A 45,041-nucleotide genomic window follows, 5' to 3' on the forward strand; every position below is an offset into this window, starting at 1 on the left:
TAAGATCTGTGAATTTACCTCTGTAACGAGTGGCTCTTACCAAATGGTTGTCTACCCAGTGATAGTTACCACCACGAGGTTTATTCATTAACAATCCATGGTATTTAAATCCATGTTTGTCTAACCATTCTTCCGTTACCTCTCTGTGCTCTTCGGTTCTTGAAGTAAAGAAAGTAATAATATGGCCTTCTTCAAACCATTTGTTCAACGTTGCTAATGCATCCGGAAATGGTTCACATGTAGCCATTCTTTCTGGCTCTTCATTAGGTACATCTTCTGTAACTGTACCATCGATATCAATTAAATAGTTTTTGATACCTTCTGGTAATACAGGGCTTACGTGTTCTCCGTCTGCTATTTTTTCAGATAACATTTTAGATACATCTTCCTTTTTCATGATTGTTTGTAAATGGTTTTGATTTTATGCTTCGTTTGTCCAATTAAGTCTATCCATTTGATTATATGGCCAAGGAGCTCCGTTATTTTCAATATTAGTCATCATGTTATTTAGTTCGTTTGGTGCAGCAGATTGCTCCATGACTAAATATCTACGCATATCCATAATTATTGAAAGAGGATCTATGTTCACTGGGCAAGCTTCTACACATGCATTGCATGAGGTACATGCCCAAAGTTCTTCTTGCGTTATATAATCATTTAGTAATTGTTTTCCGTCTTCTTTAAAAACACCTTTATTGGTATCTATATTTTTTCCAACTTCTTCTAATCTGTCGCGCGTGTCCATCATAATCTTACGAGGAGAAAGTTTTTTTCCTGTTTGATTTGCCGGACATTCGGCAGTACATCGCCCACATTCTGTACAAGTATAGGAATTTAATAGCTGTACCCAATTCAAATCTTGTACATCACTAGCTCCAAATTTTTCAGGAATTTCCTCTTCTGAATTTTCTGCTGGCGCTGCAAACGGATCTGCATTGGGATCCATCATCATTTTTACCTCATTGGTAACGGCCTCAGAATTTGGAAATTTTCCTTTTGGTTCTAAGTTCGCAAAGTACGTATTTGGAAAGGCTAATAAAATATGAAGGTGTTTTGAGTAATATAAATAATTTAAAAACGATAAAATGCCTGCAATATGTAACCACCAGCATACTCTTTCTATGATTTCTACTGAATGAAACGATAGGTTATTAAAAAGAGGAGCAATGAAACTACTTATAGGATAAGTACCTGCTTGCACATAATGATTATTTGCTTCATTCATGTACTGAAGTGTATAATCTGCAGCATTCATTGTAAGAAATAGGAGCATAAGTACAGTTTCAAAATACAGGATGATGTTTCCATCATTCTTTGGCCAGCCTTTCATTTCTGGTTTCCAAAAACGTTGTATTTTGATCACATTTCGTCTTATCCAAAAAACAACCACAGCAAAGATCACAAGGGCTGCTAATATTTCGAAAGATCCTATAAGAATATCATACAAACTTCTCATGAAACTAAAAACACGATGCGTTCCAAAAAGACCATCAATAATAATTTCTAATACTTCAATATTGATAATGACAAACCCAACGTATACTAATATATGAAGAAAACCTGCAATGGGCTTTTTTACCATTTTTTGTTGTCCAAGAGCAATCATGGCCATATTTTTCCAGCGCTCACTGCTTCTATCGGTTCGATTTACATCTTTACCAAGTTTTATGTTTCTAATTAGTTTTTTAACATTAAATGCGAAAAATCCAATTCCTGCAGCAAGTAGCAGTGCAAAAAATATGTTGTCCAACAGGTTCATACGTTTTACTCAATGTAGAGATAAATGGAGTCTTTCCTATCTCTGTTTAACAATACAATTTTACTAAACTAATTTTAACTAGTACTCCAAAAATAGTTTATTTTTCTTCATCAGCCGGTGGCTGGTAATCTTTGTTCTTTTTTCCGAATAAAGAGAAGTGAACGTATCGTTTGGGGTTTAATTTCAAGTCTTGTAATAATTGTTCCAATTGTCTTGAGGCACCTTCTAAGTTTTGATATAGCTGCTCATCTTTCAACAATTTACCGGCATTTCCTTCACCATTTTCTATACCAGTCATAATTCCATCTAACTTAACCATTGCACTGTTAAATTCAGCTAATGAACCTGCTATATCGGCTTTGCTTATGGTATCTGTCACAGATGCAAGATTTGTAGTTATTGTTTCTACGTTAGTCATAGAATTAGTCAATTTACCTTTATTGTCTTCTACCATTTCATTGAAATTAGAAGTAATATTTCTAAAGTTTGATGTAATGGCGCTCAAGTTATCAATACTAATTTTTAAGCTTTCTTTTCGTTCTTCATCCAGCAGACTATTAAGGTTTGTAACTAAGGAGTCAACACTATGTAAAGCTTGTTCCAGTTTAGCTTTTAGAGGGTCTAATTCATTGGTAATAGAGGTTAGCATATCTGGTTGAACGGTTGTGGAAATTTCTCCGCTATCTAGATTTTCTGCACCATCTAGTGCTGGAATTATTTGTATACCTGCATTACCCAAAAGACTTTTATAAAGTTCTGCTTTACTATTTTTTGAAAACTTAAACTCGCTATCTATTTCAAAATTAACTTTAATTTTTGCATCGGATTGACGTAGTGTAACATCGGTAACTTTTCCTATTTGTTTTCCATTTACAGTAACCGGAGTAGAAGGGGTTAAGCCTCCTGAATGATCAAAAATAGCGTAGTAATGGCGGTTATTATCGAATAGAGATTTTGACATCAAAAAGTTAATTCCTAAAACAAAAAGGACAACTCCGCTAATAACAATAATGGCTGTTTTGATTTCTTTAGATATTTTCAATGCAGTTTTTTTTATGGGTGTTTAAACAAATGTAGAAATATTTTTTGAAGTCCTACTTAATTTAATATAGATTTAGCAGCTTCCGAAACACTGATTTTCTCTCCATTTTTGTAAGCTACTAGATAGGCATCCTTAAATCCTTTAGATTTAGCTTTTTGCAATAGTTTTTGTGCTTCGTCATAACTGGAAGTCTCGCCGTACTGATATTTATAGACACTCCCTGTCTTTTCCTTAAAAACTGGGGAAAGACCACTGAAATTTTGAGCTTTCAATTCCAAATTATTCTTAGACGCGGCAATTTGAACTCTAAATATAATATCTTTGGATCCCTGCACTAAATCTTTTGAAGGCGAAGTTGGCAGTGGAGGAGAACTAAAAATATCTCCTTGATTTTCCTCAATACCATTTTTATAATCTTTAATGGCTTCTACAATGGAATTTGCTATTTTGGTTTGACCTGCAGTTGATTTTAGAAAATTTCTTTCTGAAGAATTGGTAATAAAACCAGTCTCTATAAGTACACTAGGCATAAAGGTTTGGTGCAAAACTACAAATGCAGCTTGTTTAACGCCTCTATTTTTTCTTTTAAGTTCGTTGGTGAAATTATCCTGAATATATTTTGCTAATTGAATACTTTGGTCTAAATATTCTTCTTGTAAAAGTGTAAGTGAAATGGTGGATTCTGGAGAATTAATATCAAAACCGGCATAATTTGTTTCGTAATTATCCTCTAAATAAATCACCTCATTCTCAGACTTTGCAACTTCAAAATTACGTTTGTTTCCATGTAGCCCAAGTACGTACGTTTCCGTTCCACTAGCCGAACTGCTATGCGCATTACAGTGAACCGATACAAAAAGGTCTGCATTTGCCTTGTTAGCAATGCGACCGCGTTCTACCAATTCAATAAAGACATCGGTTTTTCTGGTATAAACCACTTTTATGTTTGGGTCTTTTTCAAGTTCTTTACCTACGGCAAGTACAATTTTTAAGGCAATATCTTTTTCGTTATAGCCTGCAGCATTTTTACCGGGATCTTTACCGCCGTGTCCAGCGTCTGATACAACTACGAATTTGTCTTTTACTGGAGGATTTGCAGATGAATTCAAAAATGAAAAAAGAGAAATAATAAGTACTAAAACTCTTGTAACTGGCTTCATAAAACTTTGATTTTCTATTTTAAAAACATACAATATGCCAAATTGTTGTTTTGAAAATGTTTTTTGGTAAAATATTTGATAAAAGTAGTACTAATTATTGAAAAAAAGAGTTAGAAAGATGGTAAATTATTTACAGCCTAGCTGTCCTGAGCCAAAAAATATGCGTATGTTTGGCACGTTAAAAAAAGAGGCAATAAAAATGAGTTTTCTTCATGAATTAGCCATCTTCAAACATAAAGAAACAGTAGGTTTCGGAAAAAATTAAGTGATTGTATCTTTAGAAAAGTGATAAGTATTTGAAAACGTTGAAAATCATACAAAAGCATCAATTTTATCTACTGTTTTTCGTTTTGCTATCCACCGGGTTTGTAACTGCTCAAGAAACCGGAAATCGTGAAAATTTTAAGGTAGAACCCATACAGAAAGGAATCAAAATAGATTCATCTTTATATTTTCAAAAAGGTATTGTTTCGCAGTTTGAAATAACAACTTCATTGGTTGATACTACAAACACAGATACTATTCCTGAGAAAAAAGGTGTTTTAGCAAATCAAGTAATAGACAATGCTAAAGGATATAGGAAGTATAATAGAGCAGAAAATAAGATTTATTTATACGATCAAGCCTACGTGAAGTATGGCGATATGGAGCTTAATGCAGGCCAAATTGTTATAGATTTAACTAACAATACAGCGTATGCTAAAGGTATTGTAGATTCTACAGGGAAATATGATCAATTACCTGTTTTTAAGCAAGCAGCAGAGGAGATTCGGCCAGACTCGTTGTTGTTTAACTTTGAATCCAAACGGGGATTGGTGTATAAGTCCAGAACAGATCAAGGAGAAATGAAAGTTCGCTCTGAGATTGTTAAGAGGCAAAATGATTCATTATACTACATTTGGAAAACTAAATTTACAACTTCATCTCACCCAGATGATGATCCTGAATATTACATTTTAACCAAAAAAGGAGTATTTGTTCCTAATAAGAAAATTATAGCAGGAGGGAGTCAATTGTATTTTTATGATGTTCCTACACCTATTTATGTGCCTTTTGCATTTTTTCCAATGACTACCGAAAGAACTTCAGGTCTTATTTTTCCAACTTTTGGAGAAAACAATACCAGAGGTTATTTTATTCAAAATGGAGGATATTACTTTGCTATAAATGATTATTTGGATCTAACTGTATTGGGAGATTACTATACCAATGGTAGTTACGGTTTACAGGGACAATCTGCATACAAGAAGCGTTATAAATACAGCGGAAACTTCAATATAAGGTATGAGAATTTGATTAATGGTCAAAAAGGATTTTCAGATTATTCCAGAAGTTCCATATATAATATAAGGTGGAGTCACTCACAGGATTCAAAGGCTAGTCCTAATTCTAGGCTTTCTGCATCGGTAAACTTTGGTAGTAGTACTTATTATCAACAATCAGTAAACCAAACAACTACACCGAATTTTTTAAATAATACCTTATCGTCATCTATTTCTTATCAGAAGACATTTCCAGAGTATCCATCTGTGAATTTGTCTTTAAGTGCCAATGCTACCCAGAATACTCAATCTGAAAGTATAGATCTTAGTTTGCCTGCTTTTCAAGGGAGTATGGAACGTATTTATCCTTTTGCACCTTCTAACGGATCAAAAAAAGGTATTTTTCAGAATATCAATTTTCAGCTTACTTCTAGAGGGGAATATGCCATTGAAACCAGCGATAGTTTATTCATGCAAAAAGAAATGTTTGAGCAAGCAGAATTAGGTTTTCAACATTCTATACCTGTAACTACCAACTTTAAGCTGTTTAAATACTTTAGTGCAAGTATGGGAACTAGCTATAAAGAGGTTTGGCAGTTTCAAACTGTTCGATACAATGATTATGATGAAGAGTTGGGTGAAGCGGTAGAGGATACTGTAAGAGGGTTTGATAGGTATGGAACTTATAACTTTAGTGCTAGTTTAGGAACAACAGTTTATGGTCAGTTTGAATTTGGTGAAGATAAAAAATTACAGGCCATAAGACATACCATGAGACCATCGGTAAGTTATGGTTATACACCAAGTTTTGATCAATATTTTGATTATTATATTTCTGATGAAGATGGAAATGGGGAATATTATACAAGATTTGAAAACGGAATGTACGGTACTCCAGGTAGAAATTACTCCAATACACTAAGTTTTACCTTGAATAATACCTTGGAGGCAAAAGTTAGAGATAAAGATTCTACGGCAACCGAACCAAAGAAAATAAAACTTCTAAACAACTTTAACCTTAGTACAGGTTACAATATTGCGGCAGATTCTCTAGCATGGAGTCCTTTACGACTTACCGGAAGTACGCAATTTTTTGATAATAAGCTTACCGTAAATTTTGGTACCACTTTGAATCCTTATGCTTTGGATGCTTCTAATGATGTGATTGATAAATTTAATATCAATAATGGTGGTAGTTTATTTAGAATGACCAATGCAAATTTAACTGCCAACTATTCATTTTCAAGTAAAGATTTCAATAAAGGGGAAGAAGAAAAGGAGTCAGACAATACAGCCAGTGGTGGAAGGGATGATGATCTTTTTGGTAAAGCACAAGACTTTAGCGATAGTAGGGAAATGAATAATGAGAATGAGGAAATTGAAAATAAAAACTTCAGTAATACCATTCCTTGGGATTTAAAAGTTGCTTATTCCCTTACTTATAACAATACGGCAAGGCAAGATGAAATAAGTACCAACTCGCTTATGTTTAGTGGAAATATAGAGCTTTCGCCGCGTTGGAAGGTTGGAGTTTCATCTGGATATGATATAAAAAATCAAGGATTTACCTATACTCAGCTGCGCTTTGAAAGAGATTTGGAAAGTTGGAGATTGAATTTTAATTGGGTACCTTTCAGTTCAAGAAGTTCATGGTATTTTTTCATAGGTATTAAGTCTTCATTATTGAGCGATTTGAAATGGGAAAAACGCAGAACTTCCACAACATCTTATTAATATAATTTACTTTTTTGGTATGAATAAAAAAATCATCACTACAGATAAAGCTCCGGCTCCTATTGGACCTTATAATCAAGCTGTACTTACAGGAAACATGCTGTTTACATCGGGTCAAATAGCTTTAAATCCTGAAACGGGTGAATTGGTTTCAGCTTCTATTGAAGAGGAGACAAAGCAGGTAATGGAAAATGTAAAAGCAATTTTGGAAGCGGCAAATGTTACTTTTGAAAATGTAATTAAAACAAGTATTTTTTTAAGTGATATGAATCAATTTTCAAAGGTAAATGAGGTTTACGGATCTTACTTTAATGAGCTTACGGCACCAGCAAGAGAAACGGTAGAAGTAGCTAATTTACCTAAGTTTGTAAATGTTGAAATTAGTGTTATTGCTGTATTAGATTAATCATATTTGTAGAATTTATATAATAAAAAAGTCCTGAGTTTTGCTCAGGACTTTTTATTTTGTTGTTATGCTGATAAAATCTTAGCTAAACATCAAGTTTTTATGGTATTCTACCAAACCATCAATAGGTTTTCTTAGAACGTTGCCCATAGTTAAGTTGTTGTCTTGTAAAATTTTGTTTAGTTCATCTTTAAGATAGAACGCTATGCTACCAATAAAGTGAATTGGTACACGTTCTGCCTGCTCAAATTGTTTGATTGAATTGTCGATGAATAATTGCATTCCTTTTTTAATTAAAGCTTGCATATATTCTTCATTCTTATTTTCAATTACAAAACGAGCAAATGTAGCCAAATAAGTATTTGGATTTGGCTGTCTGTATAGGTGATTTTTAATAACGTCTGCTTCCAAATCATGATTTTGAGCAAACTTGCTAGCTAAGTGTTTTGGTATTTTGTGATAGTAGTAATCACGTAATAATTGACGACCAAAATAGTTTCCACTTGAGTCATCCATCAATATATAACCAAGCGAATCTACTTTTTGGAAAAGTTGGTGACCATCCCAATAACTACAGTTAGATCCTGTTCCTAAAATAGCAACAATAGCTTGCTCATCAATGGTAACAGTTGCATAAACCGCAGCATATGTATCTTCTTTTACTATAATTTTCGCATTTGGAAAATAGGCCTGAAATATATCTCTTAGAAAGTTTCTCATACGTTGTGTTCCACAACCAGCACCATAAAAGTGAAGTTGAGATACTTCTTTACGGTGTTTGAAAAGCTCAAAGTTATTGGCCAAACGCTCATCAATAATTTCTCTTGGCAAAACCTCTGGGCTCAACCCCAACGTTTGCGTAAAGAATAATTGATTGCCGTTGTCGTCAAGAGAAATCCAGTCTGCTTTGGTGGCACCGCTATCTACAATTAATATCATGTTGTACTATTTAGGTTAAAACATTGCCCTTTTGTGTGGAAGGGCAATGTTTATTATAATTTGTTTGTGTTCTATTTATTTACAGCTTACTTATAGCTTATAGAGAAGCTACGTGTAATGCTAATTCTACAAGTTTGTTAGAATATCCTGTTTCGTTATCATACCAAGATACAACTTTAAAGAATGTAGAACTTAAACCGATACCAGCACCAGCATCAAATACAGAAGTTTGTTTTTCACCAACAAAGTCTTGAGAAACAACAGCTTCAGTAGTATATCCAAGAACTCCCTTCATAGGTCCTTCAGAAGCAGCTTTCATTGCTTCACAAATTTCTTCGTAAGAAGTCTCTTTTTCTAAACGTACAGTTAAGTCAACTACAGAAACATCGGTAGTAGGAACTCTAAATGCCATACCAGTAAGTTTTCCGTTTAATTCTGGAATTACTTTACCTACTGCTTTAGCAGCACCTGTAGAAGAAGGAATAATGTTAGCTAATGCACTACGTCCACCTCTCCAGTCTTTTCTAGATGGTCCATCAACTGTCATTTGAGTTGCAGTAGTTGCGTGAACAGTTGTCATTAAACCTTCAGTAATACCAAAAGAATCATTTAAAACTTTAGCAATTGGAGCTAAACAGTTTGTAGTACAAGAAGCATTAGAAACAATAGTATCAGCAGCTGTAGCTTCTGTGTGGTTTACACCCATTACAAACATTGGAGCATCTGCAGAAGGAGCAGAGATAACTACTTTCTTCGCACCTGCGTTAATGTGGAATTGAGCTTTTTCTAAAGTTGTGAAAATACCAGTACATTCAGCAACTACTTCAGCACCAACTTCGTCCCACTTCAAGTTATTTGGATCTTTTTCTGCAGTAATTCTAACAGTTGATCCGTTTACGATTAAGTTTCCGTCTTTTACATCAACAGTTCCGTCAAATCTTCCGTGAACTGAATCATATTTTAATAAGTATGCTAAGTGATCAACATCTAAAAGATCATTGATGGCAACAACTTCAACATCTGGTCTCGCAGCGATAGCTCTGAAAACGATTCTACCAATTCTTCCGAAACCGTTAATTCCTATTTTTAAAGACATAATTTTAAAATTTAATTAATATTTATGTTAGTTAGTAATAAATTACAGTTTAATATTTTTTGTTGTTTGTTCAGGTTGGGTTTTGGTTTTAGATTGACATGATGTCTGAAACTTTCAAAAGTTCATGATTAATCTCGGTATGACCTTTAATTGCTTCTTCCAATGGAGTTAGTTCCATTTTGTCATTTAAAAGTCCTACCATTTTGTTTGATTCGCCATCAAGCAAACTTTCTACAGCTTTAACACCCATTCTTGAAGCAAGAACTCGGTCAAAACAAGTAGGGGAACCACCACGTTGCATGTGTCCTAATACAGAAACTCGAACGTCATAGAAAGGCAAATGCTCGTTAACGTAATCTTTCAGTTCAAAAACATTTTTACCAATGTTATCTCCTTCAGCTACAATAACAATACTTGAGGTTTTTCCTGAACGTCTACTTCTTTCTAAAGATTCTAGTAAGCGCTCAAGCCCTAAGTTTTCTTCTGGGATCAAAATTTCCTCAGCACCTGCGCCAATACCTGCGTTCAAAGCAATATGACCAACATCTCGGCCCATTACCTCTACAAAAAATAATCTGTCATGTGAACTAGCGGTATCTCTAATTTTATCAATGGCGTCACAAACTGTGTTCAGTGCAGTGTCGTAACCAAGTGTGTGAGAAGTACCAACAATATCGTTGTCAATTGTACCAGGAATTCCAATGATTGGGATTCCAAATTCTTTACTAAAAATCATAGCACCTGTAAAGGTACCGTCACCCCCTATAGCTACAATGGCGTCAATGCCATTCTCCTTTAGGTTATTATAGGCCTTTAAACGGCCTTCTTTCGTTTTGAACTCCATAGATCTGGCTGATCTTAAAAAAGTACCACCACGATTGATGATATCTTTTACGCTTCGGGCATTCATAGCCTCAAAATCGCCTTCGATCATTCCTTGATATCCTCTATGGATTGCAATACATTCTAGACTGTGATAAGCACATGTTCTAACTACGGATCTAATTGCTGCATTCATACCAGGAGAGTCTCCACCTGATGTAAAAACCGCAACTTTTTTTATGTTTGTTGACATAAAACTTTCATTTAGGTCTATAAATTTACTAACAATTTACAATTAACCAATGCTTGAAAAGCTTTATTTTAACGATTTATCATTTTCAAACGTTGTCGTTAATAAATTTAAATATTATCCACCTTTGAAATTTCAATTTCTCAGAATTTTAAAAGTTTATTTTACTATTATGATTTAAAATGATGAAAAATAACCAAATTCAAAAGTGTAGTAAAATGCGGAAATAATACAATTTAGAAGAGGATGATTGATTTTTTTAGTGATCAAGTTTTGCTATAAGAGGGAATTTTTATTGGCTATTGTCTTTTTTCTTAGAATTAGAGTTTTTAGATTTCATTTTTACCAAACCATTATCACCCTGAGTTTCGATTACCTTGTTTTCAGCTTGTTTCTGCTTTTCTGCAGCTTCTCTAGCTTTTCTTTCTTGCTCAGGATCATTGTCTAAATACTCTTCTTCCTCTTTTTTACCATTAAAAATAATGCGCCATAACTCTCCAAAGGTATCAAAGTCTACTTGGTAGGACAATCCTACACCCTGTGTGTAGCCTTGGGTAGATGCTAAGAAATCCTGAATTTCCGTTTGTTTATTGAAGACTTTTGCACTCAAAGTTCCTTCATCATTCAATAATATTTGAACTTCTGCATCTCCTGCAACTACCGTTTCAGTAACGCCTCCAACCGGAACTCCAATTTTTCCATTGAATAAAATACGATCACTAATCTGAGTTGAAATAGTTACACCAAACTGATCATCTGTACGGTAGTCATACGTTGGGCTGTTTACACCAACTTCATAGGATAGCCCAATATTTAACTTATTATCACTACCGCCCAATTGATTATTGATTTGACTAAAAAGTGATTCTGAAAGCGTAGTAGTAGCAACTCCCTGCAAAGCAGCATTGGTATTATCTCCCACAAAAGTTCCACTGGAAAGCAAGTAAATAGCTTGTAGTTGCCTTTGGTTGTTATCTTGTAGACGATAATTGAGCTCCGAAGCCATTACCGGGTTCGTATCAGGAAATTCAATATCAAAACTGGTGGTTGGATTCATCAATTCACCATCTAAATTTATAATAACATTGGTGCGAATTTTGCGATTAAATTGATTGTTTTCTAATAATAATGATGGATTTGCATTTAAGCTATACATCGCTTTTAAATCTCTCAATGTAGCTCTGGTAGGATCTCCTTCCCAAGTAATACTTCCTCCAGGTTGTACCGTAAATGTTTTGTTGATAAGACCGTAATTCTTAAAATTATAGGTTCCTTCTGTTGTAATAAAATCACCCCACATGTTGAATTTTCCATTGGTGTTGATTTCCATGAGTAGCGTACCTTCACCACGACCTCTAAGTGTACTTCCTGTTTTACGGTCTGTTACAATTTCAATTTCTGCTTTTGGATTGACGGTTAAATCAAAATTTAATTCCAATCCGGAATATTCTTTTAATTTTCTCTCTGCAGCTGCTTCACGACTTTCGTGCTTGTTGATAAATTCAATAAAGGAATCGTCTCCAATGGAAACAGCATCGTTGATAGGTATTTTAAATGACGTCCCACTTTCTGTAGTTCCGGTTACATCAATTGTTAGTGCATCTACCGAACCATAAATGTCTGCAGTTCCTCTCATGAAGGCAGTTCCGTAGAACAATGTTTCACCGTCGTCTTCGGTATTTAAAACTAAAAACCGCTCGTTGTTTGTAATAAGACCAAGATCTAAACTCCAATCTTCAAAATTACGATGCATGATACTTCCGTCTAAAAGAGCGGAAGTATTAAAAGCAGTATCGGTAAGCGTAACATTATCAAAATTAAAAGCACCTTCAGAAATAACTACTTTTGAAGCTTCTGAAAAGTCTACATCCAATCCTAAATAGGGTATTTTTAATCCGGCTCCAAATAAGTTAAGAAGTCCATTAATTTCTGGATTAGAAACTTTTCCTGTAATGGTAGCATCGCCGGTAACTACACCTCGCATATCTGAAAGTACAATTCCGCCCAACGGACTGAAAGGTGCAATATCCAGATTTCGTAAATTCATAATGAGGTCTAGATTTTCTTTTCCGTCATCAAAATTTATGTTTCCATTGATGTTGAGACTTTCTATATTTTCATTTAAGATTTCAATATTTACATTGTAATCGGTTAATGACTCGTTACCAATAATGCTTGCGTTGAAATCGCCAAGTTCATGATCGTTTAGCACAAAATCTTTGATCATTAAATTGGAAGTAGGTAAATACACTTTGTTTTTCTGCAGCATAGTGAAATCACCATTTACAACTCCGGCCATAGAAAGACTGTCAATACTTGGAGTTATGTTGGCTAGCTGTACATTACTAAATTGCAGATTTACATCTTTATAAGTGGTATCAATAACTTTTCCTTTTAAATTGATAATTTCATCATCATGATTCATTACAATTTTTTTGATAATGATAGAATCTAACTTTTTATCAAAAACAACTTTGTTTTCAATATTGTTTTCTTGGTTTAGATACCAAGTATTTCCTTTGAAAGTAACATCAGATGTTTTTAATCCAACCACCGATTGTTGATTTTTATTAAAAGTGTGGTAGAAGTTTAAATTGAATTTATCAGCATCATTTTTAGTTCCGGCGAACTCTGTTCTAAAGAAAAGCGTGTCATTAATGGTAGAGTTGATCAAATTAAAATCTTTGATGTCGTAGTATTTATTTTTTACAGAACCAACCTCAATAAACGTATTATACAAAGGGTTTTTATTGTCCACACGTAAATTGATATCATCCATTACGTAACCAAAAACGTCTATCTGTGGTGACTGAAAGTTCAGTTTAAACATATTGTTTTCAGACTTGATACTTCCTCTAATGTTGGTATTGGCGGCAAATTCAACTTCAGGATAAAAAACATCAATAATCTTATCATAGATTTTGAAATGAAAATTGATGAATTGATCTTTATCTATTTTATGAGGATTGTAATTTGGATAAATACTTCCAATAGAATTTTCAACCAACTGAATAATTTGATTGAACTTGAATTTTCCTTCTACCGATCCAGAAACGATATCTGGTGAATTAATATCGATGGTTCTCACATTGTCTTGATCAAACTTGGATGTGATAGCGAAATCGTCAAAATAATAATCGTTGTTTTGATTGATATAGGAAGTTTTGGTAAACTTGATACTTCCTTTCATATTATCAATATCATTTCCGCTAAGATCAATATTGATGTTTCCTTTGAATTGAGAAATGCTATCTCTTTTTACAAAGTTTAATGCATTTAGATCGGCATAACCAACAGAAGTATTAAAAGCAAAAATGTTCTCTTCCGAAGAAAAATCAGCTAAACCTTGAAATGTAAATTGAAAATTTTTGTCATAAGATTTTAAATACCCGTTGAAAAGTTGATTTTGCAATCTACCTCTTATCACCGCATTTCTATAAGTGTATTTATTGTAATTAAGCTTGCTTATTTTACCACGAACTTCGGTATTTAGATTTTTTTGATTGAATCCTTTTCCGTCAACATCTACCGCAAGCGATACTTTACCAATGCTTTCAGTTCGGGTATATTTGCTCACATTGAAATCTTCTAAAATAATATGACCTTTATAAGAAGCATTATCAATATCATTAATATTACTGATGGAAAGATTGGATATAGCGGTACCAATTTGAGTAGTAAGTTTGATATCGGTATTTAAATAACTTTCTGCAATGGTTGTTTTTCCTTGAATAGTGAACTGACCAAATCTGGAAAAATTACTAGGAAGTCTGTGTCCAAGTAAATTGGGCAGCAAACCAGCTAGTTGGTAATAATTGGAAGTAATATTTTCTATACTTCCTTCAATTTTATAGGGTTTATCACTATCAAATAGGTTGGAAAAGTTGTAATCACCTTTTATAAAAGATGTTTCCGAAACCACATTAAGGTCGGTAGTTTTGAGTTCGTTCAAAGTTCCCGAAACATTGGTAGAGAATACTACAGTTTTGTCTTTTCCAAACTCATCGTAGAACATATTGACATCATCAAGATTTACCAGTGAGTTTTTGAAATTCCCAGAAACCTTTACTTTATTCATGAAATCGGCAAAATCCTTTCGTTCATAATCAAAGTAAACGTTTCCAGTAACTTTAGATTTTTTGGTAGAAATCTCAAAGTCGGTAAGTTTCATTTGTTCTTTGGTGTACGCAAAATCTCCGGCTAATTTATCTACGCGTAACCCTGTTTCTGTAAGGAAACCCATGTGATTAATGCTCGCAGTAACATTGGGTCCTTCTAGTTTAAAATCTTCAATTTCGGTAAAAAGCTCTCCAAAATTTAATTTTACAGGACTTTCGCTATTTTCATCAATAAAACGGAATTTTCCATTTTCAAGATCGATGTTAGAAAATTCTAATATAAATGGAGTAGTGCTTGTGGTAGTATCATTTCCTTCTAGCTTGGCTACAAAAACATCTAGGTTGCTATTACTTTCCCCTTTGTAAGTTCGTATATTAAAAACGGGATCTTCTAAATCTACATCTCCAAAATCTAGATTACTATCAAATATTTTTTTAACGCTTAGGAGCGAAGTGCTCAGTTTCTTTACATAAATAAGCGTGTCTTGCTCGTAGTCTTTTATAAACACACTTTTCATATACACATCACCATAAAAGGTAACGTGTATTTTATCTATGTTGATACTAGTTCCGTAACTTTCGTTAAGAGAATTGGTAACCTTTTTGGCAATAAAGGTTTGCACTGGCGGTAAAGACAGCGCTATAACAAGCAAAAGCAGGAAAATAAGAATTCCTGCTAAAATGCGTAGAAGTATTTTTCTAAGTTTTTTGATACCGCTATATGTTTTACCTTTGTCTTCCAAATTCAAATACTATTCCAAAAAGGATTTATGCAAACTGCACATACGTATATTTTAGCTATTGAATCGTCTTGTGACGATACCTCGGCCGCTGTTTTGTACAACGGAAAAGTACTTTCTAATGTTGTGGCAAACCAGAAAATTCATGAAGCATATGGCGGAGTTGTTCCGGAACTTGCTTCTAGAGCGCATCAACAAAATATAGTACCTGTTGTCCATCAGGCATTGGCCAAGGCAAATATCGATAAAAAACAATTATCTGCCATAGCTTTTACACGAGGACCTGGATTAATGGGAAGTTTATTGGTAGGAACGTCATTTGCCAAGTCTCTGGCATACGGTTTAGAGATTCCTTTGATAGACGTGAATCACATGCAAGCCCATATTTTAGCGCATTTTATTGATGAAGAAGGTTTTGATAAACCCGATTTTCCTTTCTTAGCTTTGACCATAAGTGGCGGACATACACAAATTGTAAAAGTGAATAGCTATTTTGATATGGAAGTGATAGGGGAAACCATTGATGATGCAGTGGGTGAAGCTTATGATAAAAGTGCAAAGATTCTTGGGATGCCTTATCCGGGAGGACCTTTGGTAGATAAATTGGCACAAGAAGGTAATCCTAAAGCATTTCCATTTACCAAACCAAGAGTGGATGGACTTAACTTTAGTTTCAGTGGTTTAAAAACTGCTATTATGTATTTTGTACAGAACAATGTAAAAGAAGATCCTGATTTTGTAGAAAAGCATTTAGCTGATATTTGTGCTTCTATTCAGTATACCATTATCAACATTATAATGGATAAGTTGAAAAAGGCTGTAAAACAAACCGGTATTAAACAAATAGCTATAGGAGGAGGTGTTTCTGCCAATTCAGGTATTCGGTCTACGTTGAAAGATGCGGAAAGAAGATATGGCTGGAAGACGTTTGTTCCTAAATTTGAATATACTACAGACAACGCAGCCATGATTGGTATTGTTGGCTATTTGAAATATCTAGAAGGTGACTTTGCTGATGAGAACGTAGCGGCAAAAGCGCGTTATCACTTGTAAAATTGTATATTGCTCATAAATTTTTTCTGAATGCAGTTATTTTATAATCCATCCATAGAAGCTGAAAGTACGCAGTTTATTTTTGATAATACTGAAAGTAAGCATATTGTAAAAGTGCTTCGCAAAACAGAGGGTGATATTTTACACATTACCAATGGGAAAGGGTATCTTTTTACAGCAGAAATCGTGAATGCACATCATAAAAACTGTGAGGTAAAGATTTTGAAGGCTGAAATACAGCACAAACGTCATTATTACCTGCACATGGTGGTAGCACCTACAAAAATGAACGATCGGTATGAATGGTTTTTAGAAAAATCTACCGAAATTGGTGTAGATGAAATTACGCCCATTATTTGCGATCATTCTGAAAGAAAGGTGGTGAAAGAAGAGCGTTTTGAGAAAATCATTCAATCTGCCATGAAACAATCACTATCCTGTTATTTGCCTAAACTGAACAAAGCCATTACTTTTTCAGAATATATTGATCAGAAACATACAGGTTTGCTGTTTATAGCACATTGCGAAGACGAAGAAAAATACTCATTAAAACGCCGAGCGATCATAGATAACGATGTCACAATACTTATTGGTCCGGAAGGTGATTTTTCCATAGAGGAAATCAAAACGGCTATTGATAAAGGTTTTGCTCCCGTAAGCTTAGGTGATCAACGTTTACGAACAGAAACAGCCGCAATTCTAGCTGTACATACCGTGGCGCTTAATAATATGTTTTAAATGAAGAAAATTGTAGTATTCATATTACTGATTGCTAGCTTGCAACTTTCTGCACAGGAAATTGCGCTATTGAAATACAAAGGAGGAGGAGATTGGTATGGAAATCCTACTTCGTTACCCAATCTTGTTCAATTTTGCAATGCACATGTTGGTACCAAACTAAATACAAAACCAGCAACAGTAGAACCTGGTAGCACTGATATTTTTCAGTATCCATATATACATATGACGGGGCACGGAAATGTGTTTTTCTCTCAAGAAGATGCAGAGAACCTTCGAAGCTATTTATTGTCTGGTGGTTTTTTGCATGTAGATGATAATTACGGAATTCGAGAATATTTAGAGCGCGAAATGAAAAAGGTTTTTCCAGATAAGGAGTTGGAAGAACTTCCTGTAAATCACCCTATTTTTCATCAAACCTATGAGTTTGCTAATGGATTGCCTAAGATTCATGAACATGATGGAAAACGTCCTCAAGCTTTTGGAATCTTCGAAAAAGGAAGATTGATTTTTCTATTTACATACGAAAGTGATTTAGGCGATGGTTGGGAAAATGAAGAAGTACATCATGATCCGGAAGAAGTTCGACTAAAGGCGCTTCGTATGGGTGCGAATATAATTCAATATGTGTTTGAAAATTAAAAGATGCAATTAACCCACGATCAGAATAAATTTCAGCAAAAAACATTTCCAATAACCATTGTGTGTGATGCCATCACATCACCAGCGAATGTTGGAGGTATTTTTAGAGCTGCAGATGCATTTGGAGCAGAAAAGGTGATCTTTTGCGGTTCGCTATTACCCGATTTCGGAAAACGAATGCAAAAGACTTCCAGAAGTACTGAAAAATATGTTCCTTTTGAATTTTCAGAAACCATACTAACAACTTTAGAGAGTTTAAAAGAAGATGGTTATAAATTGTTGGCATTGGAAATTACCGAAAACAGTACGCCATTGCAACAGCTTCAACTTTCGAAAACCGATAAAATAGCGATTATTATAGGAGCAGAACGTTTAGGGGTTTCTGAAGAAGTACTAAACTTGGCAGATGTAATTAGCCATATAGAAATGTTTGGCAATAATAGTAGTATGAATGTTGCTCAGGCATTGACCGTGGCGCTTTATCAGGTTACTAAATGTATTTCTTAAATCTCACGTTTCAACCTAATTATTTTTAAAGTATCTTCGAAGCTACCTAATAACAACTAATCATGAATTCTAAAACAATAGCTAACGGTATTTTACGGGCGTTCTTCATTATAGCTGCCATAGTATTGGGTATTTATTTTATGAATATCATTCTTCCGGTAATTTTATACATTGTCTTGGCGCTTATCATTACGTTGATAGGAAGACCATTTGTGATGTTGCTAAAACACAGATTACGATTTCCGAATACGGTTGCAGTGGCGGTAACCATGAGTATAATGTTGTTAATATTTGCTGGTTTTGTGAGTTTATTTATTCCTTTAATTATTAAGCAGAGCGAAAATTTATCGTTGCTAAATATGGCGGAATTGCGTACCAATTTACACAGTATGTATATAGATTTTGTATCGTACTTTTCTAGGCAAGATATCAATATTGAAAAGGAGTTGGAACAGGCTCATATTTTGAACAGTATTAACTTCGATTTTATACCGGGATTTATCAATGGATTTATAGGATTTTTAGGGTCTTTTACCATTGGATTATTTTCGGTTTTGTTCATTACTTTTTTCTTGTTGAAAGATGCAAAAATGATAGAACGTATCATCATGGCCTTGGCACCAAAAAGTAAGAAACGCCACTTCAAAAGAAGTATGGATACCCTGAAGATTTTATTGTCTAGATACTTCATTGGTCTAGGGATTCAAATCGGAATTTTATTTGTTATTTATACGATTACTTTGCTCATTTTTGGAATTGAAAATGCTGTAGTAATTGCCTTTCTTTGTGCGCTTATAAATTTGATTCCATATTTAGGTCCGTTAATTAGTTTTTTCTTGATGATTATCTTAACCATGACCAGCAATATTGGGCATGATTTTACTACTTACGTTTTACCACGAACCGTGTATGTGATGATTGGTTTTATCATAGGGCAGGGGATAGATAATTTCTTTAGTCAACCATTTATATTTTCTAATAGTGTTAAAAGTCATCCACTGGAAATATTTTTGGTGATCATCATTGCTGGTTTACTTTCTGGACCTGTGGGAATGGTGTTTTGTATTCCGGCATATACTGCTTTAAAGGTGATTTTAAAGCAATTTTACCCGCAAAATAAGTTTGTTAGGTTACTTACCAAAAATTTATAGTATTACTTTGAATAAATATATTTTAAATACTGATATTCATAATTTTATAAAAAATAATATCAATACTGACATTTCGTCACTTTTGTTTAAAAAGCCTTTGTTTGACAGTGTGTCCAATAAAGAGCTGGTGGAACAACTTATTGGAAAGAAAAAGTGTGAAAAGAAGCTACCGTTATGGTTTGAAACTAACGGAATATATTACCCACCAAAATTGAATCTAGAACAAACATCTTCTGAAGAAACAGCCGCTTATAAAGCTTCGCTTCTTGGAGGAAAACGTATAGTAGATATAACCGGAGGTTTTGGTATAGATGCTTATTATTTTAGTTTGCAATATGGTGAAGTGGTTCATTGTGAACTACAAAATTGGCTTAGTGAAATTGTACAACATAATGCTTTAACACTAGGAAGGGAAAACCTACAATTTTATAAAGGGGATGGACTTGAATTTTTAGAAGAAACCAATGATTTTTTTGATGTTATATATGTAGATCCTTCCCGAAGAAACGATGCTAAAGGAAAGGTATTTATGTTGGCAGATTGTTTACCCAATGTACCTAATAATTTGGAATTATTGTTTTCGAAATCGGATACCATTATGATTAAAACTTCTCCTATTTTGGATATTTCAAATGGTTTGGAGGAGTTAAAAAATGTCGCTGAGATACATGTAGTGGCACTTCAAAATGAAGTAAAAGAATTGCTTTGGATCTTACGTAAAAATCATACTGATTCTATTCAAATGAAGACGGTAAATTTAGGAGGTAATTCACCTATAAATTTTGACTTTAATTGGGAAGAAGAACCCACGTTGGAAACATCTTTTTCAGCGCCGAAAAAGTACTTATATGAACCCAATTCTGCCATCATGAAGGCAGGTGCTTTTAAATCTATTTCGGTACAGTTTGGATTGTCTAAGTTGCATCAACATTCACACCTTTATACGAGTGATGAATTGGTGGACTTTCCAGGGAGAGTTTTTGAAATAGTTTCAATTTTACCTCATTCGAAAAAGGTCCTTAAGCAAGAATTGGGAGGAACAAAAGCTCACATCACCTCCAGAAATTTTCCTGATAAACCAGATGTTTTCCGGAAGAAGTATCGTGTCAAAGATGGTGGAGACGTTTATATATTTTTAACAACAAACTTGGCAGAAGAGAAGTTAGTAATCATTACAAAAAAGGTATCGTATGTCCACTAATCGGTTTTTCATGTGGATGAAACGTTTTCTAATCGGAATTTCATTCTTGTTACTGATGGCTTTAGCAGTAGTTTATTGGTATGTGCCACGTTTGGTTATTGAAATCAAAAATCCTTTGCTTTACCATCCTAGGACGTATGCACATACCTATCCATCAACTTTTCCTGATGGTGAAATGGTTTCTTTAAAGTCTTATGACGGTGTTTCCTTAGTAGGTTATTTGTCGTACACTTCTATTGAAGCTAAGGGGACTATTATTTTACTACACGGCATTAGAGGAGGTAAGGAAGATTATATATCACTGTGTGAGCAATTGCACGCTAGCGGGTATCATACCTTTGCACTCGATTTGCGAGCTCATGGCGCTAGTGGAGATGTCTTCAATACTTTTGGAGCGAAAGAACGATATGATGTAGGTACTGTAGTTGACTTTCTGAAGGCGCGACAACTACCTCATATTGGCGTTTGGGGAAGATCTTTAGGCGGTGCTATAGCATTGCAAGCGTTGGTAATTGACAAGCGACTGGAGTATGGAATTATCGAAAGTACTTTTTCTGATTTCAATGCTGTAGTGCATAATTACACGGAACTGTTTACCGGTATTGATAGTCGATATTTTAGTGATTTCTTAGTGAAACGGGCAGGAGCATTGGCAACATTTGATCCTAAAGTGGTGAAGCCTGTTGTGGCCTGTGAGGCTATTACGCAACCCGTTTATATGAGCCATGGAACTGCTGACCGTAGAATTCCGTTTACGGATGGAGAAGCTAATTTTAATGCCCTTAGCAGCGTTCAAAAGGAATTTGAGTCTATCCCTAATGCGACACATGGAAACGTGTGGTATATTGCCGGAGAAGCGCATTATCGTAAAATTTTAGATTTTTTAAATCAAAATACAATTAATTAGAAATCTCCTTAACTTACTTGTGCAGATCTGGTTTTAATTCATCCGGACTGTCATTAGAAAAGTTGTTAAACTGTTGTTGAGAAGGTTCTGTAAACAGCTTTTCAATAGTGCTTACGGGTATTTTGGTTGTAGGGTTGAAGGCATCAGAATTCATATAACGTACTACACCTGCGTAGAATTGTTTTACTACCGGATCTTCCTCATTTGAAAGATCAAAACTTGTAAGCAGTAATGTACCATTTCCACATTGCACTTCTACTACCGAAGCCAATCTTCTATTCATAAACCAAGTATCTATAGGCTGTACAATAGGTTTGTAATCTGTAGGGAAATCTTCCAAATTTATCACAGGCGCTTTGTTTACCAAAGACCACCATTGTACATCGCTATGGGGTGCTGAAGGGAAATCATTAAACAAAGGATGTTTGTTGGCAACAAGCATTCCTAAGGTATGTGGCGGACGCATTTGAAACCAGGAGGTATTCCAGAAAACAGGCATAAAGTGTTGTGCTATTTCAGTACCTTTTAAAAGTGTTTTGTTTACGGTTAGCAACACTTTTCCACCTTTATCTAATATTTGTTTTGCCTTGACGTCTAAAGTGTCTGTTTGATAAAATTCAGGAGTTGGAATAGTTACTTTTGAAGGATATACCCAAAAATTCCAGCTATTGTGATAGGGAGTATCTTCAATATGCAATGAAAAGTTCAATTGCGTTGCTGTTGTAATTTCGGAAGGGTTGAATGTAAAAGGAGTAAAGGTGTTTAGTCCCATAGCAATATCAGTTTCTGCAAGAGATCCTTTCGCCAATACTTTTCCGGCTTTGGTAGTAATTTCCCAAGCTATAGTGGAATGTAAGCTGCTTCCGGAATAATTAGAGATTTGTGGTGTAAACTGAATAGGTTCTGCATTGGTAAATGTAAATTTCTTTAATTGTACTAATGGTACCACTTCATTACAATACGTAGTAAAGTCAGCTTTGTCTGTATATGGTTTTTCATCCCAAAAAGCATCTAACAAGCCAACAATAGCGCTTCCTTGTCCGGGATAATCACTTAACGAAAGCAGTTGATATCCGGCATAGCCCGGAGTTCGTAATGCTTTCTCAATAGTGTATTTATACATTAGTTGTTGCAATGCCCCCGATGCCATTAGAAAGTCATTTGCTTGTGCTAGCATATAATGGTCTGCCAAGTCTTCCTGAAACATTTCAAAATTACGTGCTTGGTAAACTCCGGTATATTTTTCAATCTCTTCAAAATTAGGAAACACACAATATTGTCCCATTTCGTGGGCTACAAATGGCACATGGAAGCTACTAATTTCTTTACTGAAGTTTTGAATACTTTGGGGTTGATGGTTTTTCCAATCCAAATCTCGCGCTCCTCCACGTACCTGAATTTCGTTATTAGGAATCACTGGCCAACTGCCACCTACAGAACCACCAGCATACAAACGACGTGGATCGCGTTTTTTCCAATACTCATTAAAAGTGCTTAAATATGCAATTTGATTGCCACGAGGTTCGTTTCCATAGGCCATAAATGTGTACGAAGGTGCATTTCCGTAGTAATATTCCATTTTTTTTGTTTCCTCATAGATATATGCATCTACCGGGCGACCTGTTCCTAAATTGGTGCCATGGTTAGCCCAACTAGGACCTTCTGCAAGTAAATAGATACCTACGAGGTCTGCGGCAGTAAAGGCAGCTTGTGGCGGACACCAGGAATGGTACCGAACATGATTGAGTCCGTATGATTTTATTTTTTTGAATAGGTCTACCCAAAAAGGTACTTCCATTTCAGGATATCCGGTAAGCGGAAAAACAGCATTGTCTAGCGTTCCTCTTAAAAATAAAGGAAGCTGATTCACTAATAAAGTGCGCTCTTGTGTTGTAACAGTACGTAGTCCGGTGGTAAGCGTGTAGTGATCTTTGATTTTCTTTTCTTGTAAATCAACTTGAAACTGATACAAAGTAGGATGATGAGCATCCCAAAGTGCAAGTGTTGTACCAAGCGGAACGGTAAACTCCAAGGTATCTGCAACTCCTTTAAAGCGATACTCAACGGAGGTATTGGGAATGGTTAAATTTTCTTCTGAAGTATTTACTGTATGTCCGGAAAATCTCAGCGTTCCTTTATGGGTTTTATAATTGTTTGATTTGATAAGAACAGCAAATGTGGCTGTTTTATCTTTGATATTCGGATAACATTGAACATTTTCAATAGTGATTTCAGGAGTGGCAATCAGTTTCATTTTTCCAATGATACCGTTCCAGTTTCCTTGAGTATGATCTGTAATGCTATGTGAATCGGGACCTACATTAACGGTTTTCATATCGTTAGTAACCCGAAGCGTCAATCGGTGTTTTCCGGGAGTGGCATACTTAGTCAAATCAAAAACATGTGGTGCCACCAAACTGTTTTCTGAAGCAATAAGTTGTCCGTCAAAATACAAAGTGCTTTCAGAATGTACTCTTTCAAAAAATACTTGAACCTGTTTGTGGTTCCAATCTTTTGGGATGGTAATGTTTTTACTATACCAGGCAACTCCTAAATATTCTTGTTTTGGAGTAAGCCAAAAAGGGAATTTAGGTTCCGGACTTCGGTATTTGGCTAATCTTGGATGGAAATAAAATGAACTATCATAAATGCTGCCGGTCCATTTTGTTTGCAAGGTAACCTTACGTCCTTTTCCTCTTTGGCGAATAGACCCCGGAAGTAAGATGGAGTCTGAAAGAGCTTGTTCATACCAATGCTCAGTAATACCAACATCAGAAATATCGGTTTGAAAATTCCAATACCCTTCTAAATCTAAGGTGTCGCGGGTTTGTGCGTTTAGGTATAAATTCCCTATCAAAAGGAAAAGCCAGGTATATCGAATGTTAAAAAGTGAATTCATAAACAGGAATTGTAGTAATGTTTAGTAAAAGAGCAGGCTGAGTTTGTGTAAATGTCGTAGATACTTCCGGCTCTAGGTATGGTAAATGTTCTGGTAACAGCGGTGTAATTTCTAACGTATAGTTTTCTGCTTCATGTTGCTGTATGCGTTGGTAACTCATGGTTTTAGCAGTTCCGTTGTAATAATCGTCTTCAATAATAACATCATTTGCATAAAGTGCCGCAGTGTTTCCTTGGTATTGCAAGACTATTTTAAGGTCCGAAATTCCTTTAGGTAATTGTTGAGGAAATTCTAAAACATAACGTTTTCCGTGTAGATCCTCAGTCAATTGCGTTGCATATGCTGGGCGAGACGGTGTTGTATTTCTTAGATTAGACAGATAGCTTGTATACGCAGGAGTATCGGTAATCTCTTTAAACGAAATTTGAGGTACTGCTACTTTGGAAAGTTGTATTTGATAATGACTCAAAAAACCTTCGGATGTTTGTTTTTTAAGCGCTTTTCCTCGTTTTTTTAATTCTGGAAACGCATAGATATCCGTTGTAGTTTCGGTGGTTTGTGTGTGAAATTCATCAGCAACAGCATCGTACCAAAGCGATTGATCGCAGATGATAAATTGTTGTCCTTTAGCAGTTTCAAAAACATAGCTGTTCAGTGCTTCAGCTTCATTCAACACTAACAAAGTATAGGTATTTCCGTCTTTAGATGTGATTTCAACAGTACAGTTTTTTCCGGGAGTTAATTCCTTAACCACATAATGTTTCTCCAATTTTGTAACCGTTCCGTTGGTTTTGATGTCTGCTATGTTATCGGAATTCAATACAAATTCAGCCGGAACTCCTTCCAACGGAGAATAAATCCAAAGCTTTTCTTTTGGCAATAGGGTTACAGGCTGTGCCAACGCATACGTTAACATGATATTTTCTGAAATAGGATACTGAAACGGAATACTACCCATGGTATTTTTAGGAATATCAATACTGCCTTCTAACGGAATACGCTGAGTTGTTGCTGAGGTTTTTATTTCGAAAACGGTTTCGGGATGTGCAACTAATTCTTGATGACGCGCATAGTTGTTATAGAAAATAAATCCGCTTTCTTTTTGATACCGAATGGCATAGCGTAAATCGGTAGTGTTTGTTGGTTCTGTAGGACTGTCTGCCGGAATAACAGCTAACATGGGCGCTAAGTATGCTCCATAACTTTGTACAAACAAATGCAGTTGCTTAAAGTAATTGTAAGAAGGTTGTGTAAAACCACTCTCAGATATAGGTGCCTGAAAATCGTATGAAATAATAGGGTAATCATTCGGATACGGAAAAACAGAACCTTTGCTTTCTTGCGTTCCGTACCCAAACGGACTCAGAGGATGTTGTACGCCGTGGTAAATATAATAGCCCAACATATTAGCGCCAACTCCCAACCGCGTATACGCAATTCCCATTAAATCTTTTGGAGCAATTATAGGGCGTCTGTGATAGGTGTTTTGAATACCACCACCCAATTCTACCGTTAAAAACGGATGTTTGTAAAGGGGAGTGCTATTCATGGCATCGTATTGCAGAATATCGTTACCAATGGTTTGGTCTCTGCGGTCTGTAACAAACGTATAGAGTTTATTGGGCGCTAAAGGTTTAGAATTTCCTGTCCATGGAGCCGCCGGATAACCACCCCATAGCGGAATGGTTTCAGTATCTGGAATACCCGTGCCGGGCCATCCGGTTACAAAATAGTATGGTACATCTATGCCCGCTTTCAAGGCTGCCTTTTTAAGCACCAAATAATAGTGATAGCCCCAACTTTCCGGACCATTGCTGCGTACTTCGTTATCCAATTGCACCCCAATAATTGGGCCGCCTTCTTTAAAATAGAAACCCTGTAATTGCTTAGCTATGGCTTTATAAAAAGTTTCAACTTCGGGCTGAATTTTTCCGTCTGTAAAAACTCTGTCAAATCCACCTTTTTGGTATTTCTTTACAAACCAATCTGGGAAACCACCGTTTCTGGTTTCGCCGTGAACCCACGGACCAATACGCACAACGGCTTGTAACTGGTGTTTTTTAATAAGTTGTAAAAAACGTTTCAGGTTGTTATTTCCTTCAAAATTAAAAGTTCCTTGTACTGCTTCGTGGTGAATCCAAAAGGTATAAAAACCAATTACTTGAATGCCGGAGGCCTTCATTTTTAGCAATGCAGTTTCCCACTGTTCTTTTGGGTATCTAGAAAACTGAAATTCGCCCATTACAGGAAAAATAGCTTGGTTGTTTTGGGTAAGGTAAAAGTTGTTTAAAGCAAGCGTGTTCCCCTGCGGATTGGTATTACTGCCTAAATGTATGTTAAGGTTTTCCTGATAGTTTACTGCAGTAGGAAGTTGAACCGAGTGCAGCTGTTGCCCCAAAGCAATACTGCTGCATAGCAGAGAAAGGAGTGCTAAAATCTTCATGTTGGTATTCATTATCTACCATCAAATGTAGTGGGAAGCATAGTAGCCTTTATCCTGTGGTTTCCTGTGCAGTGTTATGATTTAGCTGTTGAAATATTTATAAGTACTTATAAATTTATTTAATAACACCCTGAAAGTTTTTATGGCATAAAAAATGTATAGCACTCTATAACTTAAATAAGTATGCTATGCGTAAAATTACATTCTGGGTGTTGGCCATTGCTTTGGTGGGGTGCAAGCCCGAAACCAAACAAAAAGAGAAAACAACACCAATGGTTGAATTGGAACAGCTAAAGCTTCCAATAATTTCAGAAGATACAATTCCCAAAGAAAAGGTTGTTGCTAAGCCCGACTCATCTACTACAGATACTGTAAAGTTGTTCAAAAAGAAACCAACTAAGGTACCTAAAGAAAAGTCAATAACAGCGTCTTTGGCTAGCAAGTTTATAAACAAGACAGTGCAGCATTTTGTAATTAATACTTCTAAAGATACTACTATACAATGCAAAGGAGGTACAAAAATTGCCATCGCAAAGAATTCATTTCAAACCAACAATCATAAAGTAATAACAGGAAATGTGAATTTGAGTGTGAACGAATTTAATACGTTGCCCAATATTCTCTTAGCAAATTTGTCTACCATGAGTGATGACAAAATTTTGGAAACTGGTGGAATGCTTTACCTGGAAGCTACCGCAAATGGAGAAACCTGTACGCTAAAAACCGATAAAAAGTTACAGCTTTATTTTCCTTACCAAGGAACAAAAAAGGAAATGCAATTATTTTATGGCACTACAAAGACCGATGAGGTAAATTGGGAATTGGCAGAAGAAAATGTAGTTTTTGTTTGTGAAATACCAGAAGTAGAACCAACATATCCTGGTGGTGACATAGCTATGAAGGCTTTCATTAATAAAGAATTAAAGTATCCTGCTTTGGCAGAAGAAAAAGGTATAAAAGGTAGGGTTATAGTTAGTTTTATGGTAGCAGAAGATGGTAGTATGCTTAATATGAAGGCTTCAGGAGCTCACTCATTACTCTGCAAGGAAGCTATTCGTGTAGTTAGTAAAATGCCTAAGTGGCAACCTGCTCAATATAGGGGTAATGCAGTAAGTGCTACACTTAGTTTACCAATTAGATTTAATATGCCAATTATTCAAGGTATTGATTATATAGACACGATGAGTACAATATCTAAAGCATCACTTAAACAAGCAGTGAAGAAAAATGATATGTCAAAGGTTTCTACAAATGCTCTTAATTATTATATTTTTTCCAGTGCCAAATTAGGTTGGATCAATTGTGACCGATTTTATAGTGATCCCTCTCCAAAAATTGATTATGTATTAAAAGATCAGTTTAAAAGTAACAGCAGTACCATGCTTGTGTTTCATAACATAAAAGCAGTAATGCGTTCATCAAGTATAGGGAGTAGCGCCATGTTTCATAAAGTTCCTTTGGGAGCTAAAGTAACTGTGGTATCTATTCAAAATAGAGATGAAGAATATTACTTGGCTACCAAAGAAACTACCGTGTCTAAAGATGGTATAACCAATTTAAACTATAAACCTGTAACCCTGGAACTTTTGGAAGCAGAAATAGCACAACTGCAAAGTTTGTGGAAACAGTGATGAATTGTTATAATCATATTTTATTTTGATCAGTACTAATATGACTTGTAGGGTTGAGGTTGTTTTCTCTTCATGTTCTTTTATCCAAACAGTTGAGGATTGATTCCTAATATGATTCCCCAAACAGATATATTTACACCTAAAACAAGAAATATGATTCCAAATAATTTCTTGCTAATCGGTATGGTCTCTCCAATTGATATTTCAATATTTTCAACAGCTAAAGGAGCTTGAAAAAACTGTTTTGTTTTCACTATAGATTTTTTGACAATTAAATCTTCTGGATTTTCAATTTCAACTTTATAAAGACCAGAATCCGAAATTTTGAATTGCAGATATTCAACCCCTATTTTTCCATTTTTCCTAAATCTAGGTCTCATAAAATTTTCTTCATAGTCAACTATCTTTTGATGGTCTTTGGTCTTAACCGAGATGTGAAAATTACTAGTATTACCAACGAATCCGCCTCCTATAATACTGAGAGTGTATTGTCCGGGTCTTTTGATCTCGAATTCTTTTTTCAGGTTATTAAATGGGAAACAACTAATTTCTTTGGCTTTAAATGATGTAACAGTCCATTTAACTCCAAAAAAGGTCATCGTCAATCCAATAAATCCTAAAACTATAAATAGTATCTGCATTTTCTTTAATTACCGCTAAAGTTGAGTATATGAAAAGTAAGAAAGTATGAAGCACTTTACTTTTAATTCCAATTAATGCACCTTATAGGCCATTGGTATTTACTACAAACGGTTTTGTTCCCTTGTTTTCCTGGAGTCCAACCAGTCATAGTTAATAATTTTTCTTTTAGTTCTTCTTTACACTTTTCTGTTGCATGAATTTTTTTTTAATTCGACATCAATTACTTTTCGTTTTTTATTAATTGTTAGAATCAGATAAATACTTCCAGAAATAATATTATCTCTTGTATAACAGTTAGAAAGAATCGGATCTAAGTCTGTGATTAAATAATCCATTAAGGCCTTATCATCATTTTGATATTGTGGCAGGGTCGCTGCGAAATCATAAATTGTACCACAATCATTATGTACCGATTGACCGAATGAGGGAAATCCAGCTGCAAAAATCAAAAAGGTCAATAGTGTTTGTAATCTTCTCATACTTTATTTTCGCATATAGTATCTCTCTCCACCAATATACAACTTTTTATAGCTAGCTGTAATGTATGTGCTAACTTTTACTACAAATAGATTCCACTAAAAAAAACCTCTTGCGGTTGTATGGGCAAGGGAGGTGTAGAGCAGATTCACGGCAAATCAATCTGATTGTATGTGTTTTATTTTTTTAAGTATTTGGATTGAAAAAGTGTTTGTTTATTTCACTTTATAAAACCAATTGTAAGTCCCGTTATCTGCTTTGGTATATGGAAACTCATACATTACATTCATTATATCCTGATCATACAATCGTTGTATCTCGACTGTTTTTTTAATTCCATTTTCCAAAACGTGAAGTAGCAAGACTTTAATTTCTATATGTTCTATTTTTTGAACCTCCAGAATTTCTTGTTCCTTATAGATTTCATTATCTCGTAAGTATAATATAACCCCATTTTCTGCCATATGGATGTGATATTGGTGTACACTGTTTTTTAATCTTTTGTAACGAACCAGCAAAGGAGCAGTAGAATCCACAAACTTGGTTTCTCGCCATTCCCAGGTACCTTTTAGGAAAGAAACTTCAGAATCTGTGTTGAGTAAGGAGACAGACAAATCAATAAATTTTAGTAATTCAAAAATACGCTTTTTAATAGAATGCCAAAGAATCAAAGCAAGTGTGAAGAATCCGAATGTAACCCAGATAGTATACACACATTGATTCCATTGTAAACAATGTGTGTAAAATTTATACAATTATTTACATTTTTTCACATCTCTTAAAGATTTCATAATGCCAAATAAGACTACTTTAACTCTTTGAAAATTAGTTTGTAAACTATAAATGATGCTTGGTATGAATTTTTGGGCATCATTATTTCTAATAAACTGACCGTATAACCATTTAACCCTTGGAATTCATGAAAGTTCAATACTATTTAAAAATGAAATATATGCGACCAGCGTTATTGTTCTGTGCAATAACCTTAGGCCTATCTTCATGTAAAGAAGAAGAAAAGAAAGATGAAGGATTACCATTGCCGGTAATGTCTGTGAAAGAAGAAAGTGCTGCAAAAGGATTTCAATACCTTGGTTCTATTGAAGGAGTTGAAACTGTAGAATTAAGACCTCAAGTAGAAGGTATTTTGGAAGAGATTTACGTAGATGAAGGAGATTTTGTAGAAAAAGGTCAACCTTTGTTCAAAATAAATAGTCAGCCTTATATGGAAGACTACAAGAATGCATTGGCAAATGTGAACTTGGAGAAGGCCAAACTAGAAAAAGCAAAAACAGACGTAGAAAGATTACAACCGCTTATAGATAACGAAGTGATTTCGGAAGTTAGAATGAAATCTGCTCAAGCCGATTATCAAGTAGCGTTGTCATCTTTACAAAGAGCACAAGCCGAAGCTGCCAATATGCGAATCAATTTAGATTTTACTACCATAAATGCTCCAGTGAACGGCTTTATGGGTAGAATACCAAAATCTATTGGTAACGTTGTAAAGAAAACCGATGCTGAACCCTTAACAGTACTTTCAAATGTGAATGAAATCTATGTGTATTTCTCCATGAGTGAGTCGGACTATCTTTATTTCGAAAGAGCCAAAAATGATACGCTTTCCAACAAAATGAACAATAAAGTGAAGTTGGTATTGGCAGATGGTTCGGTTTATGACCATACAGGAAAAATTGATGCAAACTCTGGTAATATTGATAAAACTACAGGTTCTATCACGCTAAGAGCTAAATTCCAAAATCCTGATACACTTTTAAGATCAGGAAACACGGGTAAAATTTTAATGGAAGAAATTTATCCAAAAGCAATTCTGGTTCCTCAAAGTGCTACCACTTTTATTCAGGATAAAAAATTCGTTTTTGTACTAGATGAAAATAATATAGCTCAACGTAGAGAGATCATAACCTTAGGTAGATCTGGTGATAGTTATATCATCAGTCCAAAAAGCTTAACTCCAAAAGATAGAGTAGTGACCAGTGGTTTAGACAAATTAGCTAGTGGTATCAAAGTAAAGCCTATTCAAAGAGGAAAACTACTAGCAGACGAACAAAAACCAAGTAACTACTAGAGACCAACAACCAATCACCCAAAAAAAATTGCATGTTTAAGAAAATTATCCAAAAACCTGTGCTAACGCTGGTTATTACCATTATCCTTGTGTTAGCTGGGGCAGCGAGTATCGCAACATTACCGGTAGAACGTTTTCCGGAAATTGCGCCGCCTAGTGTAAGTGTTGCTGTAAAATACCCTGGTGGTAATGCAGAAACCGTAGCAAAATCAGTATTGTTACCTATAGAAGAAGCATTGAATGGTACCGAGAATATGACCTATGCAAACTCCACAGCGAGTAACTCAGGTTCTGGTCGTGTAACGGTATATTTTAAACCGGGTACCGACCCTGATATTGCAGCTGTAAATATTCAAAACCGTATCTCGGTAATCAACGAAAAGATTCCGCCAGAAGTTTTGGAAGCCGGTATATCGGTTACCAAAAGAATGAAGGGTAGTATTATGACTATAAACATTTATAGTGATGATCCTACGTATGACGAAACGTTTTTGAATGCGTACACGCGTATCAATATTCGTAGAGAATTGAAACGTGTAGACGGTTTGGCAGAAGCTTCTATTTTGAGACAACGTGACTACGCTATGCGTATTTGGTTGAATCCACAAAAGATGGCATCCTACGGATTAACGCCTAGAAACGTTTACAACCAAATTAAAGATCAAAACTTTGAGGCAGCTCCTGGTAAATTTGGAGAGAATTCAAATGAGTTGTTCGAAATAGTAATGAAGCATAATGGTAGATTTAATCAAATCGAAGATTATGAAAATCTGATTATTAAATCAAACCTGAAAGGAACTTCGTTACACTTAAGAGATGTTGCCAGAATTGAGTTTGGAGCTTCCAACTATACAAGTGAAAACAGATTGGACGGGAAGCCATCGGTAACTATTGATGTTGTTCAGCAAAGTGGAGCAAATGCTAATGAAATAGATAAAAGTATCCGTAAAATACTTGAAGATCAGGCAAAATTATTTCCGGAAGGAATTCATTATCAAATTACGTATAGTGTAAGAGATCAGATTGATGAGTCTATGAGTCAGGTGGTTCATACACTTGTAGAAGCCTTTATTTTGGTGTTTTTGGTAGTGTTTATTTTCCTTCAAGATTTTAGAGCTACTATTATTACGGCGATTTCCATTCCGGCTTCGTTATTAGGTACTTTCTTTTTCTTGAAGATCATAGGAGCATCTATGAACGTGTTGAGTATGCTTTCATTGGTATTAGCTATTGGTATTGTAGTGGATGATGCCATTGTAGTAATGGAAGCGATTCACGAGAAAATGACCCATTTGAAAATGTCTGCTAAAGAGGCAGTTTCGGCGGCCATGGACGAGATTACCAGTGCTATTATTTCTATAACCATTGTAATTGCTGCGGTGTTCTTACCGGTAGGATTTTTAACGGGACCAACAGGAGTTTTCTATCAGGAATTTGCCTATACCATTATTTTTGCGGTATTAATTTCCGCGATCAATGCATTGACGTTAACACCTGTCCTAACCAAGATTTTCTTCGGAAAGGAAAAAAGTAATAAAAAGAGAACCGGTGTTTCTGCCAAGATTGCGAATGCTAATTCTGTAAAGAAAGCCAAAGCTGTGCGTGAGAAAGGTTTTCAGAAGTTCGATTCTTTCTTTGATCGTTTTACTACAGGATATTTAAAAATAGTAAAGTGGTTTTTAATTCGTAAGTGGGTAGGATTAGGGCTGTTGGCCGTGATTATAGGATCTACAGTATTATTATCAAAAATTACGCCTAGCGCATTTATTCCTACAGAGGATGATAATTTCTTGATCTTTTCATTGAAAATGCCGGAAGGTTCATCATTACACAGAACCAATGTGGCACTGAGAAAAGCAGATTCTATCTTACAGAAAGATGAAGCAGTGGCTGGTGTGAATACCGTATCTGGGTTTAATATTGTAGACAATGCAGATAGTCCTTCATCAGGTATGGGGTATGTACAGTTGAAACCGGGGGAAAAAAGAGGAGAGGTTCAAGATATTCAGGCTGTGATCAAAAGATTGCTTGGTAAACTGGAATCTATAGATGAAACTAATTTCAATATGTATCCACGACCTACCGTACAAGGTTTTGGTAATTTTGATGGAGTTCAGTTTATGTTGCAAGATAGAGCAGATGGAGACCTTGGTGAATTTGGTCAAATGGTGAATGAATTCATTCATACCTTAAATACGCAGAAGGAAATAGACAATGCCTTTACTTCCTTCAATCCAAACTTTCCGCAGTTCAAGCTGAATATTGATTATGAAAAAGCCAAGAATATGGGGGTAAGCGTAAAAGATATGATGTTTACCATTCAGTCTTATTTTGGTAGAGTACAGCCGGGAGATTTCAATAGATTTAGTAGACAATACGGAGTGTATATGCAAGCGGATATACAGTATAGAGAAGCTCCTGAATCTTTCAATAGTATTTTTGTAAAGAATGATGCAGGAGAAATGGTTCCTGTAAATACCATCGTAAAACTAGAACAAGCATACGGACCTGAAGTTGTAAACAGATACAATTTGTACAACGCAGCGAAGATTAACGTAACGCCTGCACCGGGTTATAGTACAGGAGATGTTATGGATAAGATCGAAGAATTGACGGAAGAGAAATTACCGGCAAGTTTAGGATATGAGTGGACAAGTATGAGTTTGGAAGAAAAGAACTCTGGTGGAGATACCATTATTGTTTTTGCTATCATCATTCTATTGGTATACTTTATTTTGGCATCGCAGTATGAAAGTTTCTTATTGCCGTTAGCGGTAATGCTTTCGCTACCAGCTGGTATTTTTGGAGTATTTGCAGCCATCAATCTTGCAGGGATAGATAATAATATCTATGTACAAATAGGTATCATTATGTTGATAGGATTGCTGGCAAAGAATGCCATATTAATTGTAGAGTTCGTAGCTCAAAAAAGACGTTCTGGATTACCGGCTATGGAAGCTGTTTTAGAAGCTAGTAAGTTGCGTATTCGTCCTATTATCATGACCTCTTTGGCCTTTACGGTTGGTTTAGTTCCGTTAATGTTTGTACACGGTTCTTCTGCAAAAGGTAACCATTCGGTGAGTATTGGTACTGCCGGCGGTATGGTTAGCGGTATTGTATTGGGTATATTCATTATTCCGGTACTGGCGTATGTATTTCAAGTGTTGCATGATAAATTCAATTTGGAGAAATACGGAGCATCAGAGGACAAAGCAGAAATCAACTAAAAAATCAAAAAAAGAAAAAATGAAATTCACCTTTAAACATATACGAACATCTTTAAAGCCCAACGGATTACAGTCGGTGCTGAAAGTGGGTGTTGTTGCCATCTTACTTGCACTCGTAGTCACGGGCTGTAAAGTAGGAGATCCGTATCAAAGACCAGAATTTGAAGATGTATCTGCAGATTATTATCAGGCTTCAGATTCTTTGCAAACCGATACCATTGCTGCAAAAATGGCCATGAACGATAGCATTTTATTGTCTAGCATTCCATGGAAGCAGTACATCAAAGATACATTGTTAACGTCTTTGATAGACACAGCCTTGGTTCGTAATATAGATTTGAACAAAGCATTGCAGAATATGCAAATAGGTTTGGAACAACTAGAACAGTCGAAAGCAAATTTATATCCATCTCTGAATAGTAATCCGGCAGGTTTTAGAAGAGATTATTATTCTCAGAATTACAACAATTACGGTTCCAACAGAGCTAGAAGAAATCATAGTGAAGAGGATGTTCCTACGAGTTTGTATACAGAGCGTTTAGAGTATACCATGGCGCTTGAATCTAGTTGGGAAGCCGATATATGGGGTAAATTACGTTGGAAGAAAGAGTCAGCACGAGCTCAATACATGAAGACACAGGAGTTCAAAAAGGCTGTACAAACAGCTTTGATTGCTGAGGTTTCTTCTACTTATTACAATTTATTAATGTTGAAAGCTCAATTGGCTGTAGCCCAACAAAACTTTCAATTGAATGATAGTACGCTGCGTATTGTAAGGTTGCAATATGATGCAGGGGAAACCACTTCTTTGGCAATGCGACAAACACAATCGCAAATGTTGAAATCAAAATCGTTGATTCCACAATTGGAGCGTGAATACACCATTATGGAAAACCGATTGAATAGCTTGTTGGGAAGATCGCCTCGACCTATTGAGATCAACAAGCAATTGGGAGATGTAAACTTTCAGCAAGAATATGGTACCGGAGTACCTTTGGATTTGATAAGAAACCGCCCGGATGTTGCCATTTCAGAATATGAACTGATTAGTAGCAATGCACAGGTTGGGGTTGCCGAGGCCATGAAATACCCTTCGTTAACCATTAGTGCCAGTGCGGGTTTAAATTCATATCAATTGAAAAACTTATTAGATCCGGTGAATTCAGGTTTTGCCTTGTTAAACGGAGCGTTGTTTCAGCCAATTTTTAATAATAGAAAGTTGAAGACAAATTACAGAGTGGCCATGGCACAGCGAGAAATAGCTCAATTGAATTTTAAAGATAAGTTGATTGATGCAGTAGGCGATGTATCCAATGCATTGGCCACCATTGATAAGTTGGAGGAAGAATATGAGATTGCGCAGGACAGAATTGTGGTAACGCGTCAAGGATTGAAAGATGCTGCCTTACTGTTTAAAAGTGGTTTTGCTAATTATTTGGAAGTAATCACCGCCCAAAGTGATGCACTGGAAAGTGAGTTGTATTTGATTCAGATCAAAAAGCAAATACTTATTGCCAACATAGAATTGTACCGAAGCCTTGGAGGCGGATGGAAATAAAATAGATAGTTTAGGTTAAATTGGTTAGGTTGTTAAACCCTCGTTGTACGTCTTGTACAGCGGGGGTTTTCATTTAGTAGCAACTAAGGGGATTGTTAAGGATACTTCTATTTTTGTGATGGGCTTAACAAGGAAGCATTGATATTTACAATGAAATATCAGATTTTTACAAAATGAAATCATCTTGTAAACGCGATATTTGTAGTTAAAAAAATGAACCATTCCCCAGAAAAACCCTCTTCAACAAAACAAGGACTCAGCAAATCACAAATAGCAGCTATGTCTGTTACCTCAGGAATTTGTGTAGCCACCATCTATTACAATCAACCTTTGTTACATGATATAGCCCAAACTTTTAAGGTAGATGATAATGCAGCCGGCACTATAGCCGTATTGGCACAAGCCGGTTATGGGTTGGGATTATTTTTTATTACTCCGCTTGGGGATAAAATGGATCGAAAGAAATTGATTCTTATTCAGCAAGCCTTATTGGTAATTGCTTTGTTAGGAATGTCTTTTGCGCCTAGTATTCTATGGGCAGTAATTTGCAGTTTGGTTATTGGATTTACGGCTATTGCAGCTCAAGTGATTTTACCGTTAGCAGCGTCACTATCTCCTAAAGACAAAAAAGGAAATACGGTGGGTGTTATTTTCACCGGAATTTTAATAGGAATATTAGCTGCTCGAGTACTTAGCGGTTATATAGCCGATTGGTTTGGTTGGGAAATGGTGTATGTAGTTGCGGCAGTTTCGGTAATGATCACATTTAGTATCAGTTGGTTTGCTTTGCCCAGTACACCGCCGGAGTTTGATGGAAGTTATAAAGATTTGATAGGTTCTGTATTGAAACAGATCAAACGGTTTGGATTATTGCGTAATACCGCTACACTAGGAGGTTTGGCATTTGGAGTCTTTTGTTCGTTCTGGGCAACACTCACATTTCATTTAAGTGGGGATCCCTTTCATTACAGTACCGATACCATTGGATTGTTTGGAGCCCTAGCCATTGGTGGCGCATTGTTAGCACCCGTAGTGGGTAAAATGGCGGACAAAGGAAAACCTCAAAAAGCACAACTACTTGCCTTAATCATTTTAACGGCTAGTGTGTTGCTCATGTTGATCTGGCCAACAGATCTTTGGGCCATCTTAGCAACTGTTTTCTTTCTGGACGTTGGGGTACAGTCTATACAAGTGACCAATGTAGCCTTGATCTATACGTTGGATGCATCTGCACACAGCAGAATAAATACGGTATATATGACCGGATATTTTATAGGAGGAGCTTTGGGTTCTTTCGTCGGTATCCACTGTTGGGATCTATGGGGATGGACAGGCGTAGTCTATCAACTATTGGTTTGGTGTGCGCTTGCTTTTATCGTATTAGGATATAAAATGCTAAAGAAGTAGGAAGTACAAACATGCCTAGGTATGAACTATAGCATCTGCTGATATTTTAGTACGATCCTTCAAAATCACTCGTTAAGTGTGCGTCTATTTATCAAGATTTAAGACTTAAGGGACCAAAACATCAGCAGGCTATTGGTTTAATATTCGTATAACAATATTGGTAGATCATTTTCACAATCAATACCAGTTGGTTCTTGTGTAATGGAACAATCTGATGAAATACCCCATTTTTCATTGTAATCCTTTTCAGCTTCGGTATAGGCATCTACCATAGCAAAGAATACTGTGGTATCTATATCCATATGAAAAGCAAGGTAGGAGGTAGGTCCACCGCAGGCTTTGGTACCTACAGGAGTGTACAGCCAATCTGCGGCGTTTGTACATGTTGTAGTTTGACCATATGCTTTTAAAGTGGCATATTGTTCCTGTAAGCTTTGTGCATCTTCTTCTTGAGTACTATTGTTATCTGAAGTACAAGACATCAATGAGCTGATACAGCATAGCATAATCAAATAGCGATATTTCATTAGTTCGGTATGTTTATATGCAATAGATACCTATACTAATAAAAGGTTGCGTAGCATAAACACTCTAGGTCTGTTTAGGTATTACTATTTCGGTATTTCCCGAATCACTTTACAAGGATTTCCTGCAGCGAACGTATCAGAAGGAATGTCTTTGGTAACCACACTACCTGCACCAATGACAACTCGATCTCCAATAGTAACACCCGGGCAAATGGTAGCATTGCCACCAATCCAAACATCTTCCCCAATGGTAATTGGTTTACCAGCTTCCAGACCACCAGCTCTTTCTTTGGCATTCATGGGGTGAATAGCACCATAAATTTGCACAGACGGACCAATAAGTGTACGACTTCCAATGGTGATAGGCATAATGTCTAGGACGGTACAATTGAAATTAAAATACACCTTTTCACCTAGTTGCAAATTGTACCCATAATCACAATAAAAAGGGGGTTCTATCCAAAGTCCTTTTCCGGCATTGGGTATCAGCTCTGCTACCAAATTATTACGTTCCTTGACTTCATGTGGTTTGCTATCGTTTAAGGCTTTCAGGAGTGTTCGTGTTCTTAACCGATCGTCTGCAAGTTGTTCATCCATCGCGTTGTACAAGTCTCCGGAGATCATTTTTTCTTTTTCTGATTTCATAGGGTTGTGGTTTTGGTACAAGATACCATTTATAGCAGGATTGCCATACCAGATCTTGTTAAAACTGATTAGAAAGAAAGGCTGTCTTCAAACTTTTTAGCTATAAATAGTTTTATTGTTTTGAAAACAGCCTTTTGTGGTAACTCCTTTAATAGGTTGATGGTTATTGATAATATCCCAAAGGATGTTTAGCTATCAACTTATATAACACTAATTTTATTTACTACCCGTTATCCCCGGCCAATCATCTGTACGAAACGGTGATGCAGGAAGTGCTGCTTCGTTGTACAAATTCACATCAGGGTTGGCATCCCAACCGTAGCGTACAGCTACAGGATTAGGTACTTTTGGAGACGATACCCGTACTTGATTTCCTTCGATCACTGCAGTTGCCCAATAGAATTTTTGATCTTCTCCGGCAATTGCAAATCCTTTAAGCGGTGTATTGTCTTTGGTTTGTAGTCCATTTGCATGATCAAAACTAATGACAATGCTGTTGTCCTTCTTTTCAAATGAACGGTACAGCGGACCAGAAAACGGAATTCTTTCGCCATAAACCTTATTTAAAGCAATACGAGCCAAACGCGCTCCTACTTCTTGCTTGTTCTTTGGATGAATGTCATCTGCATTTCCTATGTCTATAGCCACCGCCATTCCTGTGTTTGGTAGTTTCAAAGCATTCAACTGTGCTTCTCTCAATTCTGCCCATTCTGATGCTTGTGGTGTCTCTTTTCGTTGCATATAGGCAGCCAATTGTACAAAGTAGAATGGCATTTCACCATTTGAAAACTGAGCTCTCCAATCTTCAATCAACGTAGGGAAGAGCTTGTTGTACTGCGCGGCACGGCTGGCATTGCTTTCACCTTGATACCATATCACTCCACGGAATGGAATCTTCAATAGCGGATGAATCATGGCATTGTACAAGATGGTTGGTTGGTTAGGTGGTCCCGGTATGTAGGGTCTTGGTGCTACCTCTTTAAGGTCTACACCCACCTGGTATTGCCAATTTCCTGCTAAGGAAATAGTATCGGTTCCGGTAGTGAGGTATAATTGGTTTTCACTCCCATAGATACCACCGCCGCTAGCACCATCAAATACACGAATGGTGATGCGATTATTTCCTTTCTGAAATGTATTGGCAGGAATCTCATAGGCACGTGCTACATTGTACCCCACGGTTTCACCTACTTTGGTACCGTTTACCCACGTCATGTCTTCATCATCTGCAAAGAAATGTAGGGTAGCGGTATTTGCAACTTGCTCTGCTGTAAGCTTAATTTCCTTTTGAAACCATACAGATCCGTCTAGATCAGGAAGTGGAGTTACATCCCAATAATTGGGTAATTCCATTGGTTTCCAACCCGTTTTAGGTGGATCGTGTGACCAAATTGCATGCCCCATATCCATTCCTTTATCAGCCTTTAAAACTTCAGCATTCCACTGATCTAGTTTTAATTGATTGGCTTTTTCTATGGCTAATTTTTCTTCTTCAGAAGCAGTAAGTGCTTCAATCTCTTTATCAAAATCATGCAAATTACGTAAGGCATCGGCACTGGTCCAGGCTTCTGCCACGGTACCTCCCCAAGAGCTATGAATTAACCCCACGGGAATCTGGGTGGTTTCATACACTTTACGCGCAAAAAAGTAGGCTGTACTTGAAAATTCCGGAATGTTTTCCGGGCTACATACTTTCCAGCCATTACCGTCTATTTGAATAGTATCTTGCGGCGTATCGGCATATTGATGTGTGGCCTGCAGCAAGCGAATCTTTGGATAGTTGGCATTCGCAATTTCCTCTTCATAATTTTGAATTTTCCCCCATCCGGCTAGTGGCATTTCCATATTAGATTGACCCGAACACAACCATACTTCGCCAATTAATACATTGTCTAGGGTATATATCTCCTTGTTTTGTTCTATAGTAATCTGGTAAGGGCCTCCGTATGCAGGCGTTTGCAGGTCTACAGAAAAGTCACCCTCTGCATTTGTTTTAACCATATAGGCTTTCTCATCCCATGAAGAGGTGATTTGCAGTTCTACATTGGGTGTCGCCTCTCCAAACAGCGGTACGCTGCTCTTTTGTTGCAATACCATGTTACTGGAAAAGAATGGTGGTAAAACAATCTTTTGTGTGATTTCAGGCGTTTGGTTACAGGCAACGATACATACTACCAATGCCAGGTACGCCAGTTTTTTTACATACTTCATTTGATATGATGCTTTGATTTGTTTGTTTTCACTGTAAAGATAGGTATTCATAGACTGATATCTTACATCGTTTTCGTAAAACTAGTGGCTCTTTTACAGAAAAAACCCTGCTTGTTCGTTTTCAAACTTGCGCTAAGTTTTGTAATTTTAATATTGATTTTTAACACAAAGGGTAGTACTTCTCATTCACGTGCTTATGAGGCGTATTTGTATTGTATACCACACCACAGACGGGCATACCCGTGCCATTGCAGACTTTTTAAAGCAAAGTCTTCAGTGTCAAACCATAGCGGTGACGCTATTACCACTGCGCGACTTCTATGCAACCGATATTCCCACGTATGATGTGCTGATCATAGGTGCCAGTATACGCTATGGAAAACATGCCCGTAAAGTGCGTACATTTTTGGAAGATCATGCCACTGCTTTACAAAAGATACAAACGGCTTTTTTCTCTGTGAATCTTGTAGCACGGAAAGCAGATAAAAACACTCCAGAGACCAATCCGTATACTGCTAAGTTTTTACAGAACTTATCATGGCGACCAGATACTTGTGCCGTTTTTGCGGGAAAGCTGGACTATGCCCGCTATGGTTTTTTTGACCGATGGATGATTCGCTTGATCATGAAATTAACAAACGGCCCTACGCGTACCGAAGATCCACTAGTATTTACAGATTGGGATGCTGTGGCTGCCTTTGCCCAGCATGTTCGGTATCGAGCATTAGAGCGATTGTTGGTTCATTGGGAGTGATGGTGTGTGAGATCCTGACTTTCTGTGTATTTTCTATTTCATGTTGAATGTTTCTTCTAGTAGTTTAGACTGTTAGTATATTAAATTTTTAGATTTGTTGGTTAGATACTGCCTACTAAACATTTTTAAAACATCCGTCATTCTGTGCCCCAACATGGAATCTCTCTGCTATAAGCTATCTGCTTTCTCGGTGGCTGAGTGGTTTGTAAAATGCAATGGAGCAAAGTGTACCGAAGCCGATTTCATTATTTTGAATGTTGAAATATACGTTATATGTCACGTTGAGCGGAGTCGAAACGCCAAGTTTTACCCTTTCAGGGTTATTCATTTCTTTTGCTTGTCCAAAAGAAACGAACCAAAGAAAACGACACCCTTTTTAAGGAATTTTTTGCTGCTTGTTACCACAGCATCAAAAACCATCCGGCAAACTCCGCGTCGCTCCACCGCTCCTGAATCTCGGAGCTTTGCTCGGATATATTCTATAAAAAGGAAATTTAACTTTACTCAGATGTTTTTTTATTACAATAGCTAGGGAAATAATTATCAGCTAAAGGCTGTCTGTTATTGGTTGAAAGCTGTATACTTTTCCGGTGGCTGAGTGCTTTGTGAAATGCAATGGAGCAAAGTGTACCGAAGCCGATTTTGTTATTTTGAATGCTGAATTATACATGTTGAATGCTTCTTCTAGTAGTTTAGAGTGTTAGTATATTAGATTTTTAGTATATTAGTTTTGTTGGTGAGATACTGCCCCTTATATATATTCAATTTCATGGGGTATTGAAATCAAGATTACAGTGTAGCATGATGATGTATCCAATATTTTTTATTACTTTTAGGTACGGCTTTGATAAACCTTTTATTTACTGTTATTTCCAAAGTCCCTTGAAAACAGACGTCCGTTTTATAAAAAACGGACGTCTGTTTTTATAGAAACGCACGTGCGTTTTGTTCAAAACACCCGTGTGTTTCTTTTCAATCAAACGGTTGAAAACATCCAATGAACCGTTTGTTTTCATTCAATCTTCCTTATAAACAATTAGAACATACCTAGTGGATACACCAGTGTACATGTTCTTAATCATGATTTTGTTGCTCATTGAAGATACTTAACTACAAAATACTTATAGGAGATGCTTTGAGGTGTAACTCAAAGGAAATGTTCAATATACAGTTTGTATATATCCTAAAAAGTGAGTGGTAAGAGTAGCTCAAAAGAAAAGAGCACGGAGTGGTACAAGGTATACAGAAGATTGGTACAAGGTTGGTAACAGGATGAGCAGTGGGAGCATAGTGTTTGCTTACAGAACGCTTACAGGATGGTAACAGAACGGTAAGAGAACGTGACTAAAGTGTCCGATTTATTTTTGGTATTGTGCAGTATATCAACGTTTTAGTAAAAACGAAGTGCCCGAAACTGTAATGCACGTGTCCGATATGTTTTTGTAGGTTGTTTATTTTCAAGTTTTTACGGAATTTAGCCTTGGTTCATGTGTTGAATGATTGATCTAAAAAACAGTGTATTATGGTAGGAATTAATTATCAGTTACTTGTAGCAATTGTTGGAAATAGCATTACAAATTTGTGCAATTTTGTGCATATCTGTGGGAATCTGTACCCATGTGTGGCGTATGATACCATTTTATTACCGTTAGTACGTAATGATACTCAAATGTACCCAACGTGACCAAATGTTACATTTTCGTAAAACAACCCTGCGTGTTTGTTGCAGTGTTGTTGCAGTAAACGGTGAGTTTCCTTTACGAAAACGCCATTTTACCAAGGAAGACTGGAACAAAACTGGGAGCAAACCCCTTGGGAGGTGGTTTAGAGGCCACTGTAACTACTACAAAAGTATCCTTGAGTGTTGCATTTTTTTATATCTTAGTTGTTGTAATGGTTTTTATTGTATTAGCTACAAAGAAGCCTCGCTCTAAGAGCGATGTACTTGCTTCCATAAGCACCTAGCATGTGTGCTGCCTATCGGTATCCAACCCGACATACAGAGGGATATTCCTTTGGACCTTAGCTAAGAGATGAAACCAACCCCATGCTTTTTATACAAAACTCCTCTTTTTGGAGGTGTATGTCTATGGTCTTTAGATGGCTGTTTGTAAGATTTTTTTGGAATAAAAATTTAGAATTGCGTAAAAAGTTATATCTTGTTCATGATATAAACGAGTTGTACGCAATTTGCCCGAACCGAAAATGGACGAAAACACAAAAAGACAAATCGAATTACATTCTGCTGGAGCAACAGTAAGACACAGAAGTTCATTTGAGGAATTGGTGCATTACTCGAACGGAACAAAACTCGAACCTGATTTTATAAAAAAGTGGTGCGTTCCTTTCTATATGTTTCAGATAAATAATACGAATGAATTTATAGAGAAACTTAAGCCAATAAAAGACAATTTGAACACTGATGTTGTTAAGAACTTACTCGGCGATTTTAATTGGAGAACACGAATTGTCGGAGCGTATTTCTCGACAATAATGGATTTAAAAGAAGTTGAGGATATAATCGGAATTCATCTTTTAAAAAGTCAAGTTTGTTATGCCGGAACTGGATATTGTTTGACTTTAGCTTCTTTCAATACAAAAAATGGAATTGAATATTTAAAAAAATATCTTGATTATTATTTGACACAAAAACATTTACATTTTGACCAAAGAGACGCTATGTCCGCACTAAAATGGACTGACCAACTTAACGGAACAAATGAAATGGAAAAATATTTGGATTTGTACAAAGATTGGGTTTCCGACAAATATGCTCAAAACTTAGAACATTCATTTGAGGGATTTAAAAGTCAAATGGAGAGTTTAAATAAAATAAAAACTGCGTACAACAAAGATCTGAGTTAAAAAACAAGACTATTTAGGATAATTTAGAGATATAATTTTCATCATAAGGTCTTGCTGATTTAGCTATTGCAAAAGCTTGTTTTAGAAGTTTATTTGCTACGGCAATAAGCGCTAGTTTTTTACTTTTTCCTTTGGCTACTAA

33 protein-coding genes and 1 pseudogene (1 of these 34 cut by a window edge) are annotated in these 45,041 nt (G+C 36.0%); 17 read left to right on the forward strand and 17 right to left on the reverse strand.

The annotated features are described in order from the left end of the window. From BM383_RS13965 to BM383_RS13980, 4 genes are all read right to left on the reverse strand, one after another. On the reverse strand, positions 1 to 397 hold the 5' portion of the coding sequence (locus BM383_RS13965) for an LNS2 domain-containing protein (RefSeq protein ID WP_093025764.1). Its footprint begins 53 nt before the window's first position; 397 of the gene's 450 nt are visible here — the first part of the coding sequence; it begins with the start codon at positions 395 to 397; the stop codon falls past the left edge of the window. Between the two features lie 24 nt (positions 398 to 421). After that, positions 422 to 1,759, reverse strand: a complete 1,338-nt coding sequence (locus BM383_RS13970) for a 4Fe-4S dicluster domain-containing protein (protein WP_093025765.1) — start codon at positions 1,757 to 1,759, stop codon at positions 422 to 424. Positions 1,760 to 1,856: 97 nt separating this feature from the next. Continuing rightward, complete coding sequence (locus BM383_RS13975; RefSeq protein ID WP_093025766.1) at positions 1,857 to 2,801, reverse strand: MlaD family protein; 945 nt, start codon at positions 2,799 to 2,801, stop codon at positions 1,857 to 1,859. 56 nt (positions 2,802 to 2,857) lie between these two features. Next, positions 2,858 to 3,961, reverse strand: a complete 1,104-nt coding sequence (locus BM383_RS13980) for an N-acetylmuramoyl-L-alanine amidase family protein (protein ID WP_093025796.1) — start codon at positions 3,959 to 3,961, stop codon at positions 2,858 to 2,860. Positions 3,962 to 4,058: 97 nt separating this feature from the next. On the opposite strand from BM383_RS13980, the gene BM383_RS18950 reads away from it, so the two are divergent. Genes BM383_RS18950 through BM383_RS13990 form a run of 3 tightly spaced genes read left to right on the forward strand, consistent with a single transcriptional unit; the run spans position 4,059 to position 7,363 of the window. Beyond that, positions 4,059 to 4,226 carry a hypothetical protein gene (locus BM383_RS18950; protein ID WP_218157945.1) on the forward strand — a complete coding sequence of 56 codons (168 nt, stop codon included), beginning with the start codon at positions 4,059 to 4,061 and terminating at the stop codon, positions 4,224 to 4,226. Between the two features lie 40 nt (positions 4,227 to 4,266). Beyond that, positions 4,267 to 6,957 carry a putative LPS assembly protein LptD gene (locus BM383_RS13985; RefSeq protein ID WP_245766592.1) on the forward strand — a complete coding sequence of 897 codons (2,691 nt, stop codon included), beginning with the start codon at positions 4,267 to 4,269 and terminating at the stop codon, positions 6,955 to 6,957. A 19-nt stretch (positions 6,958 to 6,976) separates the two neighbouring features. Continuing rightward, on the forward strand, positions 6,977 to 7,363 hold the full coding sequence (locus tag BM383_RS13990) for a RidA family protein (RefSeq protein WP_093025768.1): 387 nt from the start codon (positions 6,977 to 6,979) through the stop codon (positions 7,361 to 7,363). 81 nt (positions 7,364 to 7,444) lie between these two features. Here the strand turns inward: BM383_RS13990 and BM383_RS13995 are convergent, their stop codons facing one another. The 4 genes from BM383_RS13995 to BM383_RS14010 all read right to left on the reverse strand — a co-directional run bounded on the left by BM383_RS13995 (position 7,445) and on the right by BM383_RS14010 (position 15,331). Beyond that, positions 7,445 to 8,302, reverse strand: a complete 858-nt coding sequence (locus BM383_RS13995; RefSeq protein WP_093025769.1) for an N-acetylglucosamine kinase — start codon at positions 8,300 to 8,302, stop codon at positions 7,445 to 7,447. A 97-nt stretch (positions 8,303 to 8,399) separates the two neighbouring features. Beyond that, complete coding sequence (gap, locus tag BM383_RS14000; protein ID WP_093025770.1) at positions 8,400 to 9,398, reverse strand: type I glyceraldehyde-3-phosphate dehydrogenase; 999 nt, start codon at positions 9,396 to 9,398, stop codon at positions 8,400 to 8,402. An 88-nt stretch (positions 9,399 to 9,486) separates the two neighbouring features. Beyond that, a complete protein-coding gene (gene pfkA / locus BM383_RS14005) occupies positions 9,487 to 10,473 on the reverse strand; it encodes a 6-phosphofructokinase (RefSeq protein WP_093025771.1) in 987 nt (328 codons plus the stop codon). A gap of 289 nt (positions 10,474 to 10,762) precedes the next feature. Then, the gene (locus BM383_RS14010) at positions 10,763 to 15,331 is read right to left on the reverse strand and encodes a translocation/assembly module TamB domain-containing protein (RefSeq protein ID WP_245766593.1); all 4,569 of its coding nucleotides are present in this window, start codon (positions 15,329 to 15,331) and stop codon (positions 10,763 to 10,765) included. Positions 15,332 to 15,358: 27 nt separating this feature from the next. Between BM383_RS14010 and tsaD the strand changes: the two genes are divergently transcribed. The 7 genes from tsaD (at position 15,359) to BM383_RS14045 (ending at position 21,527) form a co-directional block, all read left to right on the forward strand. Further along, on the forward strand, positions 15,359 to 16,381 hold the full coding sequence (gene tsaD, locus BM383_RS14015; RefSeq protein WP_093025772.1) for a tRNA (adenosine(37)-N6)-threonylcarbamoyltransferase complex transferase subunit TsaD: 1,023 nt from the start codon (positions 15,359 to 15,361) through the stop codon (positions 16,379 to 16,381). A 30-nt stretch (positions 16,382 to 16,411) separates the two neighbouring features. Continuing rightward, positions 16,412 to 17,119 carry a 16S rRNA (uracil(1498)-N(3))-methyltransferase gene (locus BM383_RS14020; RefSeq protein WP_093025773.1) on the forward strand — a complete coding sequence of 236 codons (708 nt, stop codon included), beginning with the start codon at positions 16,412 to 16,414 and terminating at the stop codon, positions 17,117 to 17,119. Next, positions 17,120 to 17,761 (forward strand): DUF4159 domain-containing protein, encoded by a 642-nt coding sequence (locus BM383_RS14025; RefSeq protein WP_093025774.1) that lies wholly within the window; start codon positions 17,120 to 17,122, stop codon positions 17,759 to 17,761. A 3-nt stretch (positions 17,762 to 17,764) separates the two neighbouring features. After that, positions 17,765 to 18,268 carry a TrmH family RNA methyltransferase gene (locus tag BM383_RS14030; RefSeq protein ID WP_093025775.1) on the forward strand — a complete coding sequence of 168 codons (504 nt, stop codon included), beginning with the start codon at positions 17,765 to 17,767 and terminating at the stop codon, positions 18,266 to 18,268. A gap of 62 nt (positions 18,269 to 18,330) precedes the next feature. Then, complete coding sequence (locus tag BM383_RS14035; protein ID WP_093025776.1) at positions 18,331 to 19,419, forward strand: AI-2E family transporter; 1,089 nt, start codon at positions 18,331 to 18,333, stop codon at positions 19,417 to 19,419. Positions 19,420 to 19,426: 7 nt separating this feature from the next. Continuing rightward, a complete protein-coding gene (locus BM383_RS14040) occupies positions 19,427 to 20,620 on the forward strand; it encodes a class I SAM-dependent methyltransferase (RefSeq protein WP_093025798.1) in 1,194 nt (397 codons plus the stop codon). Beyond that, positions 20,610 to 21,527 (forward strand): alpha/beta hydrolase, encoded by a 918-nt coding sequence (locus BM383_RS14045; protein WP_093025777.1) that lies wholly within the window; start codon positions 20,610 to 20,612, stop codon positions 21,525 to 21,527. The genes BM383_RS14040 and BM383_RS14045 overlap by 11 nt, the downstream gene beginning before the upstream one ends. A gap of 13 nt (positions 21,528 to 21,540) precedes the next feature. Here the strand turns inward: BM383_RS14045 and BM383_RS14050 are convergent, their stop codons facing one another. Together BM383_RS14050 and BM383_RS14055 are read right to left on the reverse strand one after the other, a co-directional pair. Further along, positions 21,541 to 24,426 carry a sugar-binding domain-containing protein gene (locus BM383_RS14050; RefSeq protein ID WP_093025778.1) on the reverse strand — a complete coding sequence of 962 codons (2,886 nt, stop codon included), beginning with the start codon at positions 24,424 to 24,426 and terminating at the stop codon, positions 21,541 to 21,543. Beyond that, complete coding sequence (locus BM383_RS14055) at positions 24,410 to 26,869, reverse strand: beta-galactosidase (RefSeq protein WP_177229132.1); 2,460 nt, start codon at positions 26,867 to 26,869, stop codon at positions 24,410 to 24,412. Before BM383_RS14055 ends, BM383_RS14050 begins: the two co-directional genes overlap by 17 nt. A 188-nt stretch (positions 26,870 to 27,057) precedes the next feature. Between BM383_RS14055 and BM383_RS14060 the strand changes: the two genes are divergently transcribed. After that, a complete protein-coding gene (locus BM383_RS14060) occupies positions 27,058 to 28,500 on the forward strand; it encodes an energy transducer TonB (RefSeq protein ID WP_093025780.1) in 1,443 nt (480 codons plus the stop codon). Positions 28,501 to 28,580: 80 nt separating this feature from the next. On the opposite strand, the gene BM383_RS14065 is transcribed toward BM383_RS14060, so the two are convergent. From BM383_RS14065 to BM383_RS14075, 3 genes are all read right to left on the reverse strand, one after another. Beyond that, the gene (locus BM383_RS14065) at positions 28,581 to 29,141 is read right to left on the reverse strand and encodes a hypothetical protein (RefSeq protein ID WP_093025781.1); all 561 of its coding nucleotides are present in this window, start codon (positions 29,139 to 29,141) and stop codon (positions 28,581 to 28,583) included. Between the two features lie 177 nt (positions 29,142 to 29,318). Beyond that, positions 29,319 to 29,621, reverse strand: a complete 303-nt coding sequence (locus tag BM383_RS14070) for a hypothetical protein (protein WP_093025782.1) — start codon at positions 29,619 to 29,621, stop codon at positions 29,319 to 29,321. 213 nt (positions 29,622 to 29,834) lie between these two features. Beyond that, a complete protein-coding gene (locus BM383_RS14075) occupies positions 29,835 to 30,374 on the reverse strand; it encodes a hypothetical protein (RefSeq protein WP_143106425.1) in 540 nt (179 codons plus the stop codon). A gap of 164 nt (positions 30,375 to 30,538) precedes the next feature. Between BM383_RS14075 and BM383_RS14080 the strand changes: the two genes are divergently transcribed. The 4 genes from BM383_RS14080 (at position 30,539) to BM383_RS14095 (ending at position 37,897) form a co-directional block, all read left to right on the forward strand. After that, positions 30,539 to 31,705: an efflux RND transporter periplasmic adaptor subunit gene (locus BM383_RS14080; protein ID WP_245766594.1), complete on the forward strand. Its 1,167-nt coding sequence runs from the start codon at positions 30,539 to 30,541 to the stop codon at positions 31,703 to 31,705. Positions 31,706 to 31,737: 32 nt separating this feature from the next. After that, a complete protein-coding gene (locus BM383_RS14085; RefSeq protein ID WP_093025784.1) occupies positions 31,738 to 34,932 on the forward strand; it encodes an efflux RND transporter permease subunit in 3,195 nt (1,064 codons plus the stop codon). 19 nt (positions 34,933 to 34,951) lie between these two features. Then, positions 34,952 to 36,490: an efflux transporter outer membrane subunit gene (locus BM383_RS14090; protein ID WP_093025800.1), complete on the forward strand. Its 1,539-nt coding sequence runs from the start codon at positions 34,952 to 34,954 to the stop codon at positions 36,488 to 36,490. Between the two features lie 213 nt (positions 36,491 to 36,703). After that, positions 36,704 to 37,897 carry an MFS transporter gene (locus BM383_RS14095; protein WP_093025785.1) on the forward strand — a complete coding sequence of 398 codons (1,194 nt, stop codon included), beginning with the start codon at positions 36,704 to 36,706 and terminating at the stop codon, positions 37,895 to 37,897. 137 nt (positions 37,898 to 38,034) lie between these two features. Here BM383_RS14095 and BM383_RS14100 read toward each other — a convergent pair whose 3' ends face one another. The 3 genes from BM383_RS14100 to BM383_RS14110 all read right to left on the reverse strand — a co-directional run bounded on the left by BM383_RS14100 (position 38,035) and on the right by BM383_RS14110 (position 41,331). Then, a complete protein-coding gene (locus BM383_RS14100) occupies positions 38,035 to 38,424 on the reverse strand; it encodes a hypothetical protein (RefSeq protein ID WP_143106426.1) in 390 nt (129 codons plus the stop codon). Positions 38,425 to 38,508: 84 nt separating this feature from the next. Further along, positions 38,509 to 39,069, reverse strand: a complete 561-nt coding sequence (locus BM383_RS14105; protein WP_093025787.1) for a sugar O-acetyltransferase — start codon at positions 39,067 to 39,069, stop codon at positions 38,509 to 38,511. 216 nt (positions 39,070 to 39,285) lie between these two features. After that, on the reverse strand, positions 39,286 to 41,331 hold the full coding sequence (locus tag BM383_RS14110) for a sialate O-acetylesterase (protein WP_245766595.1): 2,046 nt from the start codon (positions 41,329 to 41,331) through the stop codon (positions 39,286 to 39,288). Positions 41,332 to 41,476: 145 nt separating this feature from the next. On the opposite strand from BM383_RS14110, the gene hemG reads away from it, so the two are divergent. Both hemG and BM383_RS14125 read left to right on the forward strand, forming a co-directional pair. After that, the gene (gene hemG, locus BM383_RS14115) at positions 41,477 to 42,034 is read left to right on the forward strand and encodes a menaquinone-dependent protoporphyrinogen IX dehydrogenase (RefSeq protein ID WP_093025788.1); all 558 of its coding nucleotides are present in this window, start codon (positions 41,477 to 41,479) and stop codon (positions 42,032 to 42,034) included. 2,205 nt (positions 42,035 to 44,239) lie between these two features. Then, complete coding sequence (locus BM383_RS14125) at positions 44,240 to 44,899, forward strand: DUF6000 family protein (RefSeq protein WP_093025790.1); 660 nt, start codon at positions 44,240 to 44,242, stop codon at positions 44,897 to 44,899. Between the two features lie 13 nt (positions 44,900 to 44,912). Here the strand turns inward: BM383_RS14125 and BM383_RS18725 are convergent. Then, positions 44,913 to 45,041 (reverse strand): annotated as a pseudogene (locus BM383_RS18725) (IS110 family transposase); the annotation flags it as partial.

It is taken from the genome of Pustulibacterium marinum, assembly GCF_900116665.1.
GTDB classification, from domain to species: Bacteria; Bacteroidota; Bacteroidia; order Flavobacteriales; family Flavobacteriaceae; genus Pustulibacterium; species Pustulibacterium marinum.

Coding starts and splice junctions, on each gene's coding strand:
- BM383_RS14100 (WP_143106426.1), bottom strand. CDS start 38,424: ATGAAATATCGCTATTTGATTATGCTATGCTGTATCAGCTCATTGATG.
- BM383_RS14105 (WP_093025787.1), bottom strand. CDS start 39,069: ATGAAATCAGAAAAAGAAAAAATGATCTCCGGAGACTTGTACAACGCG.
- BM383_RS13995 (WP_093025769.1), bottom strand. CDS start 8,302: ATGATATTAATTGTAGATAGCGGTGCCACCAAAGCAGACTGGATTTCT.
- BM383_RS13990 (WP_093025768.1), top strand. CDS start 6,977: ATGAATAAAAAAATCATCACTACAGATAAAGCTCCGGCTCCTATTGGA.
- BM383_RS14110 (WP_245766595.1), bottom strand. CDS start 41,331: ATGAATACCTATCTTTACAGTGAAAACAAACAAATCAAAGCATCATAT.
- BM383_RS14065 (WP_093025781.1), bottom strand. CDS start 29,141: ATGCAGATACTATTTATAGTTTTAGGATTTATTGGATTGACGATGACC.
- BM383_RS14090 (WP_093025800.1), top strand. CDS start 34,952: ATGAAATTCACCTTTAAACATATACGAACATCTTTAAAGCCCAACGGA.
- BM383_RS14080 (WP_245766594.1), top strand. CDS start 30,539: ATGAAAGTTCAATACTATTTAAAAATGAAATATATGCGACCAGCGTTA.
- BM383_RS14050 (WP_093025778.1), bottom strand. CDS start 24,426: ATGAATTCACTTTTTAACATTCGATATACCTGGCTTTTCCTTTTGATA.
- gap (WP_093025770.1), bottom strand. CDS start 9,398: ATGTCTTTAAAAATAGGAATTAACGGTTTCGGAAGAATTGGTAGAATC.
- BM383_RS14055 (WP_177229132.1), bottom strand. CDS start 26,869: ATGAAGATTTTAGCACTCCTTTCTCTGCTATGCAGCAGTATTGCTTTG.
- pfkA (WP_093025771.1), bottom strand. CDS start 10,473: ATGTCAACAAACATAAAAAAAGTTGCGGTTTTTACATCAGGTGGAGAC.
- BM383_RS14030 (WP_093025775.1), top strand. CDS start 17,765: ATGCAATTAACCCACGATCAGAATAAATTTCAGCAAAAAACATTTCCA.
- BM383_RS14020 (WP_093025773.1), top strand. CDS start 16,412: ATGCAGTTATTTTATAATCCATCCATAGAAGCTGAAAGTACGCAGTTT.
- BM383_RS14070 (WP_093025782.1), bottom strand. CDS start 29,621: ATGAGAAGATTACAAACACTATTGACCTTTTTGATTTTTGCAGCTGGA.
- BM383_RS14060 (WP_093025780.1), top strand. CDS start 27,058: ATGCGTAAAATTACATTCTGGGTGTTGGCCATTGCTTTGGTGGGGTGC.
- tsaD (WP_093025772.1), top strand. CDS start 15,359: ATGCAAACTGCACATACGTATATTTTAGCTATTGAATCGTCTTGTGAC.
- BM383_RS14125 (WP_093025790.1), top strand. CDS start 44,240: ATGGACGAAAACACAAAAAGACAAATCGAATTACATTCTGCTGGAGCA.
- BM383_RS13970 (WP_093025765.1), bottom strand. CDS start 1,759: ATGAACCTGTTGGACAACATATTTTTTGCACTGCTACTTGCTGCAGGA.
- BM383_RS14025 (WP_093025774.1), top strand. CDS start 17,120: ATGAAGAAAATTGTAGTATTCATATTACTGATTGCTAGCTTGCAACTT.
- hemG (WP_093025788.1), top strand. CDS start 41,477: ATGAGGCGTATTTGTATTGTATACCACACCACAGACGGGCATACCCGT.
- BM383_RS13980 (WP_093025796.1), bottom strand. CDS start 3,961: ATGAAGCCAGTTACAAGAGTTTTAGTACTTATTATTTCTCTTTTTTCA.
- BM383_RS14095 (WP_093025785.1), top strand. CDS start 36,704: ATGAACCATTCCCCAGAAAAACCCTCTTCAACAAAACAAGGACTCAGC.
- BM383_RS14035 (WP_093025776.1), top strand. CDS start 18,331: ATGAATTCTAAAACAATAGCTAACGGTATTTTACGGGCGTTCTTCATT.
- BM383_RS14045 (WP_093025777.1), top strand. CDS start 20,610: ATGTCCACTAATCGGTTTTTCATGTGGATGAAACGTTTTCTAATCGGA.
- BM383_RS14085 (WP_093025784.1), top strand. CDS start 31,738: ATGTTTAAGAAAATTATCCAAAAACCTGTGCTAACGCTGGTTATTACC.